The 57,671-nt window shown below is 41.1% G+C and carries 59 protein-coding genes and 5 pseudogenes (1 of these 64 running past the window's edge); 26 read left to right on the top strand and 38 right to left on the bottom strand.

Annotated elements, in window-relative coordinates; genetic code table 11:
• On the bottom strand, window positions 1-204 hold the start of the coding sequence (locus tag AC3Z9T_RS09695) for an RNA ligase family protein (protein ID WP_490126265.1). Its footprint begins 507 nt before the window's first position; the window shows 204 of its 711 coding nt (coding positions 1-204); its start codon is at window positions 202-204; its stop codon lies beyond the left edge, outside the window.
• Window positions 205-455: 251 nt separating this feature from the next.
• A complete protein-coding gene (locus tag AC3Z9T_RS09690; protein WP_490125973.1) occupies window positions 456-1,772 on the bottom strand; it encodes a CitMHS family transporter in 1,317 nt (438 codons plus the stop codon).
• Between the two features lie 563 nt (window positions 1,773-2,335).
• On the opposite strand from AC3Z9T_RS09690, the gene AC3Z9T_RS09685 reads away from it, so the two are divergent.
• Window positions 2,336-3,427, top strand: coding sequence for an NADH:flavin oxidoreductase/NADH oxidase (locus AC3Z9T_RS09685; RefSeq protein WP_490125972.1), 1,092 nt, complete (start codon window positions 2,336-2,338; stop codon window positions 3,425-3,427).
• 59 nt (window positions 3,428-3,486) lie between these two features.
• Here the strand turns inward: AC3Z9T_RS09685 and AC3Z9T_RS09680 are convergent, their stop codons facing one another.
• Window positions 3,487-3,807: a hypothetical protein gene (locus AC3Z9T_RS09680; protein ID WP_490125971.1), complete on the bottom strand. Its 321-nt coding sequence runs from the start codon at window positions 3,805-3,807 to the stop codon at window positions 3,487-3,489.
• Between the two features lie 159 nt (window positions 3,808-3,966).
• On the bottom strand, window positions 3,967-4,839 hold the full coding sequence (locus tag AC3Z9T_RS09675; protein WP_490125970.1) for a DMT family transporter: 873 nt from the start codon (window positions 4,837-4,839) through the stop codon (window positions 3,967-3,969).
• 409 nt (window positions 4,840-5,248) lie between these two features.
• Here AC3Z9T_RS09675 and AC3Z9T_RS09670 point away from each other — a divergent pair, with 409 nt between their 5' ends.
• Window positions 5,249-5,443 carry a 3-oxoacyl-ACP synthase gene (locus AC3Z9T_RS09670; protein ID WP_490125969.1) on the top strand — a complete coding sequence of 65 codons (195 nt, stop codon included), beginning with the start codon at window positions 5,249-5,251 and terminating at the stop codon, window positions 5,441-5,443.
• A gap of 120 nt (window positions 5,444-5,563) precedes the next feature.
• On the opposite strand, the pseudogene AC3Z9T_RS09665 reads toward AC3Z9T_RS09670, so the two are convergent.
• Window positions 5,564-6,772 (bottom strand): annotated as a pseudogene (locus AC3Z9T_RS09665) (RNA-guided endonuclease InsQ/TnpB family protein).
• A 22-nt stretch (window positions 6,773-6,794) separates the two neighbouring features.
• Here AC3Z9T_RS09665 and tnpA point away from each other — a divergent pair.
• Window positions 6,795-7,211, top strand: coding sequence for an IS200/IS605 family transposase (tnpA, locus tag AC3Z9T_RS09660; protein WP_490125968.1), 417 nt, complete (start codon window positions 6,795-6,797; stop codon window positions 7,209-7,211).
• A gap of 25 nt (window positions 7,212-7,236) precedes the next feature.
• On the opposite strand, the gene AC3Z9T_RS09655 is transcribed toward tnpA, so the two are convergent.
• Complete coding sequence (locus AC3Z9T_RS09655; protein WP_490125967.1) at window positions 7,237-8,709, bottom strand: DASS family sodium-coupled anion symporter; 1,473 nt, start codon at window positions 8,707-8,709, stop codon at window positions 7,237-7,239.
• Between the two features lie 773 nt (window positions 8,710-9,482).
• On the opposite strand from AC3Z9T_RS09655, the gene cutA reads away from it, so the two are divergent.
• Window positions 9,483-9,830: a divalent-cation tolerance protein CutA gene (gene cutA / locus AC3Z9T_RS09650; RefSeq protein ID WP_490125966.1), complete on the top strand. Its 348-nt coding sequence runs from the start codon at window positions 9,483-9,485 to the stop codon at window positions 9,828-9,830.
• A gap of 150 nt (window positions 9,831-9,980) precedes the next feature.
• On the opposite strand, the gene betA is transcribed toward cutA, so the two are convergent.
• The 3 genes from betA to betI are packed head-to-tail and all read right to left on the bottom strand — an operon-like array spanning window position 9,981 to window position 13,790.
• Window positions 9,981-11,648 carry a choline dehydrogenase gene (gene betA, locus AC3Z9T_RS09645; RefSeq protein ID WP_490125965.1) on the bottom strand — a complete coding sequence of 556 codons (1,668 nt, stop codon included), beginning with the start codon at window positions 11,646-11,648 and terminating at the stop codon, window positions 9,981-9,983.
• 39 nt (window positions 11,649-11,687) lie between these two features.
• Window positions 11,688-13,166 (bottom strand): betaine-aldehyde dehydrogenase, encoded by a 1,479-nt coding sequence (gene betB, locus AC3Z9T_RS09640; RefSeq protein ID WP_490125964.1) that lies wholly within the window; start codon window positions 13,164-13,166, stop codon window positions 11,688-11,690.
• A gap of 27 nt (window positions 13,167-13,193) precedes the next feature.
• Entirely contained in the window at window positions 13,194-13,790 is a 597-nt protein-coding gene (gene betI / locus AC3Z9T_RS09635) for a transcriptional regulator BetI (protein ID WP_490125963.1), read from the bottom strand.
• Between the two features lie 209 nt (window positions 13,791-13,999).
• Here betI and AC3Z9T_RS09630 point away from each other — a divergent pair, with 209 nt between their 5' ends.
• Window positions 14,000-16,042, top strand: a complete 2,043-nt coding sequence (locus tag AC3Z9T_RS09630) for a choline transporter (protein ID WP_490125962.1) — start codon at window positions 14,000-14,002, stop codon at window positions 16,040-16,042.
• 539 nt (window positions 16,043-16,581) lie between these two features.
• Here the strand turns inward: AC3Z9T_RS09630 and kdgR are convergent.
• Complete coding sequence (kdgR, locus tag AC3Z9T_RS09625) at window positions 16,582-17,364, bottom strand: DNA-binding transcriptional regulator KdgR (protein ID WP_490125961.1); 783 nt, start codon at window positions 17,362-17,364, stop codon at window positions 16,582-16,584.
• Between the two features lie 309 nt (window positions 17,365-17,673).
• Between kdgR and kdgK the strand changes: the two genes are divergently transcribed.
• The gene (kdgK, locus tag AC3Z9T_RS09620; protein ID WP_490125960.1) at window positions 17,674-18,615 is read left to right on the top strand and encodes a 2-dehydro-3-deoxygluconokinase; all 942 of its coding nucleotides are present in this window, start codon (window positions 17,674-17,676) and stop codon (window positions 18,613-18,615) included.
• 13 nt (window positions 18,616-18,628) lie between these two features.
• The gene (locus AC3Z9T_RS09615) at window positions 18,629-19,246 is read left to right on the top strand and encodes a bifunctional 4-hydroxy-2-oxoglutarate aldolase/2-dehydro-3-deoxy-phosphogluconate aldolase (RefSeq protein ID WP_490125959.1); all 618 of its coding nucleotides are present in this window, start codon (window positions 18,629-18,631) and stop codon (window positions 19,244-19,246) included.
• Between the two features lie 76 nt (window positions 19,247-19,322).
• On the opposite strand, the gene AC3Z9T_RS09610 is transcribed toward AC3Z9T_RS09615, so the two are convergent.
• The 3 genes from AC3Z9T_RS09610 to AC3Z9T_RS09600 form a co-directional block, all read right to left on the bottom strand.
• Window positions 19,323-20,048 (bottom strand): RNA polymerase sigma factor FliA, encoded by a 726-nt coding sequence (locus AC3Z9T_RS09610; protein ID WP_490125958.1) that lies wholly within the window; start codon window positions 20,046-20,048, stop codon window positions 19,323-19,325.
• Between the two features lie 209 nt (window positions 20,049-20,257).
• On the bottom strand, window positions 20,258-21,571 hold the full coding sequence (locus AC3Z9T_RS09605; protein ID WP_490125957.1) for a FliC/FljB family flagellin: 1,314 nt from the start codon (window positions 21,569-21,571) through the stop codon (window positions 20,258-20,260).
• A gap of 366 nt (window positions 21,572-21,937) precedes the next feature.
• Window positions 21,938-23,248: a FliC/FljB family flagellin gene (locus AC3Z9T_RS09600; protein WP_490125956.1), complete on the bottom strand. Its 1,311-nt coding sequence runs from the start codon at window positions 23,246-23,248 to the stop codon at window positions 21,938-21,940.
• 347 nt (window positions 23,249-23,595) lie between these two features.
• On the opposite strand from AC3Z9T_RS09600, the gene fliD reads away from it, so the two are divergent.
• Genes fliD through fliT form a run of 3 tightly spaced genes read left to right on the top strand, consistent with a single transcriptional unit; the run spans window position 23,596 to window position 25,800 of the window.
• Window positions 23,596-25,017 (top strand): flagellar filament capping protein FliD, encoded by a 1,422-nt coding sequence (gene fliD / locus AC3Z9T_RS09595; protein ID WP_490125955.1) that lies wholly within the window; start codon window positions 23,596-23,598, stop codon window positions 25,015-25,017.
• Between the two features lie 5 nt (window positions 25,018-25,022).
• A complete protein-coding gene (gene fliS, locus AC3Z9T_RS09590; RefSeq protein WP_490125954.1) occupies window positions 25,023-25,421 on the top strand; it encodes a flagellar export chaperone FliS in 399 nt (132 codons plus the stop codon).
• Window positions 25,411-25,800: a flagellar protein FliT gene (gene fliT / locus AC3Z9T_RS09585; RefSeq protein WP_490125953.1), complete on the top strand. Its 390-nt coding sequence runs from the start codon at window positions 25,411-25,413 to the stop codon at window positions 25,798-25,800. Before fliS ends, fliT begins: the two co-directional genes overlap by 11 nt.
• 71 nt (window positions 25,801-25,871) lie before the next feature.
• On the opposite strand, the gene def is transcribed toward fliT, so the two are convergent.
• Together def and AC3Z9T_RS09575 are read right to left on the bottom strand one after the other, a co-directional pair.
• Window positions 25,872-26,375, bottom strand: coding sequence for a peptide deformylase (gene def, locus AC3Z9T_RS09580; RefSeq protein ID WP_490125952.1), 504 nt, complete (start codon window positions 26,373-26,375; stop codon window positions 25,872-25,874).
• 289 nt (window positions 26,376-26,664) lie between these two features.
• Complete coding sequence (locus AC3Z9T_RS09575; RefSeq protein ID WP_490125951.1) at window positions 26,665-27,693, bottom strand: zinc-dependent alcohol dehydrogenase family protein; 1,029 nt, start codon at window positions 27,691-27,693, stop codon at window positions 26,665-26,667.
• Window positions 27,694-27,798: 105 nt separating this feature from the next.
• Between AC3Z9T_RS09575 and AC3Z9T_RS09570 the strand changes: the two genes are divergently transcribed.
• Window positions 27,799-28,701: a LysR family transcriptional regulator gene (locus AC3Z9T_RS09570; RefSeq protein WP_490125950.1), complete on the top strand. Its 903-nt coding sequence runs from the start codon at window positions 27,799-27,801 to the stop codon at window positions 28,699-28,701.
• A 96-nt stretch (window positions 28,702-28,797) separates the two neighbouring features.
• On the opposite strand, the gene AC3Z9T_RS09565 is transcribed toward AC3Z9T_RS09570, so the two are convergent.
• The gene (locus AC3Z9T_RS09565; RefSeq protein ID WP_490125949.1) at window positions 28,798-28,992 is read right to left on the bottom strand and encodes a hypothetical protein; all 195 of its coding nucleotides are present in this window, start codon (window positions 28,990-28,992) and stop codon (window positions 28,798-28,800) included.
• Between AC3Z9T_RS09565 and AC3Z9T_RS09560 the strand changes: the two genes are divergently transcribed.
• Window positions 28,991-29,863: a YadA-like family protein gene (locus tag AC3Z9T_RS09560; RefSeq protein ID WP_490125948.1), complete on the top strand. Its 873-nt coding sequence runs from the start codon at window positions 28,991-28,993 to the stop codon at window positions 29,861-29,863. The genes AC3Z9T_RS09565 and AC3Z9T_RS09560 overlap by 2 nt on opposite strands.
• Before the next feature lie 94 nt (window positions 29,864-29,957).
• Here the strand turns inward: AC3Z9T_RS09560 and AC3Z9T_RS09555 are convergent, their stop codons facing one another.
• The 18 genes and pseudogenes from AC3Z9T_RS09555 to AC3Z9T_RS09470 form a co-directional block, all read right to left on the bottom strand.
• The gene (locus tag AC3Z9T_RS09555) at window positions 29,958-31,115 is read right to left on the bottom strand and encodes an MrpH family fimbial adhesin (protein WP_490125947.1); all 1,158 of its coding nucleotides are present in this window, start codon (window positions 31,113-31,115) and stop codon (window positions 29,958-29,960) included.
• 14 nt (window positions 31,116-31,129) lie between these two features.
• Window positions 31,130-31,663: a fimbrial protein gene (locus AC3Z9T_RS09550; RefSeq protein ID WP_490125946.1), complete on the bottom strand. Its 534-nt coding sequence runs from the start codon at window positions 31,661-31,663 to the stop codon at window positions 31,130-31,132.
• On the bottom strand, window positions 31,663-32,184 hold the full coding sequence (locus tag AC3Z9T_RS09545; protein ID WP_490126264.1) for a fimbrial protein: 522 nt from the start codon (window positions 32,182-32,184) through the stop codon (window positions 31,663-31,665). The genes AC3Z9T_RS09550 and AC3Z9T_RS09545 overlap by 1 nt, the downstream gene beginning before the upstream one ends.
• Before the next feature lie 4 nt (window positions 32,185-32,188).
• The gene (locus AC3Z9T_RS09540; RefSeq protein WP_490125945.1) at window positions 32,189-32,620 is read right to left on the bottom strand and encodes a fimbrial protein; all 432 of its coding nucleotides are present in this window, start codon (window positions 32,618-32,620) and stop codon (window positions 32,189-32,191) included.
• 29 nt (window positions 32,621-32,649) lie between these two features.
• Complete coding sequence (locus AC3Z9T_RS09535; protein WP_490125944.1) at window positions 32,650-33,381, bottom strand: fimbrial biogenesis chaperone; 732 nt, start codon at window positions 33,379-33,381, stop codon at window positions 32,650-32,652.
• Window positions 33,382-33,409: 28 nt separating this feature from the next.
• Complete coding sequence (locus tag AC3Z9T_RS09530; protein ID WP_490125943.1) at window positions 33,410-35,959, bottom strand: fimbria/pilus outer membrane usher protein; 2,550 nt, start codon at window positions 35,957-35,959, stop codon at window positions 33,410-33,412.
• A 57-nt stretch (window positions 35,960-36,016) separates the two neighbouring features.
• A complete protein-coding gene (locus tag AC3Z9T_RS09525) occupies window positions 36,017-36,595 on the bottom strand; it encodes a fimbrial protein (protein WP_490125942.1) in 579 nt (192 codons plus the stop codon).
• A gap of 214 nt (window positions 36,596-36,809) precedes the next feature.
• A complete protein-coding gene (locus tag AC3Z9T_RS09520; RefSeq protein ID WP_490125941.1) occupies window positions 36,810-37,361 on the bottom strand; it encodes a fimbrial protein in 552 nt (183 codons plus the stop codon).
• 231 nt (window positions 37,362-37,592) lie between these two features.
• The gene (locus AC3Z9T_RS09515; protein WP_490125940.1) at window positions 37,593-37,877 is read right to left on the bottom strand and encodes a helix-turn-helix domain-containing protein; all 285 of its coding nucleotides are present in this window, start codon (window positions 37,875-37,877) and stop codon (window positions 37,593-37,595) included.
• A gap of 893 nt (window positions 37,878-38,770) precedes the next feature.
• Window positions 38,771-38,950 carry a hypothetical protein gene (locus tag AC3Z9T_RS09510; protein ID WP_490125939.1) on the bottom strand — a complete coding sequence of 60 codons (180 nt, stop codon included), beginning with the start codon at window positions 38,948-38,950 and terminating at the stop codon, window positions 38,771-38,773.
• Between the two features lie 234 nt (window positions 38,951-39,184).
• Window positions 39,185-39,682, bottom strand: coding sequence for a hypothetical protein (locus AC3Z9T_RS09505; protein ID WP_490125938.1), 498 nt, complete (start codon window positions 39,680-39,682; stop codon window positions 39,185-39,187).
• A 214-nt stretch (window positions 39,683-39,896) separates the two neighbouring features.
• A pseudogene (locus AC3Z9T_RS09500) lies at window positions 39,897-40,407 on the bottom strand (antiterminator Q family protein).
• The gene (locus AC3Z9T_RS09495; protein ID WP_490125937.1) at window positions 40,404-40,619 is read right to left on the bottom strand and encodes a protein ninH; all 216 of its coding nucleotides are present in this window, start codon (window positions 40,617-40,619) and stop codon (window positions 40,404-40,406) included. Before AC3Z9T_RS09495 ends, AC3Z9T_RS09500 begins: the two are co-directional and overlap by 4 nt.
• A complete protein-coding gene (locus AC3Z9T_RS09490; RefSeq protein ID WP_490125936.1) occupies window positions 40,609-40,974 on the bottom strand; it encodes a RusA family crossover junction endodeoxyribonuclease in 366 nt (121 codons plus the stop codon). Before AC3Z9T_RS09490 ends, AC3Z9T_RS09495 begins: the two co-directional genes overlap by 11 nt.
• A pseudogene (locus AC3Z9T_RS09485) lies at window positions 40,971-41,257 on the bottom strand (DUF1364 domain-containing protein). The gene AC3Z9T_RS09490 and the pseudogene AC3Z9T_RS09485 overlap by 4 nt, the downstream one beginning before the upstream one ends.
• Before the next feature lie 105 nt (window positions 41,258-41,362).
• Window positions 41,363-41,578 carry a hypothetical protein gene (locus tag AC3Z9T_RS09480; RefSeq protein WP_490125935.1) on the bottom strand — a complete coding sequence of 72 codons (216 nt, stop codon included), beginning with the start codon at window positions 41,576-41,578 and terminating at the stop codon, window positions 41,363-41,365.
• On the bottom strand, window positions 41,575-42,018 hold the full coding sequence (locus tag AC3Z9T_RS09475) for a recombination protein NinB (protein WP_490125934.1): 444 nt from the start codon (window positions 42,016-42,018) through the stop codon (window positions 41,575-41,577). Before AC3Z9T_RS09475 ends, AC3Z9T_RS09480 begins: the two co-directional genes overlap by 4 nt.
• Window positions 42,019-42,035: 17 nt before the next feature.
• A complete protein-coding gene (locus tag AC3Z9T_RS09470) occupies window positions 42,036-42,227 on the bottom strand; it encodes a hypothetical protein (RefSeq protein WP_490125933.1) in 192 nt (63 codons plus the stop codon).
• Window positions 42,228-43,087: 860 nt separating this feature from the next.
• On the opposite strand from AC3Z9T_RS09470, the gene AC3Z9T_RS09465 reads away from it, so the two are divergent.
• The gene (locus AC3Z9T_RS09465; RefSeq protein ID WP_490125932.1) at window positions 43,088-43,942 is read left to right on the top strand and encodes a tyrosine-type recombinase/integrase; all 855 of its coding nucleotides are present in this window, start codon (window positions 43,088-43,090) and stop codon (window positions 43,940-43,942) included.
• Between the two features lie 20 nt (window positions 43,943-43,962).
• On the opposite strand, the gene fliE is transcribed toward AC3Z9T_RS09465, so the two are convergent.
• Window positions 43,963-44,274: a flagellar hook-basal body complex protein FliE gene (gene fliE / locus AC3Z9T_RS09460; RefSeq protein WP_490125931.1), complete on the bottom strand. Its 312-nt coding sequence runs from the start codon at window positions 44,272-44,274 to the stop codon at window positions 43,963-43,965.
• 355 nt (window positions 44,275-44,629) lie between these two features.
• Between fliE and fliF the strand changes: the two genes are divergently transcribed.
• The 13 genes from fliF (at window position 44,630) to fliR (ending at window position 55,635) form a co-directional block, all read left to right on the top strand.
• Complete coding sequence (gene fliF, locus AC3Z9T_RS09455) at window positions 44,630-46,315, top strand: flagellar basal-body MS-ring/collar protein FliF (RefSeq protein WP_490125930.1); 1,686 nt, start codon at window positions 44,630-44,632, stop codon at window positions 46,313-46,315.
• A complete protein-coding gene (gene fliG / locus AC3Z9T_RS09450; protein ID WP_490125929.1) occupies window positions 46,312-47,304 on the top strand; it encodes a flagellar motor switch protein FliG in 993 nt (330 codons plus the stop codon). Before fliF ends, fliG begins: the two co-directional genes overlap by 4 nt.
• Window positions 47,297-48,028, top strand: a complete 732-nt coding sequence (gene fliH, locus AC3Z9T_RS09445; RefSeq protein WP_490125928.1) for a flagellar assembly protein FliH — start codon at window positions 47,297-47,299, stop codon at window positions 48,026-48,028. Before fliG ends, fliH begins: the two co-directional genes overlap by 8 nt.
• Window positions 48,025-49,392 carry a flagellar protein export ATPase FliI gene (fliI, locus tag AC3Z9T_RS09440; protein ID WP_490125927.1) on the top strand — a complete coding sequence of 456 codons (1,368 nt, stop codon included), beginning with the start codon at window positions 48,025-48,027 and terminating at the stop codon, window positions 49,390-49,392. Before fliH ends, fliI begins: the two co-directional genes overlap by 4 nt.
• A gap of 8 nt (window positions 49,393-49,400) precedes the next feature.
• Complete coding sequence (gene fliJ / locus AC3Z9T_RS09435; protein WP_490125926.1) at window positions 49,401-49,844, top strand: flagellar export protein FliJ; 444 nt, start codon at window positions 49,401-49,403, stop codon at window positions 49,842-49,844.
• Window positions 49,845-51,170: a flagellar hook-length control protein FliK gene (locus AC3Z9T_RS09430; RefSeq protein ID WP_490125925.1), complete on the top strand. Its 1,326-nt coding sequence runs from the start codon at window positions 49,845-49,847 to the stop codon at window positions 51,168-51,170. It abuts the gene before it with no gap.
• 162 nt (window positions 51,171-51,332) lie between these two features.
• Window positions 51,333-51,815 carry a flagellar basal body-associated protein FliL gene (fliL, locus tag AC3Z9T_RS09425; RefSeq protein ID WP_490125924.1) on the top strand — a complete coding sequence of 161 codons (483 nt, stop codon included), beginning with the start codon at window positions 51,333-51,335 and terminating at the stop codon, window positions 51,813-51,815.
• Between the two features lie 5 nt (window positions 51,816-51,820).
• Window positions 51,821-52,828, top strand: a complete 1,008-nt coding sequence (gene fliM, locus AC3Z9T_RS09420; protein ID WP_490125923.1) for a flagellar motor switch protein FliM — start codon at window positions 51,821-51,823, stop codon at window positions 52,826-52,828.
• Entirely contained in the window at window positions 52,821-53,237 is a 417-nt protein-coding gene (fliN, locus tag AC3Z9T_RS09415) for a flagellar motor switch protein FliN (protein WP_490125922.1), read from the top strand. The genes fliM and fliN overlap by 8 nt, the downstream gene beginning before the upstream one ends.
• A 16-nt stretch (window positions 53,238-53,253) precedes the next feature.
• A complete protein-coding gene (gene fliO / locus AC3Z9T_RS09410; RefSeq protein WP_490125921.1) occupies window positions 53,254-53,682 on the top strand; it encodes a flagellar biosynthetic protein FliO in 429 nt (142 codons plus the stop codon).
• 12 nt (window positions 53,683-53,694) lie between these two features.
• Window positions 53,695-54,435, top strand: coding sequence for a flagellar type III secretion system pore protein FliP (gene fliP, locus AC3Z9T_RS09405; RefSeq protein ID WP_490125920.1), 741 nt, complete (start codon window positions 53,695-53,697; stop codon window positions 54,433-54,435).
• A gap of 145 nt (window positions 54,436-54,580) precedes the next feature.
• On the top strand, window positions 54,581-54,850 hold the full coding sequence (fliQ, locus tag AC3Z9T_RS09400) for a flagellar biosynthesis protein FliQ (RefSeq protein WP_490125919.1): 270 nt from the start codon (window positions 54,581-54,583) through the stop codon (window positions 54,848-54,850).
• 2 nt (window positions 54,851-54,852) lie between these two features.
• Window positions 54,853-55,635, top strand: a complete 783-nt coding sequence (fliR, locus tag AC3Z9T_RS09395) for a flagellar biosynthetic protein FliR (protein ID WP_490125918.1) — start codon at window positions 54,853-54,855, stop codon at window positions 55,633-55,635.
• Window positions 55,636-56,457: 822 nt separating this feature from the next.
• Here fliR and AC3Z9T_RS09390 read toward each other — a convergent pair.
• From AC3Z9T_RS09390 to AC3Z9T_RS09380, 3 genes and pseudogenes are all read right to left on the bottom strand, one after another.
• A pseudogene (locus AC3Z9T_RS09390) lies at window positions 56,458-56,666 on the bottom strand (PAAR domain-containing protein).
• A 41-nt stretch (window positions 56,667-56,707) separates the two neighbouring features.
• Window positions 56,708-57,007 carry a hypothetical protein gene (locus AC3Z9T_RS09385; protein ID WP_490125917.1) on the bottom strand — a complete coding sequence of 100 codons (300 nt, stop codon included), beginning with the start codon at window positions 57,005-57,007 and terminating at the stop codon, window positions 56,708-56,710.
• Window positions 57,004-57,671, bottom strand: a pseudogene (locus AC3Z9T_RS09380) (hypothetical protein); the annotation flags it as partial. The pseudogene AC3Z9T_RS09380 and the gene AC3Z9T_RS09385, both read right to left, overlap by 4 nt.

Here is a 57,671-nt window from a genome sequence, read left to right as displayed (position 1 = left end):
TTGCGTTGGTGTGGCATGAGAGCGTGCAAATACCCCATGCTGACTCAAGCAATTATTTTCACCATCGAGTTTTTCAGTATGTACCAGTTGTTCAATGTTCTGGATGTGTGACCACCAATCGCTATTAATGCGATCGTCGCTAGTGGTGCCGGGTGAGAACGGATAGTGATACGTTCTACCATACTTTCTTGATTGCATATTCATCATGCTTTCTCTACAGAAATAGGATAAATAACAAATCTTTTAACAAGATTTGCCTCTGTGTTGTTTGAGAAATCAAGTGCTGGTATTACATAATTTTCCGCGGAACGGCCTCATATTCAGTGTAATAGATTATAACGAATGGATTTTAACTTAGTTGTCAAACTAAAGACTATCAATTTAATCTGAATCTATAAATTGAAAAACCGCAGTTAAATTAAACTGCGGTTTGGAAAACTAAATACGGCTGTGAATTAATACAAGCCTAGCAATGCACCAACACCTAATGTAAAGAAACTAAATAACCAAATCCATCCAAATGAGTAGCGTAAGTGACGCCCCATGTCGATCCCTGCCAGCCCCATTGCTAACCATGCAGCCGGAGAGAATGGGCTAACAAAAGTTCCTGCGTTGTTACCAATTGCCATCGCATAGACTACTGCTGACGGGTCAACACCTGCTGTTTCAGCGATTTGTTGAATTATCGGTAATAATGCAAAGTAATAGGCATCTGTGCTGGTGAAAATATCCATTGGTACACCGAGGATACCCACAAAAATATGAATTTTTGAAACCCACTCGGTTGGTAATATTGCCGTTAAATCCTCAGCAATTGATTTTAACATACCACCGTCAGATAAAATGCCAAGAAAAGCCCCCGCCGCTAATATGATCGCCACCATACCAAGAGCTTGTGGCGCATGTTGAGACAAAACTTTCATTTGATCTTTTGGATTTGGGAAGTTCACCAACAAAGCGATTGATAACGCGATCATAAACACATACGGTGCTGATAATAGGCCAAAAGCTAAGCAAATAATTGATGCAAGAATCAATCCGCCATTAATCCATGGTTTTTTCGGTTTAGTAATTTGTTGCTCAACATCAGCTAATTGCTCATTCGCTGGTAACAAAGAATCCGTTAAATAAGGCGTTGTTCCTTTTTGCGCCGCAACAGCAATACGACGCTTTTCACGTATCCCCATTAAGGCAGCAAAAATAGCGGCTCCCACCATGCCAATAATTTGCACAGGGATCAGACTTTGCCATAACGTTGATGCATCAATACCTGTTACTGCTGACGCACGACCCAAGGGCCCACCCCATGGCACCATATTCATGATCCCCATACTGGTACACATTAATAGCAGCATTAAGTAAGGACTCATACCTAATTGACGATAAAGAGGTAGTAGCGCAGGAATAATAATTAAAAATGTTGCTGCACCTGAGCCATCTAAGTGCACCACACCAGCAATAAGCGTGGTCATAACACAGACAATAATCACATTACCACGGGTCATTTTGACCATCAAACGAATAATCGGGTCAAAAATATGTAAATCTTTCATTAAACTAAAGAATAAAATGGCGAACAAAAACATCGCTGCCACTTTAGATACTTTATTGATACCACTTTCGAAAAAAGTTGAAATTTCAGGTATTGAGTAACCTGCTATTAATGCTCCAATAAAGGGAATACATGACATTGCAATGATTGGGCTAACTTTCCCCATCATCAGTAGGGTTACAATAGAAAGAATGATCAAAATACCAATAATCGTAAGCACATTGAGTTCCTTATTAGAATTATTTTTTCAGGTGAATAGTAAAAACTAAAATATTTATCTAAATATTATTTTTGATTAGATCGATTTGTTTTCTGACCTTATATAAATCAGACTTAATTTGGCAAGTGAGAATGTATATTTTTGCGAGAAAAACACACTTAAATCAGGCACTAAAATCGCTATTTAAAATAAAAACATAGATTAAAACCCTTTAAACTCCATTAAAACCATTAGCGTGAGTTAACACCAATTAGATTTGTGTTTTATTTGTTTAATCACTAAATTAGCGATTATATAAGGATAATTATTTTCAATTATTAAGCTATTTTATCTTTTCTACTTTTTTTTAATATTTCACACACTAAATCCGTTCATGGTGACAGAAATTTATACTTTTTTGCATTGCGCTCAAATTTACTTATATCTGCTTGCATTCTGCTATCAGGCTTATGCTCAATTGTATTAGACAAAATCACATCATCCGCACAGTATCATGCTAAGTTAATTTGTATTATGTACGCTAAATAAGGTATTAAGTTAGTTAATCAACGAGGAACAAGACAATGAGTTTCCTATTTTCTCCCGCTTCACTTGGACAAGTTTGTTTAAATAACCGGATCATTGTTCCACCTATGTGCCAATACTCTGCTATTGATGGTATGCCAACCGCATGGCATAACGCACACTATATGAATTTAGCCCTTTCAGGCGCAGCTCTTGTTATTGTTGAAGCAAGTGCGATAACACCTGTTGGACGGATCACCTATAAAGATCTGGGTATTTGGAATGATGAGCAAGCCAATGCACTGAAGAAAATGTTAACTAATATCAGGCAATTTGCCGATGCACGTCTTGGTATTCAAATCGCTCATGCAGGTAGAAAAGCCTCAACGGATTTACCTTGGCTCGGTGGTAAGAGCTTATCAAGTAATGAGTCTTATGGTTGGCAAACGGTATCAGCGTCAAATCTGGCATTTGGTCAATCGCATCCACCCTGTGAATTAAATCAACAGCAAATCACAGAAACTGTGCAGCAATTTGTCGATGCGGCTAAGCGTGCTGAATATGCAGGATTTGAAGTGATTGAAATTCATGCCGCACACGGTTATTTGTTGCATCAATTCCTATCACCTTTATCAAATCAGCGACAAGATGATTATGGTGGTAGTTTTGAAAATCGTAGTCGCCTACTCATAGAGGTATTCAGTGCAATTCGCCAAGCGATTAGTCCTCAAATCGCTGTTGGTATTCGTATTTCAGCAACTGATTGGGTTGATGGTGGCTGGGACTTACCTGAAGCCATTAAACTGACCGAACAACTAGAAGGACTTGGATGCGACTATATGCATGTTTCATCAGGAGGGTTATCAGATAAACAACAGATCCCTATCGCCCCTAACTATCAAGTTCCTTTCGCACAGGCAATTAATGAACATACCTTTATGCCTGTTATTGCCGTCGGTTTGATCACTGAACCGGCCCAAGCAGAGGCCATTATTGCCACTGGGCAAGCCGATTTTATTGCAGTAGGCCGAGGAATGTTATATGACCCGCGTTGGCCATGGCATGCGGCAGCAAAATTATCCGAACAGATTGATGTTGCGCCACAATATTTACGCAGTGCCCCACACCAATTTAAATCATTATTTAAATAAATGAGAAACCACAACACTCTATTTAAACTAGAAGCTGTTGTGGTTTTAGTATTGCTGAATTAACGGTCGTTCTTGGTGCACTGATTGACAAATTCAATCATTGATTTTTGGAAATCAGGCTCAGCAGTTGCTGACTTAGCTAATTCACCTTCAATACGTTTAAATTCTTTTAAACCGTATTTTTCCATTGTTTTATCGTATGCACAGCCACAAATTGCGCTAATTGCATCCGCAGTTTCACCCGCTGGACTACCTGATGCCTTAACACAGTCACTTACAAAGCCTGCTTTATATTCAGCAATTTCAGCTTTGTCATCTGAACATGCCGCTAATAATGTCATCACACCAGCCATACCCAAAACTAAAGCGATCTTTTTCATTTTAAGCCTATTATCTATTTGAATTGTCTTTCTACTAATCTAAAATATCTGACTACGCTGCTCATATTTAGATTAATTTCCCACACCTTTCTTATGTGAATAATAATAGCTGCTTTAGTATAAAAAATCTCTATTATAAGTAGCGTTTTAACAAAAATCTTATTTAGATAAGGCGCGGAAAGAACGCCAGCGATAATAAAATAATGCACTTAAAATAAGCATGCAGCCGATAATTTGGATCGCCGACATCCTTTCATGATACCACAAAGCGGCAACAAATACGGTCATCACTGGCTCAAGGATCATAATAATGGCAGCATTTGCCGCAGTAGTATTTTTTTGCCCAATAAGCTGTAATATAAAACGCAAACTGGTCGCAATAATCACACTAGCAGCAAACCATCCTAATGTTGATGCTGTAATCGTCGTTGGCCACTGTTCCAAAAATAATGACAACGCTAAACCAACAACACCGGTACAAGCCAACTGAATTGCAGTTAATGGCAATACCGGCACACTACGGGCGTACAAACTGGTATAGCAAAAGTAAATAGCTTGTGCGATAGCGGCAGCTAAAAACCACAGTTGGCTACTTTTAAACTGTATTTGGCCTTTAAATAAAGTCAAACAGGCTAGCCCGAGTACTGCTATAGGTAAAGCTTGCCAAAAATAACGCGAAGGGCGAATTTTTAAAATCACCCATCCAACTAAGGGCACAAATAGCATTGCCAAACTCATAATAAATGCCCCCTCACCAATTGAATCTGTAGTCGCGACGGCATATATCCATAATGCAAGATTTAGTGCCATCCACCCACCGGTCATCAAAGCTCGAGGAAGCTGTTGTAAATGAAGTTGGTGACGCTTACCACGGCAAAATGGCAATAAAATGATTGCTGCCAATAAAAAGCGACAGCCAAGAAAAGCAAATATAGGCATTCCTTGTACTGATTCACGCGAAAACACCCATCCCCACGCAGCAATAAATGTGGTTAACACTAAAAATAATTCGGCTTTTCTTTGGGGCTGCATATATTTTGATACCTGTTAGTACTCTCTGTTAACAATAATCATACTAAGTACCCGCTAAATGCCAATGGATATTTCATCACTCATCACTAATTTGTTCTCTATAAATATGACGATTAAAGCTGAAAGACTTCCCCTTTAACACGGCTACTAAGACCTACTTTTCGCTTAGCCAATATTTTGCATTATTAAATGAGGAAATCTCGTTACAAACTGGTCAATTTTTCTCATTTTGCCAAGTGAGATAATAACTATACTCCAAATAATTCGAGTTGCAGTTAGGCGACAAGTGAAGATAGGCGGGGAGCATAGATAAACACTGTGACTCGGCTAGCTGAACGTAGTCAACAACACTGCAGCTTGAAGGATTTCGGGTATATAGAGTAAAATGTACAAAGCAAGGTAGGTCATTATGAGCTGCATACGTCATCATTCACTCAGTGAATCAGAATTAATTAAAAGCACAAAGAGTGCTATTAATGCACGCAAATACGCTTATCCAGATGAAATTAATTTACTATGGAAAAGTTCTTCAAAAGCGAGTTGGCTACAAATAATGCTGATTGCTTGTGTTGGCAGTTTTGTATTAATGCTATTGGTAAGCTAGATATTTAACTAAAAAACCCCCAGTCATTGGTTTTCCAACTATGGGGGTTAGTTCACATATTTCTATCTGTTGTTTTATTGACATCCTCCCCTCCCTAAAGGGCGGGGATCCCTACAGCGTTCAGACCTGAGCCTGAATCGCCTCGGTGGGTTCCTGCTTCAATGGGCGGCCTGACTGCACCATCCCTCCACAGGCAAGCACGGCATGTCCTGCCGCTAAAATGTTACGAGCGCCGTTGATATCCGCGTTCTCGGTATATCCGCACTCAAGGCACTCGAATCTACTTTGTGACTGGCGGTTCGCTTTCTCTGTATGACCGCAGCCTGCGCAACGTTGGCTGGTATAGGCAGGAGGTACAGCAAGTACCTGACCACCACGCCAAAGCTGTTTATACTCAAGCTGACGACGCATTTCATACCAGCCCTGATCCAGTATCGAACGGTTCAGGCCAGATTTGGCTCTGACGTTCCGTCCGTGCTGCTCTGTCGTCCCTTTTGCCGATTTCGACATATTACTGACCTTCAAATCCTCAATGACGATCATCGCGTGGTTTTTGCTGATTTCACTGGTGACTTTGTGAAGGTAGTCGCGTCGGATATTGGCAATATGCGAGTGATGACGCTGGATTTTTTGTTTCTGTTTCTGCCAGTTGGCACTGAATTTAACTTTGCGGCTTAACTGGCGCTGGAGCATTGCCAGCTTACGCTGACTTGATTTAAAACTGTTGACGGGCTGATATATAGTGCCATCAGAAAGCGTAGCGAGTTTCGTTATTCCGGCATCGAGTCCGACCATTGACTCTGCGTGGTGAACAGGTTTATCCACTTCGTATTCGGTCTGGATACTGACATACCATTTGCCGCATGACTGGCTGACAGTGACGTTTTTCACTATGCCAATGACTTCACGGCTGTTGCGATAGCGTATCCACCCTAACTTTGGCAACGATATGCGATTGTTGTGCTGATCTAGCTTCACGCCCTGCGGGTAGCGGAATGCATCATTTTGACTACGTTTCTTGAAACGCGGGAATGCGGCACGTTTCTGGAAAAAATTCTTGTAGCCTCGCTCCAGATCTTTCAGTGACTGTTGCAGCGTCTGTGATGGCACGTCTCTGAGCCATTGTGTTTCAGAATTGGCTTTCCACTCAATGAGCCATGAGGCCATTTTTGTGTAGGGAATATACTTATCTCCAGCCCCATGATTTTCATTCTGAAGCGCTAATGAGCGGTTAAAGACGAAGCGGCAAGCCCCTGCGAAGCGCCGCATATTGCGCTCCTGCTGACCATTTGGTCTTAATTAGAATTTAAAGGCTTGCAGTCGTTTCATATGCACCATGATACTCTGGTCTATGACAAAAGAAATTGATATTCGCCGTGGAAGACACGGTGTTTTCCTGATGCACGTTCACTTGGTATTCGTCGCCAAATATCGTCGAAAGATATTTGATCAGGATGCCATTGAAAAGCTACGCAGATGCTTTGCCAGCGTCTGTGCTGATTTTGAGGTTGAACTGGTTGAAATGGACGGTGAATCCGACCTCGTGCACTTGCTGAGCAATTACCCACCAAAGTTGGCAGTATCAAATTTGGTCAACAGTCTTAAAGGCGTATCCAGCCGGCTGCTTCGCCGTGACCGGCCAGATATCGCGCTACGCTATTACTACAAAGGCGTTCTGTGGACACCGAGTTATTTTGCAAGCAGTTGCGGTGGTGCGCCGATATCGATCATTCGGCAATACATTGAGCAACAGCAAACACCAAGTTAGTCGGAAAACCGCGCCTTATAATTAATCACCAGTAACCGAGGAATTTCCACCAAATACTTCCCAACCCGATCCAGATGATCAGGTTAACAACACTCATCACAAACCCAGCTTTCCACCACTCACCTAAAGTTGCATAACCTGATCCAAAGATAATCGGAGCAGTACCTGTTCCATAGTGCGTCAGCGACATCATTAATGATGATGAAAATGCTAACGTTAAACCTAATAGCATGGGTGGAGCACCTAATGCTAAGCCTGCGGCAAAGAAGGCACCAAACATAGCGGTAATATGTGCAGTTGTACTAGCGAAGAAATAGTGAGAGTAGACATAAATCAGTACTAAGATTAACGCCCCCCAAACCCAACTGAGCCCCATGTTATCAATCGAAGTACCAACAGAAACAGACATCCATTTAATTAGGCCTAATTTACCGAGGAAACTTGCCATCATAACCAACGCGGCAAACCACACGACAGTATCCCATGCACCTTTATTTTTCAGTACATCGTCCCAATTAATCACCCCCGTTGCTAACAAGATGCCAAGGCCAATAAATGCCGCTGTCGTGGCATTAACACTATAATTAGCGCCAAATAACATTGCCGGTACACCGGCCCACATTAATAGTAACAACAGAAATACACCTAGTGTGATCACTTCAGGTAATGAAATTGGCCCTAACTGTTGTAAGCGTTCTTTAGCAAAATTTGGCGCATCTGGCGTTGAAGTTATTTCTGGCTTATACATAAAATAAATGACTAACGGCATTAAAATCAGTGAAACCAGTGCTGGTGCAAAGGCAGCAATCGCCCACATAGACCAAGTCAATTCATGAGCCCCTCCGGCTTCACTAACAATGAGACTGACAATCAGGGGGTTTGGAGCTGTTGCAGTAATAAACATCGCTGAAGTAATCGGGTTAATGTTATAGTTGACCAAAGAGAGATAACGGCCTATTTTCCCTGCAGTTCCATCATCGGCTTTAGAACCAAAACTATCTGCAATTGAACGCATAATTGGGTGAATGATCCCACCACCACGCGCGGTATTACTTGGTGTAACAGGCGCAAGTACTGTTTCTGCAATGGCCAATGAATAAGCTATTCCTAATGTTTTTTTGCCGAATAAAGAAATCACGTAATAACCTATTCGCGCCCCCAAACCCGTCTTATTTAGACTCATCGAAACCATAATGGAAATACCAATTAACCAAATAAGGTCATTAGAGAACCCACTTAATGCATCTGCAATGGCTGCTTTGGTTGAATTCGGGTTGGTCACACCCGTCACTGCGACTAATGCAATCGCAATAATAGAGACACCGCCAATAGGAAGCGCCTTGCCAATAATTGCTGCAATGGTTCCAACAAAGAGTGCTAATAAATGCCAAGCGTCAGGGTTAACACCTTCGGGAACGGGGATCACAAACCAAATAATGAGGGTAATAACAACAGCTATCAATGTAGGTATCGGCTTTAATGGGGTTAGTTTATTCATGTCAGGTATCCATACAGGTTTTAAGATGGAAACAAAAAACTGTACTCTAGATAATTCGAGGAACAGCTAGGCAATAAATGAATAAATCACTAGATGCATGCCTTAATGTAAAATGCTGCAACAGGAAGAATAACGAGTACAAATAATATATTTTTTATCTTTGCAGATATGTTAGCTAAATATCGTTGAAAGACTTTGATCGTTATCACTTAGTTGCACTTTTTCACATATAAAAAACGACTTTAATTTAGTAACAAAATGTAATTAATCAATTCAACAAATATCTTTCAAAATTTAACCAACAAATATCATTTTATTTACCTTGTTATTTTAAAATAATGCGCGTATCAATGTAATAATCTAAAAACACCATTTTACCCTGAGATTGAGTAAACGAGTGAGAGGTCTAATTTATTTATCTAATCGATCCATTTCATGGGTGCAATATACAAAAAAAGCTCGGTAATTTATATCACAACGTACAAAAATGAAGGCTGAATCGAATTATTCACCCTCTATCTTAATCACTTCACAACATAGTATAGAATTAAAATGTTCAAACCTTTTCAATAATAATGTCCAAATAATAAACTCATTTTCGCTTAATAATTAACCACACCCATCCTAGATTCCTATCTTAATGTCAGGTATCAAACTATTTTCCCCTGCATTACAATTAATAGTTGATTAATCTTCATACACAGTATGGCTATTTAATCTACCCTTAACCATGGATTTACACTAAATAAAGCAATTATTCTGAGGGAATTTAAATGACGAAAAATGATGTCACCTACAAAAGTGAACAACAACCTTGTATTATTTTATGCACGACAAACAGCCAAAATAATGCGGTCAAAATTGCACAACAGTTATTAGATAAACGCTTAGCCGCCTGCGTATCACTGCTCCCTGAGCTAACATCGATTTATCGGTGGAAAGATGAGATCTCTCAGGACAAAGAAATTATGTTGTTCATCAAATCTACCTACAAAAACCAATCTGAATTATTCACAGCAATCAAAGAAATTCACCCTTATGAAACACCTGAATTGATTTGTCTCGACTTAGAACAAGTGGATGGCAGTTATTTAGAATGGTTAATAAAGTCGGTTAAGTGAGCTTAGATAGTGAGCAAGCTCCCAATATTTTAGCTTACCTAGGTGCTAGTGCACTGGTCTGCTATGGTAGGTAAAAAATAAATGCTATACAGATGTTCTCGTTTTCGATTTATTTGCCCTCTTTTATAGAGGGCTTTTTTCGTAGATGACTCAAATTTGACGTGTTTCTGCCTCACCAGCCACATAATAATCGGCCTGACTTGTTGGGAGAGGGGCACGCCCACGAATTTTATCAGCTATTTTTTCTGCGATCATAATCGTTGTCGCATTTAAGTTGCCGGTAATAATCAAAGGCATAATGGATGCATCAATGACTCTTAATTTTTCAAGGCCATGTACTCTTCCCGCCCCATCTACAACCGCCATCTCATCACTGCCCATTTTACACGTTCCACAAGGGTGAAATGCTGTTTCTGCTCGTTCACGAACAAAAGCATCCAACTCTTCATCAGTCTGCACTTGCTTACCTGGACTAATTTCTTCACCTCGGTAAGGTGCCAACGCAGGTTGAGCCATAATTTCACGTGTAATGCGAATGGCAGCGCGAAACTCTTCCCAATCTTGTTCACATGACATGTAGTTAAACAAAATACTTGGGTGCTGATAAGGATCTGTTGATTTCAACCTGACCCGCCCACGGCTAGGAGAACGCATTGAGCCAACATGCGCCTGAAAACCATGCACATTAACTGCATTACTGCCATTGTAGTTAATTGCAACAGGTAAAAAATGGAATTGAATATTTGGCCAAGCAAACTTTTTACTGGTTCGAATAAAACCACCTGCTTCAAACTGATTGCTTGCGCCAATACCTGTACCTTTGAATAACCATTCTGCTCCAATACTGGGTTGGTTATACCATTTTAGTGCAGGATACAAAGATACAGGCTGCGTACATTCATATTGCAAATACATCTCAAGGTGATCCTGTAAATTTTCACCGACACCTGGGAGCACATGTACAGCTGGAATATTGAATTGGTTCAGAACCTCTTCAGGCCCCACACCAGAACGCTGCAATATTTGTGGCGAGGCAATTGCGCCAGCACACAATAACACCTCTTTGCGTGCTTTAACTTGGATAACTTTTTTGCTTTTACCTTGATAAAACCGCACACCTGTTGCTTTTTTCGATTCAAATTCAATTAAATCGGTGGTGGCATGTGTGATGATAGTTAAGTTTTTACGTGTTTTAGCCTGATCAAGATACCCCCTCGCTGTGCTAGCACGACGACCTTTCGAGGTAACAGTTCTATCCATTGGGCCAAAACCCTCTTGTTGATAACCATTGAGATCGTCGGTTCTTGGATAACCTGCTTGTACTCCAGCCTCAACCATCGCATGAAACAACACATTGTTACCTTGCTTTGGCGTCGTTACACTGACAGGGCCATCACCACCATGGTAGCTGTTTTCACCGATATCACGTGTTTCAGCTTTGCGGAAATACGGTAAGCAATTGAGGTAGTTCCAATCTTCCAGACCAGGAGCTTTAGCCCACTCGTCAAAATCTAATGCATTACCACGTATGTAACACATACCGTTGATTAACGATGAGCCGCCAAGCCCCTTCCCTCGTCCACATTCCATGCGACGATGATTCATATGAGGTTCAGGTTCCGTTTCATAGGCCCAGTTATAACGGCGACCTTGTAACGGATACGCTAATGCCGCTGGCATTTGAGTGCGAAAATCGAGCCTATAGTCCGGTCCTCCAGCTTCAAGGAGCAGCACAGTAACATCAGGATCTTCTGTTAGGCGAGTAGCAAGAACGTTACCGGCTGAACCAGCACCGATAATAATGTAGTCATAGACCATTGTTATCTCCTCTGTTTCAGTCAAATTAAAAATAAGTGATTAAAATACGGATGAAAACTCCTCGAGTTCAACTTGGATAGATTTGATTTGGGTGTAATTTTGCAATGTGACTAAACCATTTTCACGCCCAATACCTGAGTGTTTGTAGCCCCCAACTGGCATTTGAGCAGGTGACTCCCCCCAAGTATTAACCCAGCAAATGCCTGCTTCTAATTGATGGATAACTCTGTGAGCACGAGAGATATCGCGAGTAACCACCCCTGCGGCCAGCCCATATAACGTATGATTAGCACGTTCAATGACTTCACCCTCAGATTGGTAACTCAAAATACTCATCACAGGACCAAAAATTTCTTCTTGGGCGATCCGCATATCATCCGTACAGTCGGTAAATACTGTTGGTAATACATAGGCTCCTTGAGCAAACTCATTTTCAACCAAACGTTCACCACCGCACAGTAAAGTCGCCCCTTGCTGTCTACCTATTTCAATGTAGCGCAACACGTTTTCCATATGTGAGAAGCTGACTAACGGACCAAAATTGGTTTCAGGGTCAAGCGGTGAGCCTATTCGGATACGCGCTACACGTTGTTGGATTTTAGCTTCGAATTGCTGTTTCAATTTTTCAGGAACGAACACTCGAGTGCCATTCGTACACACTTGCCCTGAGCTGTAAAAATTGGCCATCATGGCGATATCTGCGGCTTTATCGAGATCGGCATCATCAAAAATGATCAATGGAGATTTGCCACCGAGCTCCATAGTCACTTCTTTTAGTGTCGAACCAGATGCATTGGCCATCACTTTCTTACCTGTCGCCACCCCACCCGTAAATGATACTTTAGCAATACCTGAATGCTCTGATAGCCATTGTCCAACATCAGCCCCACCACCAGTGACCACATTAAATACCCCAGCAGGTAAGCCTGCTTCAGTATAAATTTCAGCTAATTTCAGTGCTGTCAATGAAGTGACTTCGCTTGGTTTGAAAATCATTGCGTTACCAGCTGCCAAGGCTGGTGCTGATTTCCACAATGCAATTTGGATGGGGTAATTCCATGCACCGATCGCAGCAACAACACCTAGTGGCTCACGGCGTGTATAAACAAAAGCGCTATCACGTAACGGAATTTGCTCACCCTCTAAAGCGGGGATCAACCCTGCATAATATTCCAACACATCAGCGCCAGTCACGATATCAACATAGCGAGTTTCTGATAATGGCTTGCCCGTATCAAGAGTCTCTAGTTGAGCTAGCTCTTCATTACGTTCGCGGAGTAAATCGACGGCACGACGCAAGATGCGTGAACGTTCCATAGCCGTCATTGCAGCCCAAGTTTTTTGCCCTTGTTTGGCACTTTCCACCGCCCAATTGATGTCTTCATAGCTAGCGGATTGTAAACGCGCAATCACTTCACCATTGGCGGGGTTTATGGCATCAAATTGCCCACACTCAGGCTGTGAGCTATCCACATATCCGCCGTGGATATAGAGTTTATGTAATTGGGGTTGGTGCATAATATCTCCTTCGCTTAAAACTAAGGCTTAGCGCTGACCATGTCGTTCAAATTGCATATCGATATATTCGTTAGTAATGGTTAATGCATCTTGTAGAGGAAACGCCTGATTACTTAACGCGCTACGTAACCAAATTCCATCAATCAATGCGGCGAGCCCTTTCGCAGCCATGCGTGCAGAGGACTTATCTAGCACACGGGCAAACTCATAACTTAAGTTTGAATACAAACGCCTATCATTAACTTGCTGTAGGCGATTTAAATTAACTTGATGCATACTACTTGCCCAAAACGCTAACCAGGTTTTCATCGCTGCTTCGCTGATCTGAGAAGGGTCAAAGTTACCTTCAACAATGGCTTGAATGCGTTGTTTGGGTTGGGCATGGCCCAGCATCCTTAAACGCATCGCAACAGCAAAACCTAGCTGATATTGAATATGCCGCATTGTGGCCTCTAATAAGCCGTTTTTATCGCGGAAGTAATGGCTAATAATTCCAGTTGATACCCCCGCTTTGCGAGCAATTAATGCAATGCTAGCTTCCTGCATTCCTACCTCATTAATTACCTCAAGTGTGGCTTGAATTAACTGCTGCTTACGTATCGATTGCATTCCTATCTTCGGCATGATCTCTAAACCTAAAAAATACAGTGAACACTATTATTAAACTTTTTTTTAATTGAACATTCAATCAATATTAACTATATTTTATCACAAATATTTTACAAACATAAGGGAGAAATAGACGTGAAAAATTGAATCTTTGCTAAAAATTCAAATATTTAGCAAAGAATGCAACTTTTAACTTTTAAACAAATAAAATTGTGGAACTGCCGATGACAACTCAAAACAGTCCAAAAAATCAGCAGAAAGACAAACTGAATTCTGTGGTTTTTTTCTCTTCCGCTGGGTTAATCCTAGCGTTTTCATTTTTCACCATACTCATGACAGAAACCGCCAATCAATGGATCGTTACGACACTTGGCTGGGTATCCAAAACATTTGGTTGGTACTATTTATTAGCAGCGACTTTGTATATCGTGTTTGTGATTTTCATCGCCACCTCACGGTTTGGTAATATCAAATTAGGTCCTGAACAATCTAAGCCCGAATTCAGTGTACTTAGCTGGTCTGCGATGCTATTTGCTGCTGGGATTGGCATTGACCTGATGTTTTTCTCTGTTGCGGAACCCGTTACACAATACATGCTACCGCCAACTGGCGAAGGGCAAACATTAGAAGCAGCCCGTCAGTCGATGGTGTGGACATTATTCCACTATGGCCTGACGGGCTGGTCAATGTATGCATTAATGGGGATCGCGCTAGGCTACTTTAGTTACCGATACAATTTACCTTTAACCATTCGTTCCGCACTTTATCCCATTTTTGGCAAACGCATATATGGGCCAATCGGTCATACGGTCGATATTGCTGCTGTTATTGGTACCATTTTTGGTATTGCAACCACATTAGGGATCGGTGTTGTACAACTTAACTATGGCTTAAAAGTGTTGTTTGATATTCCACAAGGGCTCACTGCCCAGGGTGGGTTGATATTACTTTCAGTGATTATGGCGGTAATTTCAGCCACTTCAGGGGTAAATAAAGGGATCCGTATTTTATCTGAACTGAATGTGCTACTGGCTTTTGGCTTGATCCTATTTATTCTATTTGTTGGCGATACTGAGTTTTTACTCAACGCCTTAGTGCTTAATGTTGGCGACTATGTTAACCGCTTTATGGGTATGACGCTGAACAGCTTTGCCTTTGATAGACCAACGGATTGGATGAATAGTTGGACGCTATTTTTCTGGGCTTGGTGGGTAGCATGGTCACCGTTTGTGGGGCTGTTTCTGGCACGCATTTCCCGCGGACGCACAATACGCCAATTTGTCATTGGCACCCTAATCATTCCGTTTGTGTTTACCCTGCTTTGGTTATCTATTTTTGGCAACAGCGCATTATATGAAATCATTCATGGTAACAAAGAGCTTGCTGAAACCGTCCTTGCTGCCCCTGAGAAAGGTTTTTACTCACTACTTGAACTCTACCCCGGTTTTGGATTAACCGCCTCTGTCGCCACCATCACGGGCCTGCTATTTTACGTGACCTCCGCAGATTCAGGCTCTTTAGTCCTTGGTAACTTTACCTCCAACTTAAGCGACATTAATAATGATGCACCAAACTGGTTACGTATTTTTTGGTCAATCGCAATCGGCTTATTAACCCTTGGTATGTTAATGACCGACGGCGTACCTGCATTACAAAACACGACAGTGATTATGGGGCTACCATTTAGTTTTGTTATTTTCTTCATCATGGCGGGTCTGTATAAATCGCTAAAAGTTGAAGATTTCAGGCGTGTCAGTTCACTGACTACCAGTGCACCCGCGCCTTTATATGGCAATGATAAATTAAATTGGAAGCAGCGCCTTGGCCGAGTAATGAACTTCCCGGGAACCACTTACACACAAAGAATGCTCGATTTAGTATGTGCACCAGCCATGCAAGAAGTGGCTAAAGAACTGTCATTACGAGGTGCAAAAGTGGAATTTAACAGTTTACCGCCCGTTGCCGATGAGCGATTAAATCATTTAGAGCTCGTTGTCGACTTAGTGGATGAGCAAAACTTCATTTATCAAATTTGGCCTCAACGTTACTCAGTTCCGAGTTTCACTTATCGCGCACGTTCAGGTAAATCTCACTATTACCGTTTAGAAACATTTTTATGGGAAGGGACTCAAGGTAATGATTTGATGGACTTCACAAAAGAGCAAGTGATCAGTGATATCTTAGATCAATATGAAAAACACCTTAACTTTATTCATTTAAGCCGTGAAGCCCCTGGAGCCACACTAACCTTCCCTGAAACTAGCTAATCATTTTACCTCTAAGGTACTTAATCGAGTTCCTTAGAGGTCTCTGTAACCAATGAAGATGGCGTCATTTTATTCTTAATAACGTGATACTAGATAGATAAAATCTTTCCTATCAAAAGAGAAATCATGCCCCAAAAAATATCATTTACACCTTATTTTTCCACTTACTCAATCATTTGTTTGAGTTGATGCAGACCATGCAACCATAAAAGGTCTCGAGCATCCCGTAGTCGCGAAAGAGCGGCGATCCTCTTTAGCGACTTTTTTCGAATCAAAAACAAAACGTTGTTGCTGTTTGACCAAATCAATACTTTAATAATATTTGCTATACTCACAGTCTGAAGGTGGCTTTCCTTTAAGAATATAATCTATTGCTATAATTTGGTAAAAAAAAACCATAAGCTGATAGTTAATGAATTCTTAAATATAAAAATTCATGTCTAAAACGGCGCATTTCTCTATCAGCAATTAATTTTTCAAAACCACCTCTTACTGAGGTGGCAAACAATAAAAACAAATTCGTTAAGCCCCAAGTATCGTCAAAAATAGTGATGATACCCCATTTTTTCAGAAATATTGCGCCCTGCAGTCTTTAATAATCGGACATAACTGTCCAATTGCTGCTCATCAAAACGAATTGTAGGAAAAGATATTGATAGCCCAGCAATAACCCGCCCTAGACGGTCATACACAGGAACCGCAATGCAGCGTAAACCGAGTTCTTGTTCTTCCCTATCTTCTGCATAATGTTGCTCACGTACCATCGCTAATTCAGTCATTAATTGCTCTGCATTCAACAGCGTCGTGTCGGTTTTTTTAACAAATTCAACCTGTTCTAATATCTCTTTGACCACCGCATTATCTTGCCAAGCCAACAGGACTTTACCAATAGCAGTACAATATAAAGGGTTACGTCGCCCAACTCGCGAATACATACGTAAGTTATAGCTAGAATCAATCTTATGAATATAAATAATCGAATTATCATCAAATGCGCCGAGGTGTAATGCCTCATGGGTTAATTGGCCAATATGGCGCATTTCTTTATCTGCGATTTCAATTAAATCGACATACTCAAGGGATTTAGCACCTAATTCAAATAGTTTAAGTGTCAGAGAATATTTATCAGCCTCTCCCTCTTGCACCACATATCCCAACTGTTTCATGGTTTGTAAAAAACGATAAGTTGTCGCTTTTGACATCAATAAACGTTGAGAAAGTTCGGACACACCGATCTCCTTTTGCTCCCCAAGTGCACTGAGGATACTGAATACTTTAACCACAGAAGAGACTGCGTCTGTTTGCGTGACACTATCTGTCATTATTTACCATTCCTTTTTATTCAACTGTATACAGCATAGAGATCCACTCTATAAAAAACAAGAACAGCGATTTGAAATTTTTAAAACGGCGTTTCATTTTTATTTGAAGTTGCCTAAAAAATAGGTTTTAATGGCAACTAGACTCTAAATAATTCGAGATTCAGCTAGGCGACAAGTGAGCGAGTCGCTGGGAGCCTACATAAGTAGGTGACTAGTGCGAGTGAGCGTAGTCAACAACGCTGCAACTTGAAGTATGACGAGTATATTCAATGATGATTTTAGAATGACAACAAAATGCAGGTGGTAAACATGGCTAAAACTTCGCAAGTTGCCATTATTGGCGAATGTATGGTTGAGCTACAGAAATCAGGGGAACTGTTCAAACAAAGCTATGGGGGCGACACTCTCAATACCGCACTCTACCTCGCTCGCTTAACCTCTTCGCAAGATGTAATGACACGCTATTTTACGGGGCTTGGGCAAGACCCATTTAGCCAACAAATGTTAACTAGCTGGCAAAAAGAAGGCATTAATACCGATAGTGTTATTATCTCGGATAAACACTTACCCGGCATGTATTTGATTGAAACTTCAGCGGAGGGTGAACGCCGCTTTTTCTACTGGCGAGACAACTCAGCTGCTAAATATTGGTTAAATGACAAAACTGTCGCCAACACACAACAATTGCTCAATCAACAGCAATTTATCTATCTAAGTGGTATCAGTTTAGCCATTCTCCCCGAGCCTGCTCGTCACTTATTGTTTAATCTATTAGAAAATGCCCGCAAATCAGGCTCAAAAATTATCTTTGATAATAATTATCGCCCTGCATTATGGCCTTCTACTGAGGCTGCTCAAGTGGCTTATCAACGCATGCTTACGCTGACAGATATGGCTTTTTTGACCTTCGATGATGAACAGTTATTATATGGCGATCAACACGAAAGCCAATCTATCGCTCGTGCTCAGCAATATGGTGTCAATGAAATCGTCATCAAAAGAGGTGCAGAACCCTGCTATATCGTTATCGATCATGAACAACAAGAAATCCCTGCTAACAAAGTCAGCAATGTTATTGATACCACAGCGGCAGGTGATTCTTTCAGCGCAGGCTACCTCGCCTGCCGTATTTTAGGGGGCTCTCCCGCGGAGGCCGCCAATGCAGGTCACCTTCTCGCAGGTACTGTGATCCAACACCGTGGTGCTATTATCCCTAGCGATGCCATGCCTCAATTAATATTAAATAACTAATAAAGGCTTAATCATGAATCAACTCATTGAGAAATTAAAAAAAATCAGCGTTGTTCCTGTTATTACTATCAATAATGCAGAGCATGGCGCGCCACTTGCCAAAGCCTTGGTTGAAAATGGTTTGCCTTGTGCTGAAGTGACGTTTCGCACACCTGCTGCTGTTCAAGCCATTAAAAATATGCGGGCGGCCTACCCTGAAATTTTAATTGGTGCGGGAACCGTACTGACCACTCAACAAGTCGATCAGGCCATTGAGGCCGGTGTTGATTTTATTGTTAGCCCCGGTTTTAATCCTAAAATCGTGGCTTATTGCCAGCAAAAAAATGTCATTATCATTCCAGGTTTGAACAACCCGAGTCTTGTTGAGCAAGCGTTAGAGTTTAATTTAACCACAGTTAAATTCTTCCCTGCTGAAGCGTCTGGTGGCGTTGCAATGTTAAAGGCATTGAGTGCTGTTTACCCAGTCACCTTTATGCCTACAGGGGGCATCAGCCCTAAAAATATTAAAGACTACACCGACTTACCTTCAGTACTGATCTGTGGAGGCTCATGGATGGTACCTAACAATTTGATAGACAATGAAAATTGGGATGAGCTTGGCAAACTGATAGCCGAAGCAGCTAATTTGTAGTTTCGATGATGGCTTTTCGCAAATAATCACTCAATATAGTGAGGTAATTACCGCACTATATTGATCTCACTATTGCTTATTCAGCGACCGATTTTAAACGACCGCGTAATCGTTTTATGGCCTGACTATGCAACTGACTAACTCGCGACTCTCCCACTTCGAGCACTGCACCAATCTCTTTCAAATTGAGTTCTTCTTGATAATAGAGAGTTAGCACCAGTTTTTCGCGCTCAGGCAACTGCTCAATAGCCTCAATGACTTGTGAACGTAGATTAGATTCCATCAATAAGCTTAATGGATTACCACCATCCGTTTCATCCATGGTGGGTTCACAACTTTCACCATGAATTTCATGCCATTCATCATAAGAAAAGAGTTGGCTGTTATTGGTATCGAGTAACGCTTGGCGGTATTCGACAATATCGATTTGCAATGAATCTGCAATTTCACTTTCTGTTGCGGTTCGGCCTAATGATTGTTCTAGCTCTCCAATCGCTTTTGCCATTTCACGTGCTTGGCGGCGAACACTGCGTGGTGCCCAATCACGACTGCGTAGCTCATCAAGCATTGAACCACGAATGCGTTGTACAGCGTATGTGGCAAATGATGCACCTTGAGTAGCATCAAAACGTTCTAATGCATGCAATAAACCAATGCCACCCGCTTGGATCAAGTCATCAATATCCACGCTTGCGGGGAGTCTCACTTGCAGCTTAAGGGCCTCATGTCGTATTAGTGGATAATAACGCTCCCACAGGCTATTTTTATTAATTACACCTTCGGCAGTATATAAATCACTCACAAACGGCATCACCTTTAAAACCCATACAAAGGCATTTATTATGCTAGTTGATGAATAATTCAATCCGCAGAGTAATGGGGTAAATTGGCGCTATTTTACCTAACCTAAATTAATACAGTGTAGATATTCACATTATTAATGGCTTTTTTTGTCATGATAAAAAAGGCCAGAAGTTTCTGGCCTTGGATAGAATAGAAAGGGAGTAAAAATTAACGCAACAGGCTCAGAACACCTTGTGGAACTTGGTTTGCTTGTGCCAAAACTGCGGTACCTGCTTGTTGCAGAATTTGACCACGGCTCATGTTAGACACTTCGGTCGCAAAATCAGCATCTTCGATACGGCTACGTGCAGCACTCAGGTTGTTGACTGAGTTGTTCAGGTTGTTGATCGTTGATTGGAAACGGTTCTGTACCGCACCCAAAGATGAACGAAGAGTATCAACCGTTTTCAACGCATCATCTAACGCTGCTAGAGGTTCATCATCAATTCCCATTTTAACTGCTTTATCATCAGCAATTTTTGTTGCATCGGTCAATTTTCCTGTCGTTGCATCAAAATCACTTCTTTTAACTTCAAAATATTTATCGTCTTTTTTGATTAAGAAGGTATCTTTTTCTGCTTTACCATCAGCGCCTACTTTTTGGAATAATTGCTCGCCATCGTTTAAGACAATTCCTTTGCTACCGTCTGTTTTTGCGATAGCTTCAGCGCCATCAGCAATTTCCGAACCTAAAGTTGTCCCTGTTGTAGGATCCGTTGCTTCTTTTGTGATACCTGCGATATCAACTTTACCAGTAGCAGCATCAATTCTTGAGCTATCAATTTTATAAAAGCCTTTGTCAGCACCAGTCGTTTTCTCAACATAAAATTCATCCGTTTTTCCCTTAACTAGATGAAGTTTTTCATCAGCACCCGCAGCATATTTCACAGCTGGAGTACCTTTAACCTCTGTTTCACTTAAGTTTTTAATTTGGCTACCAATTTGACCTGTTTTAGACAGATCTAAACTATCAATTTTCAATACTGAGCTATCAATTTTTTTCAAATCAAAAGAAATGGTTTCGCCATCGTTAGCACCAACCTGAATACTCATTGCGCCATCTTTGTTCAACACTTTCTTACCGTTGAATTGAGTTTGTTCTGAAATACGATCAATTTCTGCTAAACGTTGCTTCACTTCTTCTTGAATAGATTTAGTATCTGATTCTGAGTTAGAACCATTTTTCGCTTGTACAGCCAACTCACGAATACGTTGCAAGTTGTTGTTAATTTCATTAACTGCACCTTCCGCTGTTTGCATGGTAGAGATACCATCGTTAGCATTGCGTGCAGCTTGAGTTAAACCTTTAATGTTTGCTGTAAAACGGTTAGCAATCGCTTGGCCCGCAGCATCGTCTTTAGCGCTGTTGATACGAGAACCAGAAGACAAACGTTCAATTGCTGTACCCAGCACACCTTGTGAACGGTTTAAGTTGTTTTGCGTTGTCAGAGACAGAACGTTAGTGTTGATGACCTGTGCCATGATATAAGTCCTTGTTATTCGATAATAATAAGGAAGGCTGATTTATTAAGCCATTCCATTGTTGCCACGAATATGATTATCGGCGGCATCAAAAAGGGCTTTAGGGTTTTCAATAAATAATTTGCGAAATAAAATCAAAGAAATAATAATCACCATAAATAACAATGGGATATTTATTTTATGAATATGTTAGATTTGTGGATTAATTGGCAGATGTTTTAGCAAAGGTGATAATAATAAGGTGTTTATAGCCAGAAATGTTGGTATGAAAAGTGCGTTGGGGTGAAATATACGTTGGAGTAATAGATAAAATAAAAAGCTATCCCAAGTCAGCTTCCTAACTTGAGATAACCAGAGAAGCTTAAATTAACGTAATAGGCTTAGTACGCTTTGGGTAGTTTGGTTCGCTTGTGCTAACACCGCCATACCTGCTTGTTGTAAGGTTTGGCCTTTGGTCATATTAGACACTTCAGTTGCAAAATCGGCATCTTGAATACGACTGAGTGCAGAACTCAGATTAACCACTGTATTTTGAAGGCTATTCACCGTGGATTCCATACGGTTTTGTACCGCACCTAAGGTTGAACGCATGCTATCCACAGTTTTTAATGCTTCATCCAATGCGGCTAGTGGTTCATCATGGATATCGGTAGTCATTGCTGCCTTAGGATCAAGCTTAGTCGCTTTATTCTTTAACTCACCCGAAGTTGCATCAAAATCAGCCCTATCGACTTCAAAATACTGGTCATCTTTTTTGATGATGAATTTATCCGCAATGGCTTTACCATCTGCATCTAATTTTTGGTGTAGTTCCTCACCGGTATCAAGTTTGATTGCTTTTTGTGGGGATACAGCAGCTGTAATATCATCCTTGTCGTTAATTTGTATACCTTTAGCAGTGTCAGCCGCCGTCGCTGCAGAACTGGTAAGCGCTGTCAGAGTAGCTGTATCTATAGAACCATCTGATTTAAAATCGCTCTTTGAAACAATAAATTTATCAGTACCATCATCAAGTAAGAATTTACCCGCATCTGCACCGCCTGCTTTATATAATTTTTGGCTACCAGTCATCTTAAATTTAAAAGCATCAACTTTTTTAACCTCAGTTTCACTTAAGTTCTTAACTTGCTTGCCAATTTGGCCTCGGTTAGACAAATCCAAATCGTCCACTTTCAACACTGAGCTATCAATCTTTTTGAATTCTAATGAAAGCGATTGATGATCAAGTGCGCCAATCTGAATTTTCATGTCACCATCTTTGCTGAGCATTTTATTGCCATTAAAGTCTGTTTGTACTGAAATACGATCGATTTCTTCTAAACGTTGTACCACTTCTTCTTGTAGAGATTTAATATCCGATTCTGAGTTGGTGCCATTACTCGCCTGCACTGTCAATTCACGGATACGCTGTAAGTTATTGTTAATTTCATTAACCGCACCTTCGGCCGTTTGTGCCATCGAAATACCATCATTGGCATTACGCGCCGCTTGGGTTAATCCTTTTACATTGGTGGTAAAACGGTTAGCAATTGCTTGACCTGCCGCATCATCTTTTGCGCTATTGATACGCATACCTGAAGACAAACGCTCTATCGCCTTCGCCTGTACACTTTGAGACTTGTTTAAATTGTTCTGAGTATTCAGAGACAGAATATTGGTATTGATAACTTGCGCCATTATATAAACCCTTTCCATTCATATATATTATATATTGAATTAACCACCTATTCATTATGATTAATTCGTCAAAGTGATTATCGGCAGCATTAAAAATGGCTTTAGCAATTTAATTTGGTATTTTTATCTTATCAAACATAACCGTAATGTTTATAATGATTTACACCATAAAATTAACGATAACCTCCGTTTAATTAGCTTCAAACGGTTGCTTATTTATGTTCAATAGAGACAAATACCCAGCTTTCTGTCGCTAACTCGTGCCATCATTATTTGTGTATATCGTCTAAGATTTCCGCCTTTCTCGCCGATAACCTGTTAAACGAGAATATTTTTAGGAGAAATTCATGGCTGGTATAGCGACACTCGGTATCGGGGCTAACTTAGATTTAAATAATCAAATGAGCCAAATTGAAGCGGTCGAAAGACGCCGTTTGGAACCATTAACGACACAGAAAGCCAGCTATGACGCGCAAATCAGTGCCTATGGCAAAATGCAATCATCACTGGAAAAATTAAAAAAAGCCGCTGAAGATCTAAAAAAGTATGGTGATATCAGCACCACTAAAGTAAATGGTGATTATAAAAGCTTTGATGTCAAAACCGATGGTAAGGCCGTTGCAGGTGTTCACGATGTGGTAGTTAAAAATTTAGCTAAAGCACAAACTATCGCCACCCAAGGCCAAAGTGATAATAAAAAATTATTAGGCAATGGCAACCCAGAGCGCACCATCACTATTACCCAACCCGCAGAAAAAAAACCGATTGTCGTTAAGTTAGATAACGAGCACACTTCACTGATTGAGATTGCAGATGCCATTAATAAAACAGACAGTAATGTCAGCGCTTCAATCATTAAAGATAAAACCAATAACTATCACCTTGTAGTGACGTCCAAAAAAGAAGGCACTGATCACCGTATCAATATTAAGGTAGAGGGTGATGATGCTTTAGCTAACTTAATGGATGTTCAATCTGAATTAGGTTCCGATAATAAGGTCACCATCAAAGGTGCACCGGGTATGGAGCAAAAAGTGGCTCCACAAAATGCCCAGTTGGTTATTGATGGTTTTGAACTCGAATCACAAACCAATGAAGCCAAAGATCTGTTTCCCGGCCTGACATTGACGCTTAAACAGGAAACGGAAGCATCAAAAACCGATCATTTGATCATTTCATCCGATATCGAACCCGCAAAAGCCAAAATCAAAGCATGGGTCGATGCTTATAATGAATTTCAAACCCTTGCCACTGAGCTAACTAAATACACCCCAACCGATAAAGGGGTTGAGCCCGACAAAACCAATGGTCCATTACTCGGTGATTCAACATTGCGAGGGATCCAGAGCCAATTACGTACCCATGTGCGTACTGCGCAACCAAGTGGTCAAATTGATACCTTAAGCAAAATGGGCATCAAGCAAAAACTTGATGGCACATTAGAGATTGATAATAAAAAATTTGAAGAGGCTCTAAAAGAAAACACCGCTAGCGTTAAAACCTTCTTTATGGGCGATGGCAAAGAAACGGGTTTTGGTACTGAAAACTTTGAATTTTTGAAAAAGACCCTTGATAGCAAAGAGGGAACAATCCATAACGCCACCGATGGTCTGCAAAAGAAAAAGAAAAGCCTCGATAAACGTATTGAGCAAACGAATAAACAAATTGAAAGCACCATGGATGGTTACCGTCGCCAATTCCAAAACCTCGATAAAATGATGACGTCGCTTAACAGCACCAGTAATTCTTTAGGTAGACTCTTAGGTTAATTAATATGTACCAACAAAAAGCAAAACAAGCTTATCAACAAGTCGATATTGAGAGTGAAATTATCAATGCCACTCCCTATCAGTTAATCACTATCCTGTATAAGGGCGCGTTAAGCGCCCTAAAACGGGCTGAAATTTTTATTCAGCAAAATGATATCGCTGCGAAAGGTAAAGAACTTTCCAAAGCGATCGATATCATCGATACGGGTTTAAAACATGCGTTAAATCATGATGCTGGCGGCGAAATTGCCGATAATTTAGCCCGCCTTTATGACTATATGGTGATCCGTTTGCTCAAGGCTAATCTTGAAAATAATATCACTTATATACAAGAAGTTTACCAATTACTCTCCGATCTTGCGTTAACGTGGCAGCAGATTGGGGCAAATGTGGATGAAAGATAAACAGGTGAACAATCATAAACCTATTGATTTACATGAAATCTATCGTGATGTTTTAGTATTAAGTGAAAATTTAGTCGCACTGGCACAAGCAAAAGAGTGGGAGCAACTGATCGCCCGCGAAACAGAGTATGTCCATGCTGTCGAAAATTTGACGCAATTGTCACATGAGCTCGAAGCGCAGCAGCCCATCACAGATGAATTGGTCGCGTTGTTGCAGCAAATAATTGAAAATGAACGTATAACTAAAACCTATTTACAACAGCATCTAGATTTTTTAAGCAAAGAAATTAAACAATTAGATCAGAATCGGGCACTTAACAATAGCTATGGCCAGTTTAATCAACCAGATGCCCAAAAAACAATAAAGCCCCTTGAATAGTGATATATGTCAGAGCCCCCTGCACACTTTTTTCTAATACAAATAAGTGTGCAGGTACGGAGCCGATTAAATCACTGCTTTAATCTTTGTTGTTTCTTGAGTTTTTTCAATAACATATTGCGTTTTAGTGTTGATAAGTGGTCGAGAAACACTTTACCGTGCAAATGGTCAATTTCATGTTGCATTACGATCGCCAAAAACTCATCAGAATCGACGATAAACTCATTACCTTTTCTATCTAATGCTTTGACTTTCACACGTTGAAAACGTGCAACATCAGCGTAGATGTCAGGTACAGAAAGGCAGCCTTCTTGGTAGCTGGTTTCCCCTTCACTTTCAATAATTTCAGGGTTAATAAACACCATCGGCTGATCACGATTTTCAGATATATCAATCACCATGACGGATTGCGATGCCGCTATCTGCGTCGCCGCCAAACCAATGCCGTTATCGGTACTGTACATCGTATCCAATAAGTCATCGATCAAACCTTGCACCGCAGCAATATCTGTCACTGTGTGACATGTCACACGCAATCGTTCATCGGGTATTTCAATAATCTCTCTTACTGCCATAATTCGAAGATCCTTCAATCACACTCTTTACTTAAGCTATAGCACATTATCGTCTGTTTAAATTTACGATAAGATGCAAAAAATGGCATTGTTGCCAATATAAAAAATCACACCATGATTAATAGCGCTATGGTTTGAAAAACATAACGTTAAAAACAAGGTGCAATGAAATTTTACAGAAAAATAACATGTTATTGCTAAAAAAACACGCTAAAAAATAATTTACGTGGATTGAATAAATTTGCTATTCCCTCATTAAATAATAATGTAATGAGGGAACATTAAATGATTAGTTAACACTAATCACTATTTTACCAAAAGCGCCTTGTTGTAAATGTTCAAATGCCTGTTTTGCATTATTAAAATCATATTTTTCACCGATGATTGGTGTGATTTTATATTGTTCAACGATACGACAAAGATCTTCCAGTGCACGACGATGCCCTACCGTAATACCTTGAATAATGCCTCTTCTTAACATTAATGGTAGTGCTGGCACCGCTAAATCACTATCTGCCATAAAACCTATTTGAGAAATTCGCCCATCAGCAGCTAATGCATTCACTGATTGGCGTAAATTATCGCCCCCAATCAATTCTAAAATATGATCAGCACCGTGACCGTCAGTCAATTTGACCACTTCATCAGCCCAGTTAGGCATATGTTGAGTGTTAATAACCGCTGTCGCACCTAATGCTTTTACCTTATGCAGTTTCTCTTCACTACGAGAGGTAATGATGGTATGTGCTCCCAGTGCATGGGCAATTTGATGTGCGAACAGCGAAACTCCCCCTGTACCTTGTAGCAACACATAATCATTTTGTTGGAGCTTTCCGAGTTCTCCAAGTGCAAACCATGCTGTTAGCCCTGCAACCGGTAAGGTCGCCGCCTCTTCTGACGTCAAACTCAGAGGGCTTCTAACTAAAATATCTTCATGTAAAACGATATATTCAGCCAATACCCCCGGTAATGGCCCACCCAATGAATGCCCATGATACAGCATTTCAGCAGGGGCTTTACCATCCAGCCATGTTGCCCAAAAATTAGCGATCACCTGCTCACCTATGGAAAATCGTGAACCCCCTTCACCTAATGCAACAATTTCGCCTGACATATCAGATGCAGGGGTAAATGGCATTTCAGGCAGCTCAGGTAATAACTCCCCCTCAATGACCAATTTATCTCGATAATTAAGAGAAACTGCATTCACCTTAATCAGAACTTCATTTTTCTGCGGAGTCGGTACAGGTACTTCAACTAAGGTTAAATTTTCAATACCGAATTGTTCGAGTTGCCAACGTTTCATCATTTTCATCATTGTTTTCCACATTTTGTTACTGATAATGCGCATTTTATTGACAACCTTTTATCTTGTATCGCGATATCATTTCGTTATATTTCCGACAAAATGGATACAATTATCATGAATACGGCTCCCTACTCACAACTCCTCTATATGATGGCTTTTATCCATACCGTTGAAACGGGAAGCTTTACCGCTGCAGCGGCACGTATGGGAGTATCTAAATCAGCAACAGGCAAACATGTTGCCAAGTTAGAAGAACGACTGGGTGTCAAGTTACTCAATCGCACCACTCGCAGCGTCAATCTAACCGAGGAGGGTACACTCTATTATCAAAGTTGCCTGAAGGTGATTGAAGAGCTTACAGAAGCAGAATCGCTATTAGCATTTCGTAAAAATATTGTGTCAGGTAAATTACGTATCAGCTTGCCACTCTCTTATGGCCGCCTACAAATTATGCCAATCTTAACCGACGTCGCGAAAAAACATCCTGATCTGCATTTAGATATTTCATTCACCGATAGAAAAGTTGATCTGATAGAAGAAAATATTGATTTGGTGGTACGACTCGGAGACACAGGAAACTATCGCAGTATTTCTGGACGACAAATCGATGTACAGCATTCTGTGGTTTGTGCTTCACCTGAATACATACAACAACATGGCATACCGCAAAATATAGAACAACTGGCTGCACATTCTTGCATTGGCTTTGCTTACGGCGGTCGTGTTGTGCCTTGGAAATTACTGGATAAGCAAGGCAATCCCTACGATTTTTTACCCAATGCACGTTTTGTGATTAGCCATGGGGAAGCGCTAAGAGATGCTGTCATCAATGGCATGGGTATCGCACATTTGGCGACTTGGTTGATGGGTGATGCCGTACAACAAGGCCAATTACAAGTTCTTCCTATCGCTACACCTAAAAGTGATTTTATTGTGTCCGTGCTTTGGCCGACGTCACGTAATTTATCACCACGAGTTCGTGTGGTGGTTGATGAACTGGTTAATAAATTAAAATGATAAATAATACTTCGTTCTTGGCGTGTTATTTTTAATAAAAATCAATTCAGAAACAATCACTATTTACGAATTTATCGTTAGTTATTTCTGAATTTTTTACCCATTAATTTCATCATAAAATAAAGTATCCATAACAGAATTAGTTATAAACGGAATAATTTTTATTAATTCATTCAATATAGGATATAAAATGAAAAAAGGATTTTTAGCCGGCTCAATCGCTTTGATAATATCGTCTTCTCTCTCAAATACCGCTTTCTCATTACCTGTTATTTCTGCGGGAACTGACATGGCTATCTCTATAATCGAAACGTTATCTGATATACCTGCTGGCATAGCATCTGAAAAACAAAAAGAAGAAGCCATAAAAAAATATGATGAACGACGCTTTAATGCTTTTTTTGCCTCTAACTATAAAAAACCTGTGGATACACCTATCACAGTTGAAGATCATTTTAATAAAATAATCTATAACGATATGCAAGACGTCTATCGTGAATTAGAACCAAAGATGTCTGATATCAACCAAGCTATTAATGAATCTAAGCAAAAAACTGCAGATAACATCAACAGTAAAGTTAAAGATCTAGAAAATAAAATTGACTCCGGCGACCAAAATACACTTCGCCTAAGCAGAGAATACACTAATGAATACGCCGATGAATTAATGGAATACACTGAGACAACCAATAAACAAGTATTAGAAGAGAGCCAAGGATATACCGATAATATCGCCATGGATTTGGTAGAAACCATTCATCAACAACATGATTCTGCGGTGGATACCAGTAAAAAATATACCGATCAAATATCAAATAAAAATAACAAAGCACATCATGCAAAATTTCAGCAATTAGAATCAATGCACATGCAAAACCAAGCACAAAATGAAACCCGTTTTTCTCAAATGGATAAAAAAATCAGCAAAACTGCCAAACAAGCGAATTCTGGTATTGCTTCCGTAGCAGCGATGTCGAATATTCCGTATGCGATGAATACTCGCTTTAGCCTAGGCGCCGGTTTGGGTAACTATCGTAATGGCAATGCTGTCGCTGTTGGTGCTCAATACCAAATAAAAGAAAATGTAAATCTACGCAGCTCTGTTTCTTGGAATAACTCAGATAGCGCGGTTGTTGGTGCGGGTATTGCAATTGGTTGGTAAGCATTCAATTACACCACTGATATTTATATAACCTATCAGTGGATCTATTCCTAAATAGTGCCATAATTGGCACTATTTATAAATACCCAAACAACTAATCAAATGTCGCTATCAACCAAGCAGAACCTTTATAGTCACCCGCGACAGCATTGTTACCTTGAATATGACTGGTGATCTTAATTGTTCTCAGATCTTTGATGTCTATTTTAAAATCTTTCCCCGTTTGACCCGTTGTTTCATCGGTCATGGTCAAATCGCTATAAATTTTATTATTACTATTTTGGCTACTGGTCATTGGCAATCGCTTTTGTGGATCGCTGTCAGTAGCATAATCAAGGCGTAGCCTCACCTTGGTTGACACTGAAAACTTACAGGTATAGGTAACTTTTTCTGTGATTAAGCTGTCGTAATTTAATGTATTTAACTGCCCATGACGTAAATTGACTGTGCCTGCTTGCCCTGTACTGGTCATAGTTGTACAAGAAGATCCTACGTTTAATTGAGAAGCAGCCAACCGCATCGGTACTGATGAATCACTTAATGTCCACGATGTTTGAGGCGGTGTGGTTCGTGACGCAGTAAAAGCACGCACATAACCACCAAGATTCATTGCTGCAATAGGTAACTGACCATCGATAATACGATCATTAATATAGAAAGTAACAGTGATAGGGAATTGTACGGTAAAATCACCTGCACTTGCTGTTGTCGTTGAGGTCGTCGAGGCACAAATGTTACCACCGATATTAACCCAATTAATGATTTGAGTCTCAACCGTCATCACTAAGTTACTGTTAATACGATATGCCGTTTTGCCATCAACATTCGTTCCTGCCGTTGGTGCAAACATAAATAAACGGTGAAATGCATTACCAGCCGGGATACTGGTATTGCTACCGCTTCCCCAAGTTCTTCCTATACAATTTACTGTTCCAGATACACTTACCGCAGAACTACTACCGTTAATGACGATAGGACTGCCAACACGATAGTAATCCTTACCGTCAGTCCCTTTAATGGGAGTAGTTGCTATCGAACTATTACTTGCTAAAGTGATCAAATAACCGCTATTCACGTTCTGAATACGCGGAGCATAGTCAGCTTTCGCTGCAGAACTCAATAAAAGTGCTCCAGCAAAACAGCCACTGAATAATGTGGCGTAATGAAGTAAAAAAAGTGATGGCTTCAGTGTAACCCTGTTCACCCCTTTCTTTTTTTTCCACTGCCAAATATTGCTTATTAATTTTGACATAACAAAAACACTCACTAGTTATAAGTCACAGAAAGGGTGACGGTTGACGTAAACTTCCCCAGATCCAATTGATTGATCGGGACCGCACTCACTAACTGCGCTTGTAAATCCATGCGATACAGTGTTGCATCAACCCGTGCAGGATAGATTCGTTGCTTTTTACTTACTTCCAGCGCCCGAACTGTGCCCCCTGTCACTTCTTTAAAATCAATCCCTAGCCCATCGGTACTGGTAGCTAAGATATTTTTACCGTTATATAACAAGGTGCTTCCTCCTTTAGGATTCAACACAATCGCTAGCGTGTTGTTAAAATTGCACCCTGAGATATAGAGCGAAAAATCTTTCACTGCCGCTGATTTATTCAGCGCTTCTGGATTGAGCGTGCCAAAACCAATTTTCAATGGTGAGCTGCTGTTTTCACTGCGAATATTACAGGCCGGATCGACCATGGTGGCGGTAACATCCACTAACACATCGGCTGAGCTTTCTAATGCGGCGAACAACAACAATAACCCTAATGGTTTTTTTATTTGATTGAGTATGGTCATTATTCGTACTCCACATTAAAGGTCACAATACTGGAAAAATCGCCAATCTTGGCTTCTCCTGTGGCAGGCTTGCGAACAAAAACGCCAAAATCAAATTGCTGTAAACCGTCAACCACACTAACATCACCAATGGTCATGGGTTTATTCCACACAATCGGTTTTTCATCATGATCAATCAGCCCGAGGACCACACCGCTATCACCTTTTGTGGTTAAAAAACTATCACCACCAATATTGACTAACTCATTGCTTTGCCACGTGAGTTTGATACTTTTTTGCAAATCCGTTTCACTGCACTTATCGATAGCAATGGTAAACGGTGTTACCGCACTGGTTTCATTTTCATTAATAAATTGCCAACGCAAATTGTATAGCGTGATCTTTTTATTAATGGACTCCGCCGCCACTTGGCATGCGGTACTAACCAGCTCACCACTGAACTCAACATCCAAATTATTCGCTGACCATGCAGGAGATTGCCCTGCCAAAAGCACCACAGGACATAGCCAAAGACATCTCATCACCCTATTCATAGCTCACCTCTAAACGCAATGCGTGCCGATCTTTCATCGATACTGGGAGATAAATTGGATTGTCACCATTGAGCAATGAAAGTGGGTAACGAACTGAAGATACCCCTCGCTGCGCATCATAAAAGCGTACGCTTGCAGGGGTATTGGCGGTGGCATCAAACAGGTTCATTTCACGGTAATCCCTTCCTGCACCACAGCCCGTCAAACTCAGCGTTTTATCTAAACTCAAATTACATGGCGCATTAAACAGCGTGGCATTCACCTGTATTCGACCTTGGTGCAACGGTTCATAGTCCGATTGATTCACTGGTGTATTCGCCACAGGATGGTCAGCGATCGCCAAATGACCGAATACACTGCCCACAATGAGTAATGCTGCTCTGCACCATGTTAGTTTCATGAAAATATTGTGTTTGCGCATCATCCTTTCCCCGTTAGCCAAACCATTTGAAATTACTGTCCACCCGTGACAGCACATGTGTCACCTTGGCAACGAAAGACCAACGTCGGCTTGCCACCATAGTCATTGATATAAGTCAGATACGGTGTGGATAAGGCTGGCGAGGTCACATCCTGTGTTGACTTAGGTGGCACCATCACCACTTCAAATGAATTTTGTTCAGAGGCGGCTTTACTGTTCCCTAACCCAATTACAGTTAAATTAAAGGGAGTGGTATTATTGATACGGTAACCTTTCGCTGTTTTCGTCAACGTCACCTTATGTGCCCACTTCGTTTCCGACTCAGGCAAAATCGAGCTTGGGCGATAAAACAATTTCACACGCGATTGCAAGGCAATTTGTAAAGTATTGCCATCGGAGGATTTCGGTGGCACTTCACGCAAATTGAAGTAAAACACCGATTCTCGATCTTGCGGTAATTTGCTCAATTCAGGGGTAGTGCTTAAACGCACTAAACTATTACTGCTCGGCTCAATACGTTGCAACGGAGGCGTTGCCAATATCGCGCCTTTGGTGAGTTTGTTCCCCTGCAAATCTTCGATCCAGCTTTGCGCTAAGTAGGCTTCTTCGGGGTTATCATTCGAAATGGTGACGTTGATTGATTTTTCCGTACCTGGAAAAATAATTCGTGTTCGATCTAACGTGACCGCGCTATAAGCACTCATTGACACCAATGCAGTGATACCCACCAGTACACGACATAACCCTTGACCTAAATTCAACATAATTGACCTCATAAAACGGATTAAAAACTTATTTTTTTGGCGTTGCGTCTGCGACTGATTGTGCTGGTACCGCAGAAGAGCATGGCAGTAACAACATGCTTGATAATGACGTTAAATTATCTGGCATCTGTAATTCACATTGCTTCTCACCCGCCCAATACACAGCGAGGGTTTCTTTCGGCGAAATACCGACCAGCCATGTCACTCCCTCTTCACCGACAATGCCCAATTCACGGTTATCGGCGTTACGTACGCTGGCCCCAAACGGCGGATTTTTGCCATTGCGTAGCGATAAAATGGCGAACAATTTTTCCCCTTTCATCACCGAGAGGCTGCGATAACCAATCGCCCCTTTGGTCAGCGTAATATCCGTGGTTGACTCCAACGTTTCTAAATTCTCAGGTAGCTTGCTGGTATTAATCGACGCCGTTGATTTGCGATAGCTATTCACATTCGGAATAACAGCAAGCCCGAAGCGGTTGGTTTTAATCACCCCGCTGTCCAGTGGTACATCCCCCACACCGGGCGTTTCAATCATCAAACGGGTATCACCATTGGCACTGCGATGTAAGGCAACACCGTGTGCCGTTGCTGTGATCCCACTGTTAATTGAGGCCCCAAAACTGCGATACTGCTGCGGTACATAACTGGCGTTTGCCGATAAATTGGCTTGAGACAGGTCACGTGAGTAATAACCACTGATACTTGATTGACTGTCCATATTTTGCCCGTGGTTATAGCCCACATTCAGACTGTAGTTATCACGATCGCTATAGCCGCTATATCCCACACTGTGGCTGTATTGATTATTGCCACCCGCTCGTGAATACAACTCAGAGAAGGTAATATTGTGCCCGCTATACAGCGGAACAGTGAGATACAGGTTGATGGCATCGTCTTGATAGCCGTTATCACGCTCAGTACGCGTTGCCGATAGTGAAATATTGGCATCTTGCTGAGACAATCCAGGAATGCTGATGTTGGTACTCGCGTATAGACCATACTGTGTTTGTGGTTTATCCTGCCAATAAGTACTGTATTGATAATTCAGCGATAAATTGAAATTATCAAAGTACTTATTTAAATAGATTTGATAGTTTTCTTTAGGTGCACGTACCACATAGCCCGTACGGTCTTGATCCATAAACTGAGTGAGCGTGCGGTAGTCTCTATCAGCAAATCGATAACCAGCAAAAGTAATATCGGTGCGTAACGCATCAAACGATTTTGCATAATTAAGGCGATAAGAACGCCCTTGCAAAGTTTGGCTAGTAAAGTGGGCAAAAGACTGTGTAATATCAAATGACAATGCACCGAAAGCAAACAAGTCTCGACCAATACCGATTGCCGCAGTTTGGTAATCACCGTTCAATTGCGAGCCACCATACAATGACCACGCATTGGATAAACCATACGACAATTCACCACTCACCACCGGTTTACCGGTTAAGTTGTGGCCGTCATAGCGCGTTTTCCCCGCCACTAACTTATAAATGATGCGCCCTGGGCGGGTTAGATAAGGCAGCGAAGCGGTACTGAGACTGAATTTTTTCTCTTCGCCATTTTCTTCACGTACAGTGACATCCAGCACCCCACGAATACCGCTATCTAATGTCTGAATACGGAAAGGCCCTGGCGGTACTGTCGTTTCTAAAATCACGCGATCTTGGCTACGCACAATCACGGTAGCATTGGTGTTCGCAACCCCGATAATTTCAGGGGCATACCCAACCAACTTAGGCGGTAACATGCGATCGTCACTTTCGAGTGAAATACCACTGTATTGCCACGACTCAAAAACATCCGAGTAGAAATAATTCTCTCCAACGGTCAAAATAGCGGCGAGTTTCTTTAACGAGGTAAATGCGTACAGGCGGCTAAAATCAAAGTTATGTGTTTCTTGCGGATTGCTGCCGCCATGTTGTTTTTGATAAGTCGCATTATAATCGCCACGAAAACGCCAAGCACCAAGGTTAATACCCGCTGTTCCATTGGTGGATAAATAGGTACGTTTGTTACCTTTATTTTCTTCTGTCACCGATGCATTGGCACTGTAATCGACAAAGGCACCATTGACCCCTTCTTCCCATAGCGCAGGTGGTGTCCAGTTAGGATCACGATATTCCATCCATAATTGAGGAATAGTGATTTTCAGCGATAATGAAGACAGTTCAATTGTCGACTGCGCCCCAGTTAACGCTGAAAGGTCAAGGCACTGTCCATCTTCTGTTGTGGTGACTTTTTCTTTTGCTGAGTCTTTCAACCCCATAATATCCAGGAGATTAGCGGGGATACAAACACCTTGACCTGACTCAGGTTGCTGAGCATTTTGTTCAAAGACAGTGATGTCACGTGGCGCGCCTAAACGCTGCCCGTTGACAAACACCGTTAATACATAGTGTCCGGGAGGGACATAACCGGCAACGGAAAATTGGCTCATGTCCACGTTTTGCATATCTTCCGCATCCAATACATCCGTATTGAATTCTGTTGCATACGCTGTGCATGCACTAACGCTCACCGCCAATAAAACGGCCAGCCTTATTTTGCTAAGTTTGAACATCATGCCCTGTACCATCCCAAAGACAGCAAGAAGGCGTCCTCAATGTCATCATTGAAGCCATGCCTCTGTGCTTTATTGATAATCGATAAAAAAACGAACTAGTCCTTGATAACTGCCGGCTTGTAGCGGTTTACCGGTCAGTTCTAGTCGTAAAAAATAGCGTAAAAAGAGGGTTTGACCTGATTTACCTTGCCGTAATACGCTGTCAAATAAGGGGTAAGTCTCCCCCGGTATTAAGACATTTTTCGTGTTATCCAATACCGAAACGCCCAAACCGTGAGAAGGCCCTTGTAAAACAAAAGCAGGGATATTGTCTGCGCCTTGCCCATCAAAACGGATCGTCCATGTTTTGCTGTCAATGGAACTATACACACTGCCACAATCACGAAGCTCAATGTCAAAGGGGCGAGTTTGTTGTTCTCGTTCGACCGCCGTTGAGAGCATCGTTAACGTTAACGATGAAAAATCGACCGTTTGATAGCGATTTGACATCACAATCGAACATGGCGTTGAAATCACACTACCCACAAGCTGAGTGACACCCTCATGACGCATACCCACTTCTTTAGCGCCAAGAGCCGATGTCGTACCCACAATAAGCGAAAAGAGGATCCCTGTAATTTGCAGGCTAACACGTTGATATACAGCCACCCGTTTCTCCCTTACAGACATCACAAAATCCGTCCGCGTTATGACTGTTAACAAACAGATAATGTTTGACGGCAGTCGTTAGAGGTTGTTAAATACGCGAAGAAAACCCATTTAGTGGTTTTCAGTTGAGAATGCGAAGAGGGAGAAATTGCACTTTGCCCCTCTTCGCGAGCAACGTTGGCCGCCAGCGTCCACTGGCGGTCAATTTATCAACTTATTGATAAGTAATACGGAAGTTAGAGATAGCACTGAATTTACCTTCAGCCACATCTTTATTCGCTTCAACCGCTTTTGCCAACGCTTTGAACGTTAACGTGTTATCACCAGTTTGGTTGGCAATACGAGGTAAAACGTCGGTTGCTTTACCAAACTCGAAACCGTCAATCATCACACCGAGGTTGTTGGCGTTACCTGCAGAAGTCGCCAGCAGTGTATTGCCTTTGTCTGCATAGTTTTGGCCTGTGAAGACTAATTCCATAGATTTCACAGCAACTGGTTTACCTTCGGTGTCTTTACCGAAGTTCGCGAAGTCACAACCTGTAAATTTGATATCGAACTCAGCTTCTGCAGCTTTACCGCTTTCCAGCGCTTTACGTGACAGCTGACCGAAATCAACCGTTTGTTTCAGTGAAGACTGCTCGATATTACAAGGCGTGTTAACCACTGAACCAACAAAGTTGATAGTCCCTGTGTTATCAGCCATTGAACTGAATGGAACTACAGACGCCGCAAATACGGTTGCAATCGCTAATTGAGTTAATTTCATTTATTTTTCCTTTCTAGTAAAAGACAATAGAAACCAGTCACCCTCCTGAATATTAAGGGTGTTAATTTCATTTTTTTGATAAAGCAAACGTTACATCATTAATAAAAGCATCATCCTTGCTGCTGTTTAATTCCTTTATTTTTATCTCTAAGAGATATAGCATTCCCTATAGGCGATCGCTCGCCCATATCATGAATTTCTTGTGTGTTTATTAAATAGAAAATTTATTTTCTATAAAAAATGATTTCTTTCCTGTATTTTTACATCAGCAATTTCATCGGAATAATTAATCATGACGGAAAAGAAAAAATCCGACCAACTTTTTCCTAAAATATCGAGCATAATATCGAGAGTTTCAATATTAATACCAGTTTCGCCACGCTCATAACGAGAGATTTGTTGTTGACTCACTTGCATTAACTTCCCCAATTGATGCCCTGTGAGCGACTGGTTCTTCCTCGCTTTTTTTAAAAAGCTCCCAATATCCTTTCGTAATAACTCTTTATTTTTTGTCATAATAAAAACCAATAATAAATAGTTTACTCAGTTTATTTAAATATCTTACCGCACATCAAAATTTGATTTTTTAATAAGATAATAGTGAAAGAAAATCGTTATTTGAAAATCAAAAAACACTTAACTGGTGTCGAATATAGAGTTAACCACTTTGAGAGTAAATACGTTTATAACGATCGATCTTAATATTTTGATAGTTTATATCTATTAAAAACATAATATCGATCGCCAAATACGATAATACAATTAATTTAACTCAAATTTATCAATGAATTAAAAGAAAAACCAATATTATGAGTAATATAAATACCCAAAAAATGCGTTATTCATATCACGAGTATGTTAATTTAATTAACGATATTTTCATTTTGTTACAACTTTAATTATTTTGATATAAATTCATAGAAAATATACTTCCATTTCTCAAATGGAAAAAAATCACCATTAATTTTCAATCTGCATGACATGATAAGAATATTGTCTAGAAGGTGAGAACTCATTAATAGTTTGGCGGTGTCTTTAGAAATTCCTTAAGAAATCATTCTAACGAAAATCAGTGAACACCATTAACTATAACGTAAGTTATTTAAAGTACGCAATATATGTGTAAATATTCTTTATTAATAAATTTGCATTATGAAATTTATTAGATTGTTCAAAGAAAAAAGTCTGGCATTTCGATTAGGTCAACAAGGATTTACTATTCATTCAGCACCGTTTCCCTATTTACGACTCATTACTCGTTGAGCTACTTCAATTATAAAATCAAGAGTCATAGTTAAACATGTTTACTCAACCAATCAAAAAATGATTAAAATAATTTAGTTAATAGAATAATTAGCTAAAAAGAACATATATTAATGTTCATATCCGACCTATTATTCTATTTCCTATTACTTCGATTTAATTTCTGAATTTAATTTTTCATTCAGTTCTTTCACAAGCTGAGCCAATACTTCTGTATCTTCTTTTGAAAGATATGATTGGTATTTATCAACAAAGCGATGTATCCGCTCCATTCCAGCAATAATTTTCTTAGCCGCTTTATCAATATCACTTTGATTAGTATTCATTTCGCACCCACTTTAAAATTTATCCAATGAATTGACTATAGCCACAATCCAACATCTAGCTCTATGGATTTTGTGCCCTAGCAAGGCGGCAAGGGAGAGAGACCCTAGGAGCATACGTTAATAGATAGCCGCGCACAGTCTCTAAGTGTGTGTGATTAGAATTCTGTTGCGGCGTATTTGGAGCATCTGGTCGGAATAACCAAATAGAAGAATTAATAATAATGATGATTTATATCATCGTTCCCACTGCGATTCCCAAGACTTGCTATCTCCACCTATGGAGCCAAAACCCTGAAGTCTTTCCCTATTTCGGTCGATATTTATCTGCTTCATTCTACTTTCGATATTTCGCTTTTCATCGCTAGATAGATCGCTATAAATATACATACCCTCAAGCGAGCTATATTCCCTATCTAAAGATTGGATTTTTCGTTGCGATGCTTCAGATTGCTCTTTTTCCCACTTTCGCCTGTCATTCTCTTGCTTATCTCTTTCATATCTAAGATAACCCAATGAATATGAGCCATCATTTTGACTTCTTACAACGGCTTTGTTTTGTTGTTGCTCTAATTCAATCTCAAATTTTGTTTTGCTGTGCCCCATTGAGTAGGCACTAATGGGTTTAACGCCACTGGAAGATTCTTTGATTTTTTGGGGGGCATTTTTTACTTCTACTGAGGGGGCGGAGCATCCAAGTAAAAATAAGTAAGGTAATACTATTGTCGCTTTCATGTAGTCACTCTAAGTTATCATCGCTATTAGATAGTACTCCAATAGACACTTTTAGCGCTCAAAAACCCCATAATCGTTTTACTTATATTTAACAAAATCCAATAGTTAGACTTTGAAAGCAAAAAGCCCCACCGAAGTGAGGCTCTAGAATCTGGTTAAGCAAACCTAAGAACAGTTAAGGCAGCTTACCTGATAAGTATTGTCCATTTGGACACTACTGCCAACAGCAAAGTTCAGTTATTTTCCCAACTTTAGCTACACGTTTAAGACTGTTCATTGCATTTCGAAGAGGTTCATGTAATAACCACTGGCAAGCTTTCAGTTTTTCGTCAACTTCTCTTCGGCATGTTCGCAATGATGGAACCTTTATTTTCCCTCCTGACCTTGTTTTCATTTTGCGGGGGATTTGCAACCTTATGGTAGTAAGATGCTATCGAAAGCTTGGATGCACCATGAGCGTAATAGCTGAGTAATATTTTATAAGCCTGTTCGTCAGTGGCGATGATTGAATCTACGACCTGAGAAATCAACATTCCTTCATCGTCACTGCACATAGGTCTGGATGGTGTACTATTTGGCTCTACTGTACGCATGAATTTATAAATCATGTTTATCATGCGTACATTCAATCGGCCTGAGTGAACCCAAGCACCCCACAACTCAAGCCATCCGTTAAGCCAGTCGAATTGTTCCTTCGTTAACTCTTTCTCTCCGATGTAGCTCATTTTACCCCCTGAGATTCTTTACCGTTCCATCTATCACCACCGCAGTGTCTAACCATTAGTTTGTTATTAATGGTCACATGGCTTTCAGCTTTAACATCGGTAACGTATTTTCCAACCGTTCCTCTGTTGCAATTCAACCATCTGGCCACTTGAGTTTGATTTCCTCTGGCCTTGATTAGCAACTCAGGAATAGTTGTTATCTCAGTCTGCATCGCCTATCTCCCATATTGTGATATCTAATGAACCGCCTTTAACTTTCTCCCCGCGCTTTATTCGGAAATCATCTATCTGCTCGTCGTCATCCCAAAAATTAGCGTGAGTAAGCGAATCGAAAACAGCTTTAGGCAAGTTATCGAGGTCTCTTTTGCGTTTGTCTGGGGAGTTTGCAGTGATGACTATTTTGATGCGGGAAGTGGTTTTGATATCTAGGTTTTGCTGCTCTATGTAATCTGTTACTTGTTTTCGGTAGTTTGTGCCTTTAGGTGATATATAGTGCCTGCCTCTGCAGTGTCGCCAGTAGGTATTATTACTCGGTGGCCATGGCAATTTAAGGTGATATTCATTCATGCCTTGATCTTCCCCTCGCTTTGCAATATGGCCTGAGTTCGAATAACTCCCTCTAGGTGACATTGCTTTGCATATTCAGCGTCCGTGATTCGCGTCCTGCGGTCGATTTCGTCATGACAACCTACATGCCCAAGCTATAAATAAATCGCTAGGCTTGCATCCTGTGCCGCATAGTCCAGCCATTCGATAATGGGCGCCGACTACAGTTTCAGAATTGCCGTTACAGACTGAAGGTATTCTGACTTGGCACTCTGCCTTTTGCCTCTTTGCGTAAGTTAGCCATATATCGCCACCTTGAATATCCATACCGATGCAAATAGACAAGCAAATATGGCCACCATAAATAACTTGGCTCCGAGTGTTAAATTTGGGTATTTACGTTTCATCATTACACCTCTTGGATATCAGCGACTTTGACTATTTCGTCGCTAAGCAATATAGATGTTTCCAAATCCCCGCTAACCATTCTGATAATTACGTTATGCAGTGGCTCTCCATCCGTTTCCCTTGGATATGTAGAGTGGCATTCAGCTCGGCTATGCTTGTGGTAAAAATCCAAAGCCTGTTCTGATATCTCGTAGACCTTTCCTTTTTCTAGTTTCATCGCTCTTGCTGCTCCTTGAGTTTCATGTATTCGCTTGTGTGTGGGATTATTAGTTGCAATCCGAACTGTGCGCACCATGCTTCAATTTTCGCCATGTACTGATACATATCGCCAGTGTCCAGTCTTGATGTGTGTCTGAGCTGCTCTCTGATGGTTATTTCCCCTGTGACAAAGTTGGTTTGTTCAATTTCTTCATAACCGAGGAATGTAGCTTTCAGGTCATTCTTAACTTTCTCTTCCGTCATCCACGTGCGACCACTCTGAATCAGATATTTACTGATTTCTGAGTACCATTTATGTGAAAGATTATTTTGAGATAAGCTACGTTTTGGCTTGTATACTTTGATTGTGACACTGAGCTTTGGGTGGGATTTGAGTAGTTCGTTTATGTTGCTATCAAATAGTTTTTTGGTCGATTCATGTAAGCAGAAGTTTTCCAAACCTACCTCCTTTCTTATTAATCTTTTTGGTTATTTGCAATACAATCAATAGCTATGAAAATAATGAACTTATTCGTCCCCAAAACCTCATCACTCGCTATGCTACTTTTTAGTACATGGCTTCCAGCTATTATTGTTCCTGACTTACTACTTCTTGCATTAATTAATAGCAATGCATCAGAGTACATAACTGTTTCTTTTATTTTCATACTATCGTTATGCCTTTCTCTTGTTAGGCTTGTTTTTTGTATGTCTGTAATTCTTGGTATTGTTTCTATGATGATGGTGCGGATTACATTTTGGAGGATTTTGGCATTAATACTAGTTGTTGCTGAGCTGCTTTATTTTATGATTTCAAATATTATCACTCACTGTTAGCTCCCCTGTTCCAATATTTGCGTTAACAATTAACTTGTAGTACCTTCCATATCCTAAATTCACTGGCAGAAAGCAAATCATGCAGTTCTTAAGTAATTTCCTCAAAGGTAACTACTCAATTCATTACTTAGCTATTGGTTGGTACTTGAGCACAACTGTTGTTAGCTTTGTTTTTGAAAAATATCCCAGTACAAATCCGACACTTAGAATGGAAACCACACTTTACCTCATGGCTACATCTAGAGCTTTGCAGGGCTTAATTTCTTTGCTGGTCCTAATAGGCCTGTTTCAAATACTAAAAAGTAACCTCACTAAAGTTGGCCTACTCTATGCCCTTGTTGCAGCTATATATCTGTCAATCAACATTGCAATATTCTATGACCTTGTGGGCTATATTAGCGCTGGTAATTGTGAGTCAGAATATTGGTGTATGCGCACGTATTTCAGCTGACAATAGATTTCATTCCCCTTCTGGCATTGGTATGCTGTCTACATACATCCAATAACCTATGGTGAATTAGCTAACAAGTGGATAGGAATCAAAAGCGTTGAAATATCGTCAAGCACATTAAAAAAATACATCACTATTTTAAATGCAGTATCTAATTTTATTAATACAAAAAGAAATGTATCAACATTTAAAACTGAGGATATTTTATTAATACGAAATAATTTATTAACATCGCCAACCTTGGACAGAGGGCATAAAACAAACAAAATTGGCAGAACAGTACCAACAGTAAATAATTATATTGGATTGCTTAGGCACATTTTTAATTTTGCTTTTGATAATGGATATATAAACACAAATATATTCTCATCAATAAAGCCATTGAAAAAAGATAGGCCAAAGCCAGACCCAATAACACAAAATGAGTTTCCTAGGCTTCTCAGTGCCGCCAACAATGAGCAGTCAAGAAACATGTTAATTACATCTGTGTATACAGGGTTGAGGCCGGGTGAACTTTGCTCTCTTGCTTGGGAAGATATAGATTTCACTGAGAAAACACTAACAGTAAGAAGGAATCTATCAATTGTAGGTGAATTTACATTCCCAAAAACTCAGGCAGGAACTGATAGGGTTATTTATATGCTTGACCCTGTTATTGAGTGCTTAAAATCTCAAATGGTCTTAACTAGAATGACTCAACCAGAGATTGTTAATGTATCAACAAGGGAATTCGGTAAATCAAGAGAGGATACGTGCACTTTTATTTTTCAACCAAACATCGTTGCAGCGAATGGGTTGAAAACAAAATTCTACTCTCTGGGCGGATTTGGTCAAATATGGAACTATCTGGTAAGAAAGTCAGGAATTAGACACAGGAAAGCATATCAGACAAGGCACACATACGCATGTTGGATGCTATCAGCCGGAGCCAACCCTGCATTCATTGCAACGCAAATGGGACACGCATCATCAAAAATGGTTCATGATGTATATGGCGCATGGATGACAGAAAATGATGCTAGCCAAATTGATATTTTGAATAGAAATGCCCCATCACTGCCCCATAAAGGCAATGAAAAGGCAGTTAATTCATAATATTCAAATAGATAAACCAATCACACTGGCATCGACATCACCTCTTGATACGCCGCAACCAACTTATTGCGCACTTGGATCCCCATTTGCAAACTCAAGCTAGCCTTTTGCATATCCACCATCACATCATTAAGCGACACATCGCCTTTACCCAAAGTAAAGTCTTCGACCTGTTTTGCCGAGTGGTTTCTGATGTCATTAATTTGATTAACAGCTGACACGAGGTGATCAGCGAACCCTACGGGCTCAATAGTCGGTTTGCTATGATTGGCTGCTTGGGTCGCGGTCGCTTGCAACTGTGATAACACCCCTTCAATGGCTTGAATAGTCATGTATTTCTCTTCAATGTTATGTGCGAGCAATCGTCGCTATCTAATTATACTCGTCTACTTCAAGTTGCAGCGGTGTTGACTACGTTCATCTAGCCGAGTCACAGTGTTTATCTATGCTTCTCGACTATCTTCGCTTGTCGCCTACCTGCACCTCGAATTATTTAGAGTATAGGTATAGCACAGGCTTTTTAACTTGAAGCCGATAAATAACACCAAATTTATAGGCTGATTCCGTCATTAGATTTATTAGAGTCATCAATAATAACAGCGTAAAAAAGTGACGTGACGAAGAGGGAATAACATTGTTTCGCCAAAAGTGTTTTCATCTGTTGATTCTGCAAGGCAAGGAATATCTATGAGTGCCGCATCTAAAGAAATGGGAGAGGCTTCGAAAGGGTTTGCATCTATTACTGCACGCCTGAAATCATCCCCAAAAATTCCATTAATGATTGCTGGTGCTGCGGCGATTGCGATTGTTGTCGCCCTACTTCTTTGGCTACGCAGCCCTGACTATCGAGTGCTTCTTAGCAATCTCAGCGCAAAAGACGGCGGTGATATAGTCAGCCAATTAACACAAATGAACGTGCCATATCAAATCGCTGATAACGGTAGCGCAATTTTGGTACCCGCAGACAAAGTCCATGAGCTGCGTCTTAAATTAGCACAATCTGGATTACCCAAGGGGGGTAATACAGGTTTTGAACTGCTCGATAAAGAACAGTTTGGTATCAGCCAGTTTAGCGAGCAGGTTAACTACCAACGTGCACTTGAAGGTGAATTATCACGCACTATTGAATCACTGAGCCCAGTACAAAACGCGCGTGTTCATTTGGCCATTCCAAAACCGACTTTATTTGTTCGTGAACAAAAGCTCCCCACCGCTTCAGTCACTGTAGGATTACTACCAGGGCGCATGCTAGATGAAGGTCAGATCACTGCCATTGTGCATATGGTCTCCAGTAGCGTTTCAGGTTTAACAGCCACAAACGTGACGATTGTTGATCAAACAGGTCGTTTACTGACCAACAACGATAACAGCCAACAATCCGCAAATAACGCACAAATCAAAATGACAAAGGAGATGGAATCCCATCTCAAACAACGAATTGAAGATATCCTGTCACCTTTAGTGGGTCGCGCCAACGTGCATGCACAAGTGACTGCACAAATGGATTTCTCTAAAGTTGAACAAACCTCTGAAGAATATAAGCCGAACCAAACACCTGATAGTGCGGCAATCCGCTCTCGTCAAAATAGCCAGAGCATGCAAAACAACACTGGCGGTACAGGTGGAGTGCCTGGCGCACTATCTAATCAACCACCAAGTGCACCTACCGCCCCTGTATCTACCGATAAAAGCAACCCAGCAGGTCAACAAACCACAGCCACTCGTAATGGTTCAAGTAACTCACAAAGTGATGAAACCACTAACTACGAAGTCGACCGCAAGATCAGCCACACCCAACGTCAAATCGGTGTTGTTGACAGATTATCTGTCGCAGTGATCATCAATTACTTACCACAAGAAGGTGAAAATGGCGCTCAAATGAAGCCACTAACACCTGAAATGATGAAGCAAATTGATGCATTGACACGTGAAGCAATGGGATATTCGGCAAATCGCGGTGACTCGTTAAATATTACTAACTCACTCTTTACCGATGAAACGGTTGTTGAAGAACAACCTTCAGTGTTCGAAAACCCACAACTTGTCGGCCAAGTATTGGATTATGGCAAAATTATTTTAATTGCCCTGATTGCTTGGTTTATGTGGCGTTTCGGTATCAAACCACAATGGGTGAAATACCGTCAATCACAGCAGGCGCAAGTTGCCGCCGAAACCTTCGTCGCCGCTCAGCCTAAGACCCCTCTCGTGGTTGATGAAGAAATTAATGAAGATATGGACGAGCAAACACGTCGTCGCCTCACTCGTCAACGCGTGAGTGCTGAAATTCAAAGTCAACGTATTCGTGAAATGGCAGAGAAAGACCCACAAGTCGTTGCAATGGTCATTCGTCAGTGGTTAGGAAAAGCACAATGATGTTAACAGGAACCGAAAAAAGTGCCGTGATGCTAATGACACTCGGCGAAGATCAAGCAGCTGAGGTGTTTAAACACCTAAATCCCAAGGAGGTTCAACAGTTGAGTATGGCGGTTTCCAACATGCGCCAAATCTCAAACAATGAACTGGCTGAAGTGCTGACTGAATTTGAAGAATCAGCAATTCAATTTGCTGCGCTCAACATCAACACTAATGATTATCTACGCTCAGTACTGATCAAAGCATTAGGTGAAGAGCGTGCTGCAAGCTTGTTAGAAGATATTTTTGATAAACAAGAAAGTACATCAGGTATCGAAAGTCTTAACTATATGGAACCACAAACCGTAGCCGATATTATACGAGATGAACACCCACAAATTATCGCGACTATATTGGTTCACTTAAAGCGCAACCTCGCGGCCGATGTATTAGAACTGTTTGAAGAGCGTCAACGTAATGACATCATGCTACGTATCGCCACCTTTGGTGGTGTACAACCGGCTGCATTAGCGGAACTTACCGAAGTTCTCAATAACTTGTTGGATGGTCAAAACCTCAAACGCAGCAAAATGGGTGGCGTAAGAACAGCAGCTGAAATCATCAACTTAATGAAAAACCAACAAGAAGAAAGTGTTATTGATGCAATGCGTGACTACGATGGTGAATTGGCGCAGCGCATTATTGATGAAATGTTCCTATTCGAAAACCTTATCGAAGTCGACAATCGCAGCATTCAACGCATTCTACAAGAAGTTGCCAACGATTCACTGGTTATTGCCCTCAAAGGCAGCAATCAAGCGCTACGCGATCACTTCCTCAACAATATGGCTGTGCGTGCCGCTGAAATCGTTCGCGATGATTTGGAATCCCGCTCACCAGTACGTATGTCACAAGTAGAGACCGAACAGAAAGCGATCCTGATGATTGTTCGTCGTTTAGCGGAAAAAGGCGAAATCAGTATTGGTGGTGGAGACGATGTCTATGTCTAAGTCACCAATCGAGCAACAATCATGGAAGCCTTGGCAATTGCGCGAATTGAATCAATGGGATCTCAATTCTTCGGCCATCCCTTCATTAGATGATGTACCAGAGCCTGATAAACCCAAAGTGCCCTGCCTTGAACCTCAAGAGGTACTTGAGCAAATCAATTTGCTGGATAACTTAAAAGAAGAAGCACAACGTTCTGGTTACCAACAAGGTCATGATCTCGGGCAAAAAGAAGGTTATCAAGCCGGATTTGAACAAGGGTTACGTGCAGGTGAAGAACAAGGCCGCCAGCAAGCGCTGGCTCAAGAGCAACCGATTATTGAGACTTGGCAAAAATTACTGTCTGAATTTAATTATTCAATCGATAGCTTTGATACCGTTATCACCACAAAGTTATTGCAAATAGCCTTAACCGCTGCAAAACAAGTACTGGGTCAATCAACTATCTGTGATGGTACTGCCCTACTAGAAGAAATCAGCCATTTATTGCAGCAAAAACCCATTTTTTCAGGGCAGCCTGAGCTACACGTCAACCCTGCTCATCTAGAACTGATTGAACAACATTTAGGTTCATTATTGAGCCTTAATGGTTGGCGTTTAGTCGCTGATCCTAAACTGCACCTCGGTGGCTGCCGTGTTATCGCTGAAGATGGCGAAACTGATATGACCGTCGCAACACGTTGGCAAGAGCTGTGCCGTCTTTACGCGCCGGAGACCTTGTCATGACAGTAAGGATGGGACGTTGGATAGCAACGCTTGATGATTTGGAATCTCGTATGAAAGGGATCCCAATGACACGCCATTATGGTCGACTCACTAAAATCACTGGTTTAGTGATGGAAGCTGAAGGTATCAAAATGCCGTTGGGTGCGACCTGTTTTATCGAACGTGCGATTAATGGCCGTCATGATGAAGTGGTGTGTGAAGTGGTGGGTTTCAATGGCCCACGAATGCTATTGATGCCACTCGCGGATCTGGAAGGGATCGCTCCAGGTGCACGTGTTTATGCACAAACCACAGGCGATGATGGTCAAACCAGCCGTCTATTACCACTCGGTGATGAGTTACTGGGTAGGATCCTTGATGCACAAGGCACACCACTCGATGGAAAAGGCCCATTAGAAGTTAAACATCGCGCGCCCTTAATCACACCGCCAATTAATCCATTAGAAAGAACTCCCATCAACAGTGTGTTAGATGTTGGCGTGCGCGCTATCAATGCCCTTCTGACCGTAGGTAGGGGCCAGCGCATGGGGCTATTTGCGGGCTCTGGGGTCGGTAAAAGTGTGTTACTTGGCATGATGGCTCGCTTCACACAGGCTGACATTATTGTGGTTGGTCTGATTGGCGAGCGTGGTCGCGAAGTCAAAGATTTTATTGAAAACATTTTAGGCGCTGAAGGATTACAACGCGCTGTCGTCGTCGCTGCACCAGCCGATGTCTCACCCTTACTGCGTATGCAAGGTGCCTCTTATGCTACTCGTATCGCCGAATACTTCCGCGATCTTGGCAAAAACGTACTGTTAATTATGGACTCCCTCACGCGTTACAGTATGGCACAACGTGAAATCGCCCTCGCGATTGGCGAACCTCCTGCCACAAAAGGCTATCCACCTTCTGTATTTGCAAAATTACCTGCACTGGTTGAACGTGCAGGTAATGGCAAAAATGGGGGCTCTATCACCGCTTTTTATACCGTCCTCACAGAGGGTGATGACCAACAAGATCCGATAGCTGACTCTGCACGAGCCATCTTAGACGGCCATATCGTGTTATCAAGAGCGCTGGCTGAATCAGGCCACTACCCTGCTATTGATATCGAAGCTTCGATCAGTCGGGCTATGACAGAGCTGATTGATAAACAACACTACCGCTTGATCCAACGTTTTAAACAGCTCACATCCAGTTATCAACGTAACCGCGATTTGATTAATGTCGGCGCCTATGCCGCGGGTAGTGACCCGATGCTAGATATGGCAATCCAATATTACCCACGTATGTCGAAATTTTTACAACAAGATATCGATGAGCGTTGTGATTATCAAAGTGCTTGTGAACAATTGGTTCATACGGTTCCCAGTGAGTCATGAGGGGTTAGATGAGTAACAATAATGCGTTAACAACATTACTAAATTTAGCCGTAGAAGCGTCTGACGAAGCGGCAAAGGTGTTGGCTCAAGTTCGACAAACGCAGGTACAAATGTCTCAGCAACTCAACATGTTAGAAAACTACCAAACTGAATACCGCCAAAAACTCAATCAAACGTTACACAGCGGTATCGATGCTGATAAATGGCAAAACTATCAACAATTTTTAGTCACGCTAGAACTCACTATTGAGCAACAGCAACAACAGCTGACTTTATGGGAACAACGTGTCAATGAAGCAAATCGCCATTGGCAGGAAAAGCAACAACGAGTGAATGCGTTCGATACCTTAATTCAACGTGCCGAACACAGTAAAAATCAACGATTAAACCGTTTAGAGCAAAAACAGATGGATGAATTTGCTCAACGTGCCACGTTACGGAGAAACCAATAAATGGACGTCAATACGCATAGTTCCCCTGCAATGTCATCAACGGCAGGGGTAAAAAAACAACAAAATGACTCGCGTTTGGATGCAGATCACGTTCCTGCATTGCCTTTCCAAGCAGTTCTTGATAATCAGCAACCTGCTCCGCAACAAACCAATACCAATGAACCTGTTGCTGAAAATGCATCAGAGACAACCATTGATATAACACAAACAGAAAATAACCCTCAACCGACAGCTAAACAGCAGACTGAACACGCCATTGAACAGTTGAACTACAGCCGAAGCTTACGTCAGGATGGCAAGCAACCTATATTACAAGCACAACTACTCAACCAAACAGATAGCGTAGAACAAACGTGGCTCAATAACTTAAAAACAACGGTTGATAGTCAAACATTAGTCTCTTCCACCACTCAATTTGCTGACGGTAAACAAGCTGCCTTAGTGCCTTTTGCTGAAAAATCACCTGCATTAGCAACCGCTTTACAGGCCGAAGAAGAGACTGAGTTACGCGCTCAGGTACCGCTAGCAAACGACGACGAAGCCCCCGCACATTTAGCAACTTTTATTAAAAATGAAAAGGAAGAACGTAAAGATCAGCCTTTGCTGCCACTGAATGAAAGTCGACAGACCTCGGTTAAAGATTTAACTCATGACTTTATGCCATTAAATAAAAAGAGCGTTGAGAAAGAGCCTTTATCAATATCACAAGCGGTCAACACCCTAGAAAATAGCAGCAACCTAAAGAGTGCATTTAACTCCCCAATCGATAGCAATGCATTGCAAGTTACATCAACTCAGTCCGCATCGGCACATACCGTCAGTATGATGCCAACGCCGACAACCTCGCCAACAGTCACCGCCAATGCACCGATTATATCGATGCAACCCGGCGCACCATTAGGCAGCGAAGCATGGCAGCAGCAAATTAATCAACATATGATGTTTTTTTCGCGCCAAGGTATTTCGCACGCTCAGATTCGTTTGCACCCTGAAGATCTCGGTTCTCTCAACGTTCATCTACGTATAGAAGATAACCAAGCCGTGATGCACTTTGTATCACCTCATAGCCATGTCCGCGCCGCTATGGAAAGCATGATGCCAGTATTGCGTAATGCTCTTCAAGAAAGTGGTATCCATCTAGCACAAGGCTCTGTTGGGCAAGACAATTTTAATGGTCAATCAGGCTCTAACCATCAAGCGGAACATCAACAAAATGTAGCCTCATCAAGCACAACCTTAGTCGGTATCGCCAGCAGTGAGCCATCATCGATGGCATCAACTCAACCTGTAGCCCGTGCACGAGGTGGTATCGATACATTCGCTTGATTTTCAAACAATAGGTGGTGATTTCGTAACTAAAGCGCCGAGTTACCCCCTATTTGTTTCGTTTTTCCCCCCTTTAGACTGGCTCAATCAAGCCATAATGCTAAAGATAACAAAATAAAAACCCAACTGGGTTCGATTTTCATCAATAGGAATTTTGCTAACATGCCGTCTTCAAGCAATGCATCTAAACGTTCAAATAAAGGGCTAATTGCACTATTTGCCCTTCTTGCCATCGCCGGTGCAGGTTTTGGCGGTTATACATGGTGGACAACACAACAGACGGCAAATCCAACCAATGAAGATGAAAAGCGCGCTAATATGCCACAACCCATTTTTATGGATTTAGAACCCTTCACCGTGAATTTGCCGGGTTTGAATGAATCCCCTGATCGCGTGTTGTATATCAATGTGACCTTACGACTCGCCAATGAAAAATCACGTAAACAACTTCATGAATATTTGCCTGAGGTACGCAGCCGCTTGCTACTACTGTTATCTGAACAAAAATCTAAAACCCTCAGCACTCATGAAGGCAAATTGCAGTTGATGCAAGCCATCAAAGAAACACTCTCTCCGACGCTGATCCCCGGTGAGTCAGGTCAGGATATTTCAGACGTGCTATTCACGACCTTTATTTTGCGGTAATTCAGATGAGCGATAATATTTTATCTCAGGCTGAAATCGATGCGTTGCTCAATGATGATGCACCATCGTCGAACGAATCAGCGACACAATCCAAAGACAAAGATCAAGTTCGCCCTTACGACCCGAACACACAGCGCCGTGTTATTCGTGAGCGTATGCAGTCGCTCGAAATTATTAATGAGCGATTTGCACGTCAGTTCCGTATGGGCCTATTTAATATGCTACGCCGCAGCCCTGACATCACGGTAGGTGGCATAAAAATCGAGCCTTACCATGAGTTTGCTCGTAATCTGCCCGTTCCAACCAACCTCAATCTGATCCATATGCCACCATTGCGTGGCACAGCGTTATTCACCTTTGAACCTGCATTGGTTTATATCGCGGTCGACAACCTATTTGGTGGTGATGGTCGTTTCCCTGTTCGCTCTGAAGGTAAAGAATTTACCAATACTGAACAACGTATTATTAATCGGATGTTGAAACTTGCTTTGAGCGCTTACCGTGATGCTTGGAAGCCCATTGCTGATATCGATGTGGAATATGTGCGTTCCGAGATGCAGGTCAAATTCACCAACATTACCACCTCACCGAATGACATTGTCGTCACCACGCCTTTCTTAGTTGAGATCGGCAATACTGTTGGTGAGTTCAGCATTTGTATCCCAATCGCCATGATTGAACCACTACGCGAGCGGTTAATTAACCCGCCGGTAGAACAAGGGCATCAAGAAAATGAAGCGTGGGTCAGTAATTTAGTCACACAAGTTAAACGCTCTGAGTTAGAACTTGTTGCCAATTTTGTCGATATCCCATTACGGATATCTAGACTCCTGCAATTGCAAAAAGGAGATGTCATCCCTATCGATAAACCTGATCGATTAATGGTCAGTGTTGATGGCGTACCTGTATTGACCAGCCAATATGGCACCCAAAACGGCCAATATGCATTGCGTGTAGAACATTTGATTAACCCTGTTTTAAACACTCTAGATGAGGAAAGTACCAATGAGTGAGGCGAATAACTCTCCTGATGCATCAACCAATCACGACAGTGAAGATTTATGGGCTGAAGCACTGGAGCAACAAAAGAAAGCGGGATCCTCCTCTGCCGGTGCACAGGCGTTTGCAAGTTTAGATGGGCAAAATACGCTTGATCAGCTTTCTGATATTAACTTAATTATGGACATCCCAGTTCGTCTTTCTGTCGAATTGGGGCGCACTAAAATGACCATTAAAAAACTGTTAAGTCTTTCACAAGGCTCGGTAGTTTCTCTTGATGGTCTTGCTGGCGAGCCATTAGATATTTTGATCAACGGCTATTTGATTGCCCAAGGCGAAGTGGTCGTAGTGTCTGACAACTATGGTATTCGTATTACCGATATCATTACTCCGTCAGAACGCATGCGCCGTTTAAGCCGTTAATAGGTAAGAGACTGACATGAAAACGACACCATTTATTAGCCAAACCGAACAACCAAGCGGTCAAGCGATCCCCGCCATCAGCAACAGTAACAGCCTAATGCAAATTTCAGGAGCGCTAGGTGGGATCATCTTGTTAATACTGGCTGGTTCATGGTTAGTGAAAAAACTCGGTCTCGCCCCTAAAAATTTAGGTAAAAGCCAATTATTGAAAGTCAAAAGTAGTTGCTCACTGGGTAGTAAAGAACGCGTAGTCGTGGTTGAGATAAATAATGAATGGTTGGTACTCGGTGTGACTGCACAGTCAGTGAATTTGTTGCACCAATGCCCCGCGGCAAATGAAAAACCGCTTGCCTCCGTTTCTGAACCACTGACGTTTCAATCCGTTTTCAAGAAAAAACAAGATACCGCCAAACAAGCGCTATCAAAAACAACGAATTGCCAATAATTGGAAGCGCACATGTTCTCTTTGAAATCTACCTCTGTGATCGCTTCGTTATTATTACTACCCACTCAAGCTTTCGCTTCACTGCCGCCCATTATCAGCCAAACACTGCCTAATGGTGGGCAGAGTTGGTCATTACCAGTACAAACGTTACTCTTTTTAACCTTATTGGGTTTTATCCCAGCCCTATTATTGATGATGACCAGTTTTACTCGTATTATCATTGTATTAGGGCTATTACGTAATGCACTCGGCACCCCTTCAGCCCCCCCTAACCAAGTATTATTAGGTCTCGCATTGTTTTTAACCTTTTTTGTGATGTCACCTGTTGCTGATCAAGCCTACCGCGAAGCCTATCAACCATTCAGTGAAGACAAAATTAGCTTAGAAACCGCGTTAGAAAAAGGCACTGCCCCGTTTCGCACCTTTATGTTAGGGCAAACACGTGAATCTGATTTGGCTCTGTTCGCCCGTATCGCCAAAGTGGGTGATATCCAAGAAGCCAAAGATGTACCAATGCGCATTTTAGTGCCCGCTTTTATTACCAGCGAACTAAAAACCGCTTTTCAGATTGGCTTCACCATTTTTATTCCATTTTTGATCATTGATTTGGTAGTCGCGAGTGTCTTGATGGCACTTGGTATGATGATGGTTCCACCTGCAACCGTCTCTTTGCCATTTAAATTAATGCTATTTGTTTTAGTCGATGGCTGGCAGCTATTGCTTGGCTCTTTGTCACAAAGTTTTTTTAACTAATATTGCTTCGTTAATACTCTAAAATAATTCGAAGTATAGCTAGGCAATATGTAATCCATGCGAATGAACGCAATTACCATACTTTAGTGCAAAGCGCTGCCACTTGAAGTATGACGAGTATAGCAAGTACCAATAAGGGATAGTGATGACACCTGAATCAATCATGGCAATGGGCACAGAAGCAATGAAAATTGCCTTAATGTTAGCGGCTCCGTTATTACTAGCCGCCCTTGCAGCGGGGCTTATTATCAGCCTATTGCAAGCCGCAACACAGGTAAACGAAATGACACTGTCATTTATCCCTAAAATCCTATCAGTGATTTCAGTGATCATTATTGCAGGCCCATGGATGCTCAACCTATTGCTTGACTATATGCGCACGTTATTTAGTAACCTGCCATTTATCATTGGCTAGCTATGTTAACCATCACCAGTGAAACGCTCACGCTTTGGCTAAGCCAAGGTTTTTACCCTTTTATACGCCTATTAGCGCTGTTTGGTACAGCACCCTTTTTCAATGAAAAACAATCCATTACCAAAGCACGCATTATATTAGCTTTTTTTGTGATTTTAATCGTTTCGCCACAACTCCCTGTCGTTAATATTCCATTGTTTTCCGCTATGGGGCTATGGGTGATCGTACAACAAATGGTGATTGGGATTGCCATTGGATTAACCATGCAAATGGCGTTTGCCGCGGTGCGCCATGCAGGCGAAGTGATTGGATTACAAATGGGGCTTTCTTTCGCCACCTTTTTTGACCCAACTGGCGGCCCCAATATGCCCATTTTAGGGCGTATTCTAAATTTGATTATGTTGCTGCTATTTTTGTCATTTGATGGGCATTTGTGGCTGATTTACATCGTGATCAATTCATTTGAGCTGATCCCAATTCAAGTCTCCCCTCTCAATCGAGATGGTTTTTGGTCATTAATCCAATTTGCCAATAGTATATTCATCAATGGATTAATGTTGGCACTGCCTTTTATTACCTTGTTTTTAATCCTTAACTTAGCACTCGGCATTCTTAATCGTATGACCCCACAATTATCTGTGTTTGTGGTAGGTTTCCCACTAACACTGACGATCGGTATCAGTATGTTAGGGCTGATTATTTCGATACTACCACGCTATAGCGAACGGTTAATCCATCAAGCCTTTGAGCAGCTGTCGCTGATGTTTGGGTTGTTTGTGGGGTAAGTAATTTAGGTAGTACAGCGAGAGCTACCTAAAGGTTGATTTACTTTATTTATCAATAAAATAAATAAAATAAGAAGTCAGTCATTAAATCTAGTTTGAAAATTAATAGTAAGTAAATAAATAACATCACATTTCTCCTTTAGCGCCATGAATTATAAATTTATAAGTAACATTAGAATAACCAGGCAAAAACAACAAAAAATAACACACCAAAACAAAATCACTAGTACTTCAAATATCATGCGCTAAAATTAATTAGAAAATAGTTATTTAAAGCTGCCTATACGGCAGTAAACAAGTTAAATAACAATAGAATAACCATTTCTAAGCTGATTTACATCAGTTAAATTTCTTATTAAGAATAGGCATTAATAACTGGTATTCATGATTGCTTTAGTGCATGCAATAAATTAAATTCAAGCATTAAAAATTACAACTTTTTGTAAGATTAAAATTTATAATTCCTGTTTTATTTTTCTTAATATTTAAGCTCACAACATCCTTTCAAACCATATTTTTAAACTATCTATGTGACAGTTAACACATAGCTAAACCACGCTCCCCTGCAAAATTTTTTCTAAGCTACCTATACGACAGTGAACCAACTAACATCGCTAAAGTTGTTCTGTTATCTTTTCTAAACTGTCTATGTGGCGGTGTGTCATCGGTCATGCAAAACTGCCCCAATTCAAAGAACCCGACATTGCCAACTCTGTAACCTTTTTAAGATCTAATTATGCTCTTCAAGCCGTGCAATTTTCATTTTCAATTCATAGATCTCAACTTGCTCTAACGCCATGAGTGAAGCTTTTGGAGAAATTGTCAATGAACATTGACACCGTTAATTTTCATCAAGCTATCACCTTCAACGATAGTCCCTATTTTTTGCATGATGGGCAATAAACCGAGCCTCCCACACAAGCGACGCCTTGGGTTTGTTTGGTCAGAGAAGCTTCTGTAAACACAGTACCACATGTATTGGTGGTATCATTTTTTAAGATAATTTTACGACCATTCACTGTGCTATGCATAACAAATCCTTCTCTTATCCAATTTAATGAAATCCAAAGTATTAAGGAATTAATTCCATTGCTAAATATATTTTGTCTATCAACTCGCTAATATTATCAGCAGTGACTAAAAATAAAGGCTCGTCCCAATCGGAATCTTTAATGATAACTATATAAAACTTGCCATCTACCTGAAATGATGGTCTCCAACTAACATCTAAAACATAATTTAAAGGGAATTCAACCTGTAGCATATCCTCTTTTAAAAGATCAACTTGCTGGGGTAATGGTATATTTTCATCAAGTTCTAAATCATTGAGAATGATAACACCATTTTTTTGTTCAAAATTAATATTTATCATTTTATATGTCTCCGATATTCGTTTTCCGATATTGGATGTCCGTGGACTGTTCCGGCAGAATACTCCGCTCGTACCCATTGACTCTCTTTACCTTCACTAGCTCCAATGACTCTTCCCATATCTTTTACTTTCCATTGTTTTCCATTACTTACAGGTGTGCCTGTAGCATGAACATCCAGCTCTACTGCTTCAATATCTATATCCGGTTTATACTTGGCAGGTCCCGATCTAGTTGATTCTACTGTATCTTTCCAGCGTTGATTTTTCTTTGGTACATGCTTGCCGTCATATTTAGTCCAATTAGGGTTTTCATATGTTCCTTGCTTATTCTCATTTAAACTCGTATAAACGGGTTTTACATCCTTTCTCTCAACCGTCAGGATATAATCGCGAAAATCGACAGGTTCAACATCGTGCCCAGTATGCCGCCAGACAATCTCGTCATCCGCAACAGGCTGTGTTTCAGGGCGATAATCGAGATCATGAATAGCAAAACCTTCCGGTTTCTCGACTTTTTGAGGCAGAGGTGAGGGTCCCGCATGAATAATCGGCCCTTTTGGAATATCATCAATCCGCGCGGAGATATTAATAATATCCCCAGACGCCGCTACCCCCATGTACAGCTGAGTACCACCATCCACATCAAATCGATAGACTTCAATGG

Source organism: Providencia sp. 6390 (assembly GCF_058148425.1).
The sequence above is the reverse complement of the archived record's forward strand: the minus strand, read 5'-3'. Positions and strand labels throughout refer to the sequence as shown.

Coding starts and splice junctions, on each gene's coding strand:
- fliH (WP_490125928.1), top strand. CDS start 47,297: ATGTCTAAGTCACCAATCGAGCAACAATCATGGAAGCCTTGGCAATTG.
- fliM (WP_490125923.1), top strand. CDS start 51,821: ATGAGCGATAATATTTTATCTCAGGCTGAAATCGATGCGTTGCTCAAT.
- betA (WP_490125965.1), bottom strand. CDS start 11,648: ATGGTCTATGACTACATTATTATCGGTGCTGGTTCAGCCGGTAACGTT.
- tnpA (WP_490125968.1), top strand. CDS start 6,795: ATGACAAAAGAAATTGATATTCGCCGTGGAAGACACGGTGTTTTCCTG.
- AC3Z9T_RS09540 (WP_490125945.1), bottom strand. CDS start 32,620: ATGATGCGCAAACACAATATTTTCATGAAACTAACATGGTGCAGAGCA.
- AC3Z9T_RS09430 (WP_490125925.1), top strand. CDS start 49,845: ATGGACGTCAATACGCATAGTTCCCCTGCAATGTCATCAACGGCAGGG.
- AC3Z9T_RS09535 (WP_490125944.1), bottom strand. CDS start 33,381: ATGTTGAATTTAGGTCAAGGGTTATGTCGTGTACTGGTGGGTATCACT.
- AC3Z9T_RS09560 (WP_490125948.1), top strand. CDS start 28,991: ATGGCTATCTCTATAATCGAAACGTTATCTGATATACCTGCTGGCATA.
- kdgK (WP_490125960.1), top strand. CDS start 17,674: ATGGCTAAAACTTCGCAAGTTGCCATTATTGGCGAATGTATGGTTGAG.
- AC3Z9T_RS09480 (WP_490125935.1), bottom strand. CDS start 41,578: ATGAAACTAGAAAAAGGAAAGGTCTACGAGATATCAGAACAGGCTTTG.
- AC3Z9T_RS09685 (WP_490125972.1), top strand. CDS start 2,336: ATGAGTTTCCTATTTTCTCCCGCTTCACTTGGACAAGTTTGTTTAAAT.
- AC3Z9T_RS09555 (WP_490125947.1), bottom strand. CDS start 31,115: ATGTCAAAATTAATAAGCAATATTTGGCAGTGGAAAAAAAAGAAAGGG.
- fliN (WP_490125922.1), top strand. CDS start 52,821: ATGAGTGAGGCGAATAACTCTCCTGATGCATCAACCAATCACGACAGT.
- AC3Z9T_RS09385 (WP_490125917.1), bottom strand. CDS start 57,007: ATGATAAATATTAATTTTGAACAAAAAAATGGTGTTATCATTCTCAAT.
- fliJ (WP_490125926.1), top strand. CDS start 49,401: ATGAGTAACAATAATGCGTTAACAACATTACTAAATTTAGCCGTAGAA.
- fliF (WP_490125930.1), top strand. CDS start 44,630: ATGAGTGCCGCATCTAAAGAAATGGGAGAGGCTTCGAAAGGGTTTGCA.
- fliD (WP_490125955.1), top strand. CDS start 23,596: ATGGCTGGTATAGCGACACTCGGTATCGGGGCTAACTTAGATTTAAAT.
- AC3Z9T_RS09505 (WP_490125938.1), bottom strand. CDS start 39,682: ATGAAAGCGACAATAGTATTACCTTACTTATTTTTACTTGGATGCTCC.
- AC3Z9T_RS09550 (WP_490125946.1), bottom strand. CDS start 31,663: ATGACCATACTCAATCAAATAAAAAAACCATTAGGGTTATTGTTGTTG.
- fliS (WP_490125954.1), top strand. CDS start 25,023: ATGTACCAACAAAAAGCAAAACAAGCTTATCAACAAGTCGATATTGAG.
- AC3Z9T_RS09680 (WP_490125971.1), bottom strand. CDS start 3,807: ATGAAAAAGATCGCTTTAGTTTTGGGTATGGCTGGTGTGATGACATTA.
- AC3Z9T_RS09565 (WP_490125949.1), bottom strand. CDS start 28,992: ATGTCAGTTCCCGCAGAAATAACAGGTAATGAGAAAGCGGTATTTGAG.
- AC3Z9T_RS09510 (WP_490125939.1), bottom strand. CDS start 38,950: ATGAATACTAATCAAAGTGATATTGATAAAGCGGCTAAGAAAATTATT.
- cutA (WP_490125966.1), top strand. CDS start 9,483: ATGACGAAAAATGATGTCACCTACAAAAGTGAACAACAACCTTGTATT.
- AC3Z9T_RS09615 (WP_490125959.1), top strand. CDS start 18,629: ATGAATCAACTCATTGAGAAATTAAAAAAAATCAGCGTTGTTCCTGTT.
- fliO (WP_490125921.1), top strand. CDS start 53,254: ATGAAAACGACACCATTTATTAGCCAAACCGAACAACCAAGCGGTCAA.
- AC3Z9T_RS09495 (WP_490125937.1), bottom strand. CDS start 40,619: ATGCAGACTGAGATAACAACTATTCCTGAGTTGCTAATCAAGGCCAGA.
- AC3Z9T_RS09570 (WP_490125950.1), top strand. CDS start 27,799: ATGAATACGGCTCCCTACTCACAACTCCTCTATATGATGGCTTTTATC.
- AC3Z9T_RS09545 (WP_490126264.1), bottom strand. CDS start 32,184: ATGAGATGTCTTTGGCTATGTCCTGTGGTGCTTTTGGCAGGGCAATCT.
- fliI (WP_490125927.1), top strand. CDS start 48,025: ATGACAGTAAGGATGGGACGTTGGATAGCAACGCTTGATGATTTGGAA.
- AC3Z9T_RS09470 (WP_490125933.1), bottom strand. CDS start 42,227: ATGAAAATAAAAGAAACAGTTATGTACTCTGATGCATTGCTATTAATT.
- fliE (WP_490125931.1), bottom strand. CDS start 44,274: ATGACTATTCAAGCCATTGAAGGGGTGTTATCACAGTTGCAAGCGACC.
- AC3Z9T_RS09655 (WP_490125967.1), bottom strand. CDS start 8,709: ATGAATAAACTAACCCCATTAAAGCCGATACCTACATTGATAGCTGTT.
- def (WP_490125952.1), bottom strand. CDS start 26,375: ATGGCAGTAAGAGAGATTATTGAAATACCCGATGAACGATTGCGTGTG.
- fliR (WP_490125918.1), top strand. CDS start 54,853: ATGTTAACCATCACCAGTGAAACGCTCACGCTTTGGCTAAGCCAAGGT.
- fliP (WP_490125920.1), top strand. CDS start 53,695: ATGTTCTCTTTGAAATCTACCTCTGTGATCGCTTCGTTATTATTACTA.
- fliT (WP_490125953.1), top strand. CDS start 25,411: ATGAAAGATAAACAGGTGAACAATCATAAACCTATTGATTTACATGAA.
- AC3Z9T_RS09675 (WP_490125970.1), bottom strand. CDS start 4,839: ATGCAGCCCCAAAGAAAAGCCGAATTATTTTTAGTGTTAACCACATTT.
- AC3Z9T_RS09520 (WP_490125941.1), bottom strand. CDS start 37,361: ATGAAATTAACTCAATTAGCGATTGCAACCGTATTTGCGGCGTCTGTA.
- AC3Z9T_RS09575 (WP_490125951.1), bottom strand. CDS start 27,693: ATGATGAAAATGATGAAACGTTGGCAACTCGAACAATTCGGTATTGAA.
- AC3Z9T_RS09630 (WP_490125962.1), top strand. CDS start 14,000: ATGACAACTCAAAACAGTCCAAAAAATCAGCAGAAAGACAAACTGAAT.
- AC3Z9T_RS09600 (WP_490125956.1), bottom strand. CDS start 23,248: ATGGCGCAAGTTATCAATACCAATATTCTGTCTCTGAATACTCAGAAC.
- AC3Z9T_RS09670 (WP_490125969.1), top strand. CDS start 5,249: ATGAGCTGCATACGTCATCATTCACTCAGTGAATCAGAATTAATTAAA.
- AC3Z9T_RS09530 (WP_490125943.1), bottom strand. CDS start 35,959: ATGGTACAGGGCATGATGTTCAAACTTAGCAAAATAAGGCTGGCCGTT.
- AC3Z9T_RS09515 (WP_490125940.1), bottom strand. CDS start 37,877: ATGACAAAAAATAAAGAGTTATTACGAAAGGATATTGGGAGCTTTTTA.
- betI (WP_490125963.1), bottom strand. CDS start 13,790: ATGCCGAAGATAGGAATGCAATCGATACGTAAGCAGCAGTTAATTCAA.
- fliG (WP_490125929.1), top strand. CDS start 46,312: ATGATGTTAACAGGAACCGAAAAAAGTGCCGTGATGCTAATGACACTC.
- kdgR (WP_490125961.1), bottom strand. CDS start 17,364: ATGACAGATAGTGTCACGCAAACAGACGCAGTCTCTTCTGTGGTTAAA.
- betB (WP_490125964.1), bottom strand. CDS start 13,166: ATGCACCAACCCCAATTACATAAACTCTATATCCACGGCGGATATGTG.
- fliQ (WP_490125919.1), top strand. CDS start 54,581: ATGACACCTGAATCAATCATGGCAATGGGCACAGAAGCAATGAAAATT.
- AC3Z9T_RS09605 (WP_490125957.1), bottom strand. CDS start 21,571: ATGGCACAGGTCATCAACACTAACGTTCTGTCTCTGACAACGCAAAAC.
- fliL (WP_490125924.1), top strand. CDS start 51,333: ATGCCGTCTTCAAGCAATGCATCTAAACGTTCAAATAAAGGGCTAATT.
- AC3Z9T_RS09490 (WP_490125936.1), bottom strand. CDS start 40,974: ATGAATGAATATCACCTTAAATTGCCATGGCCACCGAGTAATAATACC.